The sequence below is a fragment of the Mycolicibacterium sp. lyk4-40-TYG-92 genome, from assembly GCF_030209435.1.
GTDB lineage: Bacteria > Actinomycetota > Actinomycetes > Mycobacteriales > Mycobacteriaceae > Mycobacterium.
This window is the reverse complement of the sequence record NZ_JARVRX010000001.1, coordinates 114218-170894: the sequence shown is the minus strand read 5'-3', so window position 1 is coordinate 170894 and position 56677 is coordinate 114218. Positions and strand designations below refer to the sequence as shown.

The window sequence follows — 56677 nt, the reverse complement described above, 5'->3', positions numbered from 1 at the left end:
ACAGGAACTCCGCCTCGGGCAACGTTCCCGTCAGTGACAGCAGCACGACGGTGGCCAGGATGTTGCCGACCGGCACCCCGGCCTGCGGCCAGCTGGCCCAGAATCCGCGGCTCTGGGCGGGGCTGTGCTCGGCGACCAGGAGTACCGCACCACCCCATTCGCCGCCGACCGCGAAGCCCTGGATGAACCGCAGCACCACCAGGAGGGCCGGCGCCCAGTAGCCGATCTGGCCAAAGGTCGGCAGGCAACCCATCAGGAACGTCGCCGAGCCGACAAGCAGCAGCGAGAACTGCAGCAGGGTCTTGCGGCCGAACTTGTCGCCGAAATGACCGAACACCACGCCGCCCAGCGGACGCGCGACGAAGCCCACCGCATAGGTGACGAAGGCCGCGAGGATGGCATCGAGGTCGCTGCCGCTCTGCCCGAAGAACACCTTGCTGAACACGATGGTGGCAGCGGTGCCATACAGGAAGAACTCGTACCACTCGACGACGGTGCCGGCCATGGAAGCCAGGACTACCCGCCGCAATCCGGACCGGATCGGCGCGCTCATGGCGCGACTATAGCCAGGTGTCCTCGGTCGTCGTGGTCAAGAACGCTTCCAAATCGTCGCGCCATTGCGCCGGGGTGTTCTTGTCCGGCTCGATGCCGGTGTACTCGCCGCGGTAGAACAAAAGCGGTCGAGGTTTGACGGCCTGCGGTTCGGACATCGACTGCACCGCGCCGAACACCACGAAGTGGTCGCCGCCGTCGTGCACCGAGTGCACCGTGCAGTCGATGTGGGCGAGCGTGTCGTCGAGCACCGGGGAGCCCAATCCCGAAGGGCTCCAGCCGATACCGGCGAATTTGTCCTCGGCCTTCGAGCCGAACTGCGCCGAGACGTGCTGCTGGTTCTCGTGCAGCATGTTGACGCAGAACTTGCCGCTGGCCTCGATGGCCTTCCAGGCCCGTGAGTGTTTCGTCGGACAGAACAGCACCAACGGTGGGTCCAGTGACAGGGCGGCGAACGACTGGCAGGCGAAACCGACCGGCACACCGTCATTCACGGTGGTGATGACGGTGATACCGGTACAGAACTGCCCGAGCACATTGCGGAATGTGCGGGGGTCGATCTGCGGGGGCTGGGTCATGCCGCGCGTGCCTACTTGAACCCGACGCTGAAGTCGTGGCCCCAGAGGCTGATGCCGACGCTCTCGCGGGCGATCCAGCTCTCGTCCTCGACTTCGAGTCCCTCGCAACCGAATTCCATGTCGAAGCCACCCGGCGTCTTCATGTAGAAGGACAGCATCTTGTCGTTGATGTGCCGGCCCAAGGTGGCCGACATCTTGACCTTCTTGCGGTTGGCGCGGTCCAGGCAGAGGCCGACGTCGTCGGAGTTCTCCACCTCGACCATCAGGTGCACGATGCCCGTCGGGTTGGGCATGGGCATGAACGCCAGGGCGTGGTGCCGCGGGTTGCAGCCGTAGAACCGCAGCCACACCGGGTCGCCATCGGCCGGACGGCCCGCGAGCTGCGGGGGCAGCCGCATCGAGTCGCGCAACCGGAAGCCCAGCACGTCCTGGTAGAACGCCTGTGCTGCGGCGTCGTCGTTGCAGGTGAGCACGACGTGGCCCAGGCCCTGCTCGGCGGTGACGAACTTGTGGCCGTATGGGCTGACAAACCGGCGACCCAGGTACTGGATGCCGTAGTACACCTCGAGGGTGTTGTCGGCCGGGTCCTGGAAGCTGATCATGCCCTCGACCTTGCGGTCGAGCAGCTCTTCCTTGGTACCTTCCTTGAACGGGACGCCGTGGGCGCTCAGGGTTTCCTTCAGCTGCTCGAGGGCAGGCGCGTCGGCGACCTCCCAGCCCGACGCCAGCAGCCGGTCCTTCTCACCGGGAACGATCACCAGACGCGCCGCGACGTCGTCCATCCGCAGGTAGAGCGCATCGGGATTGGTGCCCTCGCCCTCCATCATGCCGAGCACCTTGAGCCCGAACTCACGCCAGGCCGCCACATCGGTGGCCTCGATGCGCATGTAGCCGAGGGCCTTGATGGGCGCTTCCTTGATCACAGCCATGAAACCGAATATCCCCTTAGACCATGGTGTCTGCGGGCGGCAGACCGAACTCGTTATTACCGAAGATCAGGTAGGCACGCTCGGGCTCGTTGGCGGCGTGCACGCGACCGGCGTGGGCGTCCCGCCAGAAGCGCTGCAGCGGCGTGCCATTGGCCAGCGCGGTGGCGCCGGCGGCCTCGAAGAGCCGGTCGACGGACGCGATGGCGCGGCCGGTGGCGCGCACCTGGTCACGACGGGCGCGGGCCCGCAGCTCGAAAGGGATCTCCTTGCCGGCGACCAGCAGGGCGTACTCGTCCGCGACGTTGCCGATCAGCTGACGCCAGGCGGCGTCGATATCGCTGGCGGCCTCGGCGATGCGGACCTTGGCGAACGGGTCGTCCTTGGACTTCTCACCGGCGAACGCGGCACGGACCCGCTTGCCCTGGTGCTCGACGTGGGCCGCGTAGGCGCCATAGGCCATCCCGACGATCGGCGCCGAGATGGTCGTGGGGTGCACGGTGCCCCACGGCATCTTGTAGACCGGGGCGGTATTGGTCTGGTAGCCGCCGGCGGTGCCGTCGTTCATGGACTTGTACGACAGGAAGCGGTGCCGCGGCACGAAGACGTCCTTGACGACGATCGTGTTGCTGCCGGTGCCGCGCAGGCCGACCACGTTCCACACGTCGTCGATGGTGTACTCGGTGCGCGGGATCAGGAAGCTGCCGAAGTCGACCGGACGCCCGTCCTTGATGACCGGGCCGCCGAGGAACGCCCAGGTGGCGTGCTCCGAGCCGGAGGACCAGTTCCAGGCGCCGTTGACGATGTAGCCGTCGCCGGTCTCGGTCACCACACCCGCGCCCATCGGGGCGTAGGACGAGGAGATCCGGACGGTCGGATCGTCGCCCCAGACGTCTTCCTGGGCCTGCTGATCGAACAGCGCCAGGTGCCAGTTGTGCACGCCGATGATCGACGCGACCCAGCCCGTGGAACCACAGGCGCTGGCGATGCGGCGGACCGCCTCGTAGAACACGGTGGGGTCGGCCTGGAGGCCATCCCACTGGGCGGGCTGCAGCAGTTTGAAGAAGCCGATCTCGTTCAGACTGTCGATAGACTCCTGCGGCACCTGGCGCAGGTCCTCGGTCAGCTGTGCGCGTTCGCGCAGCACCGGCAGCAGGTCGTCGATACCGGCCAGCACGGCCTGCACGTCGAGTTGTTCAATTGACGTCACGGATTGCCTCCCGGGGAGTGGTCGTCTAGACAGAAGATTAGAACACGTTACGATTTGTGTCGAGCATGGCGGTACTACAGCAGGTAGACCCGCATAACTGCACTTTTGTAACCTGTTCTAGTTACTGGCCGTCAGGCCGGTTCGAACGAAGGGTGATGGTTGTGGACGAGCCGCTGGGCAGCCACGTTCTGGAACTTGTGGTGGCCGACGTCGTCGCCGAGACCAACGACGCACGCGTCCTGGTGTTCAAGACGCCCGATGGCAGCGATATCCCGCCAGAGCGACTGAAGTACTCTCCCGGTCAGTTCCTGACCCTGCGCGTCCCGAGCACCCGCACCGGATCGGTCGCCCGCTGCTACTCGCTGTGCAGCTCGCCGCACGCCGAGGAGGCGCTGACCGTCGCGGTCAAGCGCACCGCGGGCGGCTACGCGTCGAACTGGTTGTGCGACAACGCGCACGTCGGCATGCGGATGCACGTACTGGCACCGTCCGGCACGTTCGTCCCCAAGAACCTCGACACCGATTTCCTGCTGCTGGCCGGTGGTAGCGGCATCACCCCGATGCTGTCGATCCTCAAGTCGGCACTGTCCGAGGGCACCGGCAAGGTGACGCTGTTCTACGCCAATCGCGACGAGAAGTCGGTGATCTTCGGCAAGGCGCTGCGCGAGCTGACCTCGCTGTATCCCGACCGGTTGTCGGTCGTGCACTGGCTGGAGTCGGTGCAGGGCCTGCCCAACCCGAGCATCCTGGCCACGCAGCTGGCGCCATACACCACGCGCGAGACCTTCATCTGCGGCCCGGCCCCGTTCATGGCCGCCGCCGAGGAGGCGCTGCTCAAGTCCGGCGCCGACAAGAACAACGTCCACCTCGAGGTGTTCCAGTCACTGGACTCCGACCCGTTCGCCGCTGTCGTGCTCGCCGAAGATGACAGCGATGAGGGCCCGGCCACCGCAATCGTCACGCTCGACGGCCAGACACACGAACTGCGGTGGCCGCGCAACGCCGTACTGCTCGACGTGCTGCTCGACAAGGGACTGGACGCACCGTTCTCCTGCCGCGAGGGGCACTGCGGGGCGTGTGCGGTGCTGATGAAGAAGGGCGACGTCGACATGGCGATCAACGACGTGTTGGAGCCGTCCGACCTCGAAGAGGGCCTCATCCTCGGTTGCCAGGCGGTGCCCAAGACGGATTCCGTCGAAGTCACCTACGACGAGTAGCGAACGGATTAGTTTCTTGACTGTGAACCGGCTTACTGCAGCAAGCGCGGCCGCTGTGCTGACCGCGACCGCTCTGATGTCCCCCGTGACGGCTGCTGCCGCGGTCAATTCGGCCGACGCCTTCGTGCCCGTCGACGACGCCACCAAGATTCAGATTCACGTGACGGCGCAGTGCTCGGGAGGTGCGTGCACCTTCAACACCGCCGCCAACCTGGTGGTCGGCGGCAATCCGGTTCCGCTGCCGCCGAACACCTGGGCGCGCGAGAACATCACGCTGCGCAGCGCCAACCGCAATGTGTACCAAGACGTCTCGTACAGCGCACCGACCGGAGCCCCGCCCATCAACCGCGGCTCGTGGAACGGCCCGGTGAACTCGCGACAGCTCAAGTCGCAGAACAGTGCCCTGGTCTCCGTCACGTTCAACGGTGGCGGCACGTTCGAGGAGTTCGCGGTCGACGGCACCTCCCTGACCCTCGACGTGCGGACCGGTCAGCCCAACACCGAGGCGAATTTCATTGCCTGCGCGGATATTCAGGTCACCTACCCGGGCGTGAACCTCACGACGCCGACCGCCTGCGCGACGACTCACTACAACTGAGCACCGCCGAACGTGAAGTAAATCGCGAACTTTCGCGGTTTTCGGCAACGACTTCACGCTCGGCCGGCGGATCCGTCGAGCACATCACTCAGCCGCTGCAGCGCGTCGACGACACCGTCGACCTCGTCGGGCCCAATGGCCTCGTCGAGGTAACCGTTGACGGTGGCGAGCGCGGCCTCCAGCCGCCGTAGCGCGTCGGTGCCGGCGTCCGTCGGCCAGAGCTCCCAAGCGCGGCCGTCGCTCTGGCTGGCCCGGCGCTCGACGAAACCGGCCGTCTCCAGCCGGCCGACCATCGCCGTGACCGCGGACTCGCGCTGTCCGAGTTGCGCCGCGACGAGCGACTGACGACACCCGGCATGGCTCGCGATGAGCGTCAGCGCGGCGGCCTGCGCCGTCGAGATGCCGGCCTCGTCCATGAACAGCCGGTCGGCAGTCGTACGGAGGCGCTGCGCGACCATCTGAAGCTGGAAATACGCGCGCCGCCGGGCCGCCGGCGACCGGTTCTTCGAATCCACCCTTGCATTATTACTTCACTAGTGAAGTAATTGAGGAATGACACGAGTGATCGACGCGTGGTCCCAGCAGCCCAACGAACTGTTCATGCGTCAGCCGTGGCTGCGGCCACTGCTGCGGTGGACCCGCCAGGACAACCTGCCGGCCCTGCCCATCGACGTCACGTTGAAAGCGATGGATGATGCCGGGGTCGAGAAGTCGCTGCTGTGCGCGTGGGTCGGGCCGCACGGCGCGCTGATCGACAATGACGAGACGGCGGCGCACGTCCACGCGCACCCTGACCGGTTCGCCGGCGTCGCCTCCGTCGACCTGACCCGTCCGGTCGACGCCGTCCGCGAATTACGCCGTGCGGTAACCGATCTGGGCATGGTGGCGCTGCGCGTGGTGCCGTGGCTGTGGAACCTGCCGCCGAACGACCGGCGCTACTATCCGCTGCTGCAGACCTGTGCCGAACTCGGTATCCCGTTCTGCACGCAGATCGGGCACACCGGCCCACTGTGCCCGTCCGAGCCCGGCCGGCCGATCCCCTATCTCGAGACGGTCCTGCTCGAATTCCCGGAACTCGTGGTCGTCGGTGGCCATGTCGGCGCACCATGGATCGACGAAGTGCTGTTCCTGGCCAAGAAGTTCCCGAACTTCTACATCGACACCTCGGCCTACGCCGCGCATCGCCTACCCCCGGCACTGGTGGAGTACATGCGCGGATCCGGCCGTACCCGAGTGCTTTTCGGCACGAACTGGCCGATGCTGTCCGCGCAGCGGTGCCTCGAGCGGCTTGATGAGCTGGGCCTTGATGCCGAGGCGCGCGATCTCTATCTCGGCGGCAACGCGACCCGGGTTTTCCGCCTCTGATGCCGCGTCTGATGCCGCGGCTGGGCTCGGCGGGTTGATCTGCGGCAGCGAATCACTCGCTGCCGCAGATCCAAAAGCCTCCCGTCAGGACTTGCCGTCGTCCCCATCGAGCGACCGGACGGCACCAACCAACGCGTCTGCAGCCAAGATGCCGAGATTGTTCGACGCCAATGGGCTGTCACCCGTGAGCAGCTTGCGGTCCTGGTGGACCTTGCCCGTCATGTCAGCATTCACGACGGTCAGCCCCTGCTTGCCCAGCAGGTCGGCGACGAGCCACTGCAAATGCCCTGGCAGGTAACCGATCTCGATATTGGGCCCCTCATCGAGCGCGTCAGGGAACACACAGACCTCATAGCCCTTGAACGGCGAGACCTTGCCGCCCTGTCCGACGGACAACAACGCGGCCGGGCCGTGACACAGGGTGACGATGAACTTGTCGTTGGCCAACGCCCATTCCAGGGTTTGCGCCACCGCCTCGGCGGCCGGCAGGCCGACGACGGCCCCGTGCCCGCCGGGGATGAAGACCGCGACGTAGTCCGAGTCGGCACCGAGCTCGTTTGCGACGACATCGGCGAGCTTCTTCGGTTGTTTGAGCTTCGGCTTGAGTGCTTCGTAGGTCTGCAGCACGGCCTCATCTTCGTTGGGCATGGCCCACAGTTCGAGTTTGGCCGGGTAGCCGGCGACCGTGGCGACGTCGACGTCGAAGCCGGCCGCCATCATGTGGTGCAGAGGCAGCAGCATCTCGACAGGATGATTGCCGGTGGAGAACATCTTGCCGTTCTCGCACAGCACATACCGTTCCTCGGCGGCAATCATGAGCACCTTCCACCTGCCCCCGGTGTAGGCGTTTTCGTGCTTGACCCCGTCGAAGTCCGTCTTCGACTGGGTGTACTGGCTCAACGAATACGGCGAGGGCAGAAATGCGTTGTCCTCGACCAGATCTGGCGTCGGGTCCTTGCTGAGGCCATCTGGATTGTGCGACATGTCGTGTCCCCGTTCCTTTGCGGTTTCGCGGATTCTGGGGCCGACACCGGCACCCAGATTCAGGTGCGGCGGCTTTTTCTCAACCGCCGATTCCTCGGTACCGGGTCTCCTCTGGTCTCAAACGTCTTCGCTGGAAATGGCACGCACATTCGTCTCATCGCGCGCCTGGCGAGCCACCCGTGACAGCAGCGACCTGAAGAGCAACTGCTCATCCGGATCCAACGCCGACAACACGGCCTGTTCGGCTGGGACAACCTCGTCCTGTAACCGCTGGAACGTCTCGACTCCGCGTGCGGTGGCGACAACCTTCCTGGCGCGACGGTCCGCCGGGTCCGGCTGCCGTTCGACCAATCCGGCCTTCGCCAAATCGTCGATCACGTACGGCAGGACCGTACGGTCGATACCCAGGTACTCCGCCATCTGCAATTGATTGGGCAAGCTCTTGCAGATCACGGTGTAGAGCACCTGGTATCCACGTTCACCACGGGGCAAGTCGGCAACACGCGGCTGAACCTGCGCCCGGTAATGCCGCATCAGCATCCCGGCCGACCAGCCCAGATCGCAATCAGCCTCCTCGCCGTTTACCGCATCTTCCGTTGAAGCCATGGCCTCGACACTAGAGGCCCCGGTGGAACCACCATAACCCAAAAATCGTTGGTATTACAAATCAATTGTTCTACATATCATTCCGAGTGCGACGGCGGTCAAGGTAGAGATCAGGGCTGCCCCTACGGGGTAACCGACCGCGCAGGCTCAGCTCTGCACGACCGCGAGGTCTCCTTCTTCTGCCTCGGCGTCGGCCTGCCGTCCCCAGCGGCCAGCCAGCATTGCGCAGGTGATCAGCTGAATCTGGTGAAAGACCATCAGCGGCAAAACGATCAGGCCCACCGGATGTCCGGCGAAAAGCACCGTCGCCATCGGCAACCCGGTCGCGAGACTCTTCTTCGATCCACAGAAGACGATCACGATGCGGTCGGCGCGATCGAACTTCAGCAGCCGCGCCACCCCTGCGGTGATGCCGAGGACCACGGCGAGCAGCACGACGCTGACGGCAATCACCGCGAGCACGTTGCTCACCTTCATACCCGTCCAGATGTGTTCGGCCATGCCGGCACTGAACGCCGCGTACACGACGAGGTAGACCGAACCGCGGTCGACGACCTTGGTGAGCGTCGTGTGCGACAGCACGCGGTGCAGCTTGGACCGCAGCAGCTGGCCGGCGACGAACGGCAGCAACAGCTGCACGACGATCTCCAGGATCGAGTTCGCCGAAACCGTGGCAGCGCCGGTGGTCTGCATCAGCAGCGTCACCAACAACGGGGTGAGGAAGATGCCCAGCAGGTTCGATGCCGACGCACTCACGACAGCCGCCGCGACATTGCCGCGGGCGATCGAGGTGAACGCGATGGACGACTGCACCGTGGACGGCAGCAGACACAGGTACAACATGCCGGTATAGAGATCGTTGGTCAGGACCGACGGCACCAGCACCTTCATCGCCAGCCCGAGCAATGGGAACAACACAAAGGTCGCGGTCAGCACCGTGGTGTGCAGTCGCCAGTGCTTGAGCCCTTCGAGGGCTTCGCGCGGCTCCAGCCGGGTGCCGTACAGCAGGAACAGGACCGCGATCGCGATCTTGGTGGCCGTCTCGACGGCCTGACCCGCGTCGCCATGGGCCGGTATCAACACACCGATCGCCATCGCGACGAACAGCCCCAGCAGGAAGCCGTCGATGCGGAGCTTGGCGAGCAGGTTCACCGGAAAAACGTACTGCCGCCGCGACTCATAGCGCCAGGCGATAGATGCGATATCTCTAACCGGATATCGTGATGAATGTGTTGGACCCCGACCTGCTGCGCACCTTCCTTGCCGTCGACCGTGCCGGCGGATTCACGGCCGCCGGACGGCTCCTGGGGCTCCGCCAATCGACGGTCAGCGGACACATCGCCCGCCTGGAGCAGGCCGTCGGCCGCGAGCTGTTCCGGCGCGATACCCGCAATCTGGCTCTGACCGCCGACGGCGCCGCAATGGTGGGCTTCGCGCACGACATCCTGGACGCACAGGCCAAGGCCGACCGGTACTTCTCCGAATCCCAACCCACCGGTCTGATCCGGCTGGGCGCCTCCGACGATCTGGTCGGCCGGATGCTCTCCGACGTGCTGGTGGAGTTCAGACGGTCCTACCCCGGCGTCGACCTGGAACTGGTGGTGGGGCTCAGCGAAAATCTCAAAACCCGAATGGCCGCAGGCGAATTGGACCTCATGGTGGCCAAACGACTGCCCGGCGAGCAGCACGGCGAACTACTGTGGCGAGACCGCCTTGTCTGGGCCGGCCGTCCCGGGCTGACCGACATCACCGACCCGGTGCCGATCGTGACGTACCCACCACCGAGCCTGACCCGCCACATCGCACTACGCGAACTGGAACGCGAGCACCGCAGCTGGCGCATCGCGTGCGTCAGCGACAGCCTGCTCGGCCTGCAGGCAGCGGCGCTCGCCGGCCTCGGCATCATCGCGCATTCGGAATCGGTTCTGCCGCAGGGCCTTCAACCGATCATCGACAGCCGGCTCCCGATTCTGGGGCACCTGGAATTCGTCCTGTTGCACCGGCGGAACACGCCATCGGAAGCCGAGGTCGCGCTGCACGACGCCATCGTCGCCGGTGCACACCGCATGCGTCGCTAGCCGAGATCGGCGAAATGGCCGCTTCCGCAACCATTTCGCCGACCTCGTCCCCCCCTTAACCAGCGTTGACTGACTGCGGCGTCGATGACGCTTTCTTCGGCTGCTTGGCCACCTTCGGCGTTTTCGGCGCCTTCGGCGCCTTCTGCGCCCTCGGTGCCTTCTCATTCTCCTGCGCCTTCTCGGCGGGCTTGTCCGACTTGTCCGGCTTGCCGGCCGAATCGGAATCCGACGAGGTGGCGCCCGTCGCCTTGGTACCCGGCTCGGACTTGGTGCTGTCCTTCTGGACCGGTTTCGTGGTCCCGACCTCGGCCGGTTCGGCCGACACCGGGTCCGCAGCGGGTGTGGACGTCTCGACCTTCGTCGGCTGCGTCTCCGGGGTCTCGGCCGCGGTCGCGACCGGGGCCGCAGGTTTCGGATCATCCTTGGCCGCAGGCGCTTTGACCTTCACCGGGGTCGGCGACTCTTTCACTGTCGCGTCGGTCTCCACCGCAGCGGTGGCCGACGGGGCCAGAGCTTTGGTCGCCGACGCCGGAACGGCCGCCGGACCAGCCACGGTTGCCGCCACCGGAGCCTCAGGAGCCGGCGGCTTGATGGCGTCGGCGATGGTCTTGAACCCCTGCATAACCGCGGCGACGACCCCGAACGACCCGAAGATGCCGTACATACCCTTGCTGCCTTCGCCCCACCCGTTCAGCACGGCTCCGGTGAGATTTGCCGGCGCATTGATCAATTCGCTTGCGGCGGTGACGATATCCCCGACCTTGGCGGCATTGTAGAAGTTCTGGGCGATGTCGCCAAAGGCATCGGTAGCCTGATACATGGTATTCAGCACCGCGAACCCCAACTGCGCCACGACCGGGGTGATCGCCTTGACCACATTGGCCATGTTCTGCGCGACCTGCTGCGGGATGTCGAGTTGCAGCACCGGGAACAGAACGCCTACAACACCATTCACGAAGATTCCCCAACCCGACATCACCGCGTCGGAGATCTGACCGGCAGCGAGCTGTTGCGCCATGGTCCGCAGGGAATCCGGAACGGTGTTGGCCCAGTTGACCACGCCATTGCCCACGCCCTGGGCGATGGTCATGAGCTGGGTCGCGTAGCGGACCTGATTGGCGATCACCTGCTTCGCGAGGGGGAACGGATCGGCGGCGAACGCCTGGCCCAGATTCCCGATATCAGTGACGGTCGTCGTCAGCACATCACCCCACACCGCGAGCGGGTTCACAAACGCGGTGAGGTCCACGGTCCGGGTCGATGCGACGGTCGTCGGTGCCGGTAGATGAAGGTCCGGCGGCGGAATCGTCAGCGGGCTGAGGGCGATGACGCCGGCGGATGCCATGGCGATTCCCGCAGTCGAATATCGGCGCAACTCGAATGCCATACGTTCTCCTTGGGCTCTGAGGTGTCAGCACTTCTGGCCGCGCAGACGGTAGCGACCAAGTCGAGAACAAACATTCGAAATCTGCAACAAGTTCTAATTTCTATTGACGCACTCGCTTATTTCTCACAGGATGTTCGGAGAATGCCGCCACGAACCCGGGCTCCGGGGCGCATGATCGTGGTCAAGCTGGACACCCGGAGGTTCCACATGGCCGTCAAGCCATGGAATGACGACCGCCCCATGAAGCCACGCGTCGTCGTGGGCGAACGGTCCGTCGAGAGTCGCGGTATGGCGCTGCGATTCGCCACCGAGCGCATCGAGCAACCCGCCGACTGGTGTTGTCACGATTCGAGCCGCCACCTCATCTACATCCACCGGCACGGCGAACTCCGATCGATGGAGACGAACCTGGACTGGGGCCCGACTGATCGCACGCTGCCGCGCATCGGCGATACCTGGGTGGTGCCGGCGGGTGTGCGCTGCACCTCGGTCGTCACGGGCGACATCTCGGGCTTCTGTGAGATCTCGATACCCGAGAACGCACTGGGCGAGGTCGTGCACGTGCCGCGGCGCAAGCATCACGACCCACTGATCCTGCAGCTGGTGACCAAGATTCGCAGTGTCGCCGGCCGCGACGACGCGCTCGCCCGGCTCCTGCTCGATTCCGCCGGCGAGACACTGCGATTGCTGATCCGGGACACCTACACCACGACACCACCGGCCACGGAATCCGAGCGTGACACCCTGCCCCCGTCGGCGCGCGAGTCGATCGTCGAATTCCTGGAGACCAGCCTCGAAACCGACATCAACCTGGAATCGCTTGCGCACCTTGCCCAGATGTCCGTGGCGACGTTCATCAAAGCGTTCCGGGGCGCGTTCCACACCACGCCGTACCAGTTCCTGCTCGACCGCCGCATCGACCGCGCCAAGACGCTGCTGTCCTCTACCCGATTATCCATCACCGAAATCAGTGCGGCAGTTGGTTTTTCGACACCCAACCACTTCGCGACCACATTCCGGCAGCGGGTCGGCCTGACCCCGAGGGACTTCCGCAGGGGCCGCTAGCGCGGCAGACCCAGCAGACGCTCACCGGCCACGGTCAGCAGAATCTGTTCCGTGCCACCGGCGATCGACAGGCAGCGGGTGTTGAGGAAGTACCGGACATCCGGCGAATCCTCGATACCGGAACCGTCGTGCGCGTCCATGATGGTCTCGGCCAGCGTCTGGCGGTAGCGCACGCCGATCAGCTTGCGCACGCTCGACGGCGCGCCGGGATCGTGGCCACCGACGGCCATCTGGGCCGTCAGCTGATCCAGCAGGGAACCCACCTGCGCCGCAACGATAAGTGCGCCAAGGCGTTCCGCTTCAGCGGCGTCGAGTTCGCGGTCACCGAGCACGTCGAGCAGGTGCTCCATGCCCTTGTCGAGCGCGCCACCGGCGGCCATGGCGACGCGCTCGTTGGCCAGCGTGGTGCGGGCCAGGGCCCAGCCGCCGTCAACGGGACCGATGACGCAGTCGTCCGGCACGAACAGGTCGTCCAGGAAGACCTCGTTGAACAGCGCCTCGCCCGTGATCTCGCGCAGCGGACGGATATCGATGCCGGGCGAGCTCATGTCGACGACGAAGTAGGTGATGCCCTTGTGCTTCGGTGCGTCAGGGTTGGTGCGCGCCAGGCAGATTCCCCAGTTGGCGCGGTGCGCGTTGGAGGTCCACACCTTCTGGCCCGTCAGCTTCCAGCCGCCGTCGACCTTGACGGCCTTGGTACGCAGGGCCGCCAGGTCCGAGCCGGCGCCCGGCTCGCTGAACAGCTGGCACCAGTACACGTCGCCGGTGAGCGTGCCGGGGATGAAGCGGTCGATCTGCTCGGGTGTGCCGTGCCCGAGGATGGTCGGCGCGGCCCACCAGCCGATCGAAATGTCCGGGCGCACAACGCCTGCGGCGCTGAGCTCGTCGTCGATCACCAGCTGCTCGCCCGGCGACGCGGAGCGGCCGTACGGCGCGGGCCAGTGCGGCGCCATCAGACCGGCCTCGGCCAGCGCGGCCTGATGCTTCTCGACGGGCAGCGCGGCGATCTGGGCCACCACGGCGGCGATCTCGGGACGGATCGTCTCCGCGGCACCGGTGTCGACGTGCAGTTGGCGGCGCAGTCCGGAGCGGGTCAGCGCAGCCACGCGGCGCAGCCAGCTGCCGTGGCCGCCGAGGATCTGCGAGGTGGCGTAGGCACGCCGCAGGTACAGGTGGGCGTCGTGCTCCCAGGTGAAGCCGATGCCGCCAAGCACCTGAATGCAGTCGCGCCCATTGTGTTTCGCGGCGTCGATGGCGGCCGCAGCAGCCACTGCGGCGGCGATGGACAATTGGGCGGGATCACCCGCCGCGGTGGCCTCGATGGCGGCCTCGGCCGCGTCGCTCGCGGCGACCGCCACCTGCTGCGACCGCAGCAGCATCTCGGCGCACATGTGCTTGACGGCCTGGAAGCTGCCGATCGGCTTGCCGAACTGCTCACGCACCTTGGCATATTCGGCGGCCGTCTCGAGCTGCCAGCGGGCCAGCCCCGCAGCCTCGGCGGCCAGCACGGTCACGGCCAGGTCGGCCACCGGCGCGTCGAGGACCGTCGCCGCGGCGCCGCTCAGCTCGACCCGGGCCAGCGGGCGCGAGAAGTCGGTGGCCTCGAGCGGTGTGACGGTGACGCCGGCCGCGGTGGCGTCGACCAGCAGCCAGACGTCGCCCGCGGGCAGGATCAGCAGGCCGTCGGGCAGGGCACCCAGCACGAACTTGGCGGTGCCGGTGGCAGCCTGCCCGTCGAAGGCGATATCGGAACTCAGCGCCAGGCCCGCGGTGCGCTGCCCGGAGGCCAGCGCCTCCAGCAGCGCGGCGTCGGTGATCACGAGAGTTGCCAGGGCGGTGGTGGCGACGGGGCCGGGCACGAGCGCGGCCGCGGCTTCGTCGACCATCACGCACAGATCGGCGATCGACCCGCCGGCGCCGCCGAGGTCCTCGGGCACCGCGACGCCGAAGGTCCCTAGTTCGACCAACCCGCCATACGGCCCACGCCAGGCGTCGGCGCCATTCTCTTCGGCAGCGCGCACCGCGGCGATGGAACCCGACGCGACAGCCCAGCTACGGACCATTTCGCGGACCTCGGCCCGCTCCGAGTCGATAGTTGTGGAAGTGATGGACACCATGCGCTCCTAGCGTTTGGGCGAGAAGAACACGCTTCTCACTAGAACGTGTTCTAATGGTGACAGCAATCAGACGTCAAGTCGATCGCCATTACAGCAGGACACTCGGGTGTCCCGGGGCGCCTGGAGGTGGGAAATTACCGATCACTTTGCGTATCGTTTTCACCCAATGCGCGACCCGAAGGAGCTGACCGCCGAATGCCGACGCCAGCAACACCCGAATCCGATTCCGCCGTCCGCCCGCGGGAGGTGACGAACATGGCCGTACTCACCGAATCCGAGCTCGGTTCCGAAGCGCAGCGCGAGCGACGCAAGCGCATCCTGGACGCCACCCTGGCCATCGCCTCCAAAGGCGGCTACGAGGCAGTTCAGATGCGTGCGGTGGCAGAACGCGCCGATGTCGCCGTCGGCACGCTGTACCGCTACTTCCCGTCAAAGGTGCACCTGCTGGTGTCCGCGCTGGGCCGCGAGTTCGAGCGCATCGACGCCAAGACCGATCGGGCGTCGCTCACGGGCGGCACGCCGTACCAGCGCCTCAACGTCATGGTCAGCAAGCTGAACCGGTCGATGCAGCGCAATCCGCTGCTGACCGAGGCCATGACGCGCGCTTTCGTGTTCGCCGACGCGTCCGCGGCCGGTGAGGTTGATCACGTCGGCAAGCTCATGGACTCGATGTTCGCGCGCGCCATGAGCGACGGCGAACCCACCGAGGACCAGTACCACATCGCCCGCGTCATCTCCGACGTGTGGCTGTCGAACCTACTGGCCTGGCTGACCCGTCGCGCCTCGGCCACCGACGTCAGCAAGCGGCTCGATCTGGCGGTCCGACTGCTGATCGGTGACGGGGAGCACCCTAAAGTCTGACCGGTGCTCCCGGCTGATCTGATCGCGGCGCTCGACACCGTCGCCGCCACCCCCCGACTGCTCGTCACCTCCGATTTCGACGGCACGCTGTCGCCGATCGTGAACAACCCTGCCGACGCGCGGGCCTTGCCCGCCGGCTCCGCCGCCCTGCTGGACCTGGCGGCCCTGCCCGACACCTTCGTCGCGCTGGTGTCCGGACGTGCCCTCGACGTCCTGCGCGAGCTGTCCGGCATGCCACCGTCGGTGCACCTGGTGGGCAGTCACGGCGCGGAGTTCAACACCGGCTTCACGCAGACCGTCAACAGTGCGCTGCTGGGCGAGATCGTGGATTCGCTCACCGAGATCGCAAGCCGATACCCGGGCTCCGCGGTCGAGACGAAACCCGCCAGCGCCGCGCTGCACGTCCGCAACGCCTCGCCCGACGACGGCGAGGCCGCGCTGGCCGCCGCACGGGCGGCCGGGACGCAGTGGGCCGCCGAGCCCACCGAGGGCAAGGCGGTACTGGAGTTCGCGGTGGTCACCACCAGCAAGGGCTCGGCCATCGACGTCCTGCGGGAGCGCGATGACGCGACCGCCGTGGTTTTTCTGGGCGACGACGTCACCGACGAGAAGGCGTTCGCCCGACTGCGCGACGGTGACGTGGGCGTGAAGGTCGGTCCGGGGCCGTCCGCCGCGCAGTACCGGGTCGACTCCCCCGAAGACGTCGCCGAGGCGCTGGCGTACCTCGCGGCGCGCCGCGCGGGCTAGGCGGGTGGGCCCGAGGTGCGGCCGCGGACCAGTTCGGTGTCGAGCACCTCGACCACCGGGATCCCGGACCGCGGCGGATTGTTCAACAGGTATCCGGCCCGTCGGCCCTTCTCCAGGCTCGGCTGCGCGACGGTCGTCAGCCCGCGCGCCAGTGCCTCGGGGACACCGTCGAATCCGGTGACGGTCATCTGGCCGGGCACGTAGATGCCCCGCGACCGGAGATGGTCCATGGCCGAGAGCGCCAGCACGTCGGCGGTGCACATCAGCGCCGTGATGCGCGGATTGGCTTGCAGCGCAACCGCGGCCGCCGCCCCACCGGAACTCGGTAGGTGCTCGAAGGTCTCCACCACAGTCAGACCATCGGGGTTCAGGCCGGCATCGGACATCGCGTCGCGCACTCCGAGAATGCGTTCGCACTGCACGTGAAAATGCTGTGAGGTGAGCCGTTCCGGATCCACAACGGCAGACTGCGCCTCGCCGTGCGGCCAGTCCCGGCCGAGCCGCATGGTCAGCAGACCGATCTCCCGATGTCCAAGGCCGACAACATATTCCGCGATACCGCGCATGGCTGCGCGATCGTCGATGCAGACCCGGGAGGCACCCTGAAGGTCCTTCGGCTGGTCGACGACGACGATCGGGACGCCCCGCTGCTGCACGACGGGCAGGTACGGGTCGTCGTCGGAGGCCGCGTACACCGCGAACCCGTCGACCCCGGCGGACAGCACGGCCGCGGTGCCGTCCTCGACCGACCGGTTCGGCCCGGCCGCCACCAGCAGCAGGCCCTGCCCGGCGTCTTCGCACGATTCGGCAAGTCCGGCAACGAAATCCAGCGCCGCCGGATCGCGGAATGAGTAGTTTAGGGGCTCGGTGATGATCAGCCCGACGGCGCCGGCCTTTCGGGTGCGCAAGGACCGCGCCACCGGGTCAGGCCCCGGGTAGCCCATCTCCTTGGCCGCGGCGAGCACGCGCTCCCGCAACTCCGGCGAGAGCTGGTCCGGCCGGTTGTAGGCGTTCGAGATCGTGGTGCGCGAGACCTTCAACTCGGCAGCGAGCGAGGCCAGCGTGGCCCGACGCCTCGGGTTGGGACTCCTCGGCATATTTGTGACGCTAGCGCATCCGATTCGCGCGGCACGGCAACGGTGCACTAGATTTATTGCAAACGGTTTTCATTAACACTAACCCGCAGGAGCACACATGACCCGGACCAGGCTCATCGCACTGTCCGCCCTCACCGCGTTGACCGTCGCCGCTTGCGGGTCACAAGGCGACTCCGGCCACGCCAACGGCGCCGCCAAGGTCGTCGCCACCACCAACGTCTGGGGCAGCGTCGCCACCGCGGTCGCCGGTGGGCACGCCAACGTCAAATCCATCCTCACCAACGCCGCCGCCGACCCGCACTCCTACGAGGCCACTCCCTCCGACGCCGCCGCCATCGCCGACGCCAACCTGGTCGTCATCAACGGCGGCGGTTACGACCACTGGGCCGACGACGTGTTGAAGAACCACAAGAACGTCACCACCGTGGACGCCTACTCGCAGCTGCCGCACAGCGCACCCGGCGAGGCGAACGAGCACGTGTTCTACAACATGGCCGTGGCCAAGGCCGTCGCCGCGAAGATCGCCGACGACCTGGCCGGCACCGATCCCGCGCACGCCGATGCCTACCGTGCCAACGCCGCGGAATTCGGCAAGCAGACCGACGCCATCGCCGCTACCGAACACACCATCAGCCAGAAGCATCCCGGCGCCGCCGTGGTCGCCACCGAGCCCGTCGCGCACTACCTGCTGGCCGCCGCAGGTGTCACCGACAGCACCCCGCACGGGTTCGCCGCCGCCGCCGAGGAAGGCCACGACCCCGCCCCCGCCGACGTGGCTGCGATGCTCGACCTGATCAACGGCCACAAGGTGGAAGCCCTGGTGGTGAACAAGCAGACCGAGACCGCCGTGACCAAGCAGCTGCAGGATGCGGCCACCAAGGCCGCGCTGCCCATCGTCGAGGTCACCGAGACGCTGCCCGACGGACAGGACTTCCTGACCTGGCAGCGGCAGACCGCGGAGGCACTGGCACACCAGCTCGATAGCGCCGCGGCGCCAGGTCGATAATCAGTAACCGTGACTTCTGCTGCGGTCGCCGAACTCACCGGCGCACGACTGTCGTTCGGCGACCGCGTGCTGTGGGACCGGCTGGATCTGACGGTGCGCCGCGGTGAATTCATCGCGGTGCTCGGCCCGAACGGCACCGGCAAGACGTCGCTGCTCAAAGTGCTGCTGCGCCAACAGCCGCTGACCGCCGGCCGGATGACCACCACCGGCGCCATCGGCTATGTGCCGCAGCACCGCTCACTGGACACCGGGCTGACGTTGCGCGGCCGCGATCTCGTCGGCCTCGGCTGCGACGGGCACCAGTGGGGTTTCGCCGGTCCGCGGAAGCGGGCGCAGCGGCGCGCCGTGGTCACCAGGGCGCTCGGCCAGGTCGACGGCACCCGCCTCGCCGACGTCCCGGTGTCGGTGATGTCCGGCGGTGAACTGCAGCGCGTCCGCATCGCACAGGCCCTGGCATCCGACCCGGCGCTGCTGCTGTGCGACGAACCGCTGCTCAACCTCGACCCGGCCAACGCGAAACTTGTGTCGAGCCTCATCGACCAGCGCCGCAAGGACGCCGGTACCGCGGTCCTGTTCGTCACCCACGAGGTCAACCCCGTGCTGCCGTACGTCGACCGCGTGCTGTACCTGGTGGAGGGCCGCTTCCGGATCGGCACCGTCGAGGAGGTCATGACGTCCGAGACGCTGTCGGCGCTGTACCGCGCCGACATCGAGGTCGCCCGGATCGGCGGCCAGTACGTCGTCGTCGGCCAGGACGGTGCCGGCGTGGACAACTCCGAGCATGCGAGTGGGCACTGTTGTGAATAACTTCTTCGACACGGCGCTGACCGCAGACCTGCTCGGCCGCGACTTCGTCCAACAGGCCGTGCTCGCGGCGGCGCTGCTGGCGCTGCTCGGTGGTCTGATCGGACCGTTCATCGTCATGCGGCAGATGTCGTTCGCGGTGCACGGCTCCAGCGAACTCTCCCTCACCGGCGCCGCCTTCGCCCTGCTGACCGGGCTCAACGTCGGTCTCGGTGCCCTCGTCGGGAGTGCCCTGGCGGCAATCCTTTTCGGCATCCTTGGGCAACGCTCACGCGAGCGGGACTCGGCCATCGGCGTCGTGCTGGCCTTCGGCCTCGGCCTGGCCGTGCTGTTCATCCATCTCTACCCCGGCCGCACGGGCACCAGTTTCGCGTTGCTCACCGGGCAGATCGTCGGCGTCGGCTATTCGGGTCTGGCGCTGCTGGCGGTGGTGACCGTGCTGGTGGTCGCGATCCTGGCGGCCTGCTACCGGCCGCTGCTGTTCGCCACCGCCGACCCGGAAGTGGCTGCCGCCCGCGGGGTTCCGGTGCGGGCGCTGGGCATCGTGTTCGCCGCACTGGTCGGCGTCGCGGCCGCGCAGGGCGTGCAGATCGTCGGGGCACTGCTGGTGATGTCGCTGTTGATCACCCCCGCCGCCGCGGCCGGCCGGGTCTTCAGCTCCCCCGTCACCACGATGGTGGCGTCGGTGATTTTCGCCGAGATCGCCGCGGTCGGCGGCATCGTGCTGTCGCTGGCCCCCGGCGTCCCGGTGTCGGTGTTCGTGACGTCGATCTCGTTCGGCATCTACCTGCTGTGCTGGGGCGCCGGAAAACTCAGTCGCCGGTAGCGGGAGCACCCACCCGTCGCTACGCTCGCCCCACCGGTCGCCCGGGCTCGTTGCTCCACTGCGACCACGAGCCGGGGAACAGCGCCACGTCCCGGCCGGCGGCCGCCAGCGCGGCCACCGCCACTGCCGCGGTGACGCCCGACCCGCAGTAGACGCCATCCACGTCCGCACCGTCGGCGCGCAGCGTGCCGTCGGCGGCGAGCACGCTCGGCAGATTGATCGCACCCGGAATGTGCCCGGCGACGGGGTCCATGGGTTCGACGTCGCCGCGGAACCGCTCCGGCGCACGGACGTCACCCAGGCGCGGGCCCAGGGCCGCGGCCTCGTCGGCGGTCAGAGTGGGCATGGCGCCCGCATAGAGGTCCTGGTGGGCGACCGTGGCGTCACCCGGTGCCGGTTGGACCTCACCGCGGTCCAGCGGGCCACCCGACGTCGTCCACGCGGCCAGCCCGCCGTCGAGGATGCGGACGTTCTCGATCCCGGCGGCGCGCAGCACCCACCAGGCGCGCGCCGACCCGGCGCGATTCCAGTCGTCGTACACGACGGTGGGCACGCCGTCGCGCACGCCCCAACGGCGCGCGGCCTCCTGCACCGCAGCGCCCGACGGCAGCGGATGACGGCCGCGTCCCGTCACGGTGTGGTCCGAGAGCTCGTCCTCCAGCGAGACGTACACCGCGTCGGGAATGTGCCCGGCCAGGTAGTCGTCGCGGCCGTCGGGCTTGGCCAGCTGCCAGCGCACATCGAGCAGCGTGACGTCGCCGGCGGCGATCAGCTGGGCGAGACCGAAGGCGGTGATGAGAATGTCGTCACGAGTGGACATGTCCGCCAGCCTAGGCTGGCGGACATGTCTGCTGTGGACCTCAACGCCGATCTCGGCGAGAGCTTCGGGGTGTGGCGCCTGGGCGACGACGACGCGATGCTCGATCTGGTCACCAGTGCCAACATCGCCTGCGGCTTCCACGCCGGCGACCCGGCCGGGCTGCTGCGGGTCTGCCGGGCCGCCGCCGAACGCGGCGTCCGGATCGGCGCGCAGGTGGGCTATCGCGACCTGGCGGGCTTCGGCCGCCGCTACATCGATGTCGGCTCGGACGACCTGACCGCCGACGTGATCTACCAGATCGGCGCGTTGCAGGCCCTGGCGCACGTCGCCGGATCGACCGTCAGCTACGTCAAACCCCATGGCGCCCTGTACAACACGATCGTCACCGATCACGTGCAGGCGCGCGCGGTGGCAGCGGCCGTCCACGCCGTGGACCCCGCACTGCCCGTATTGGGACTGGCCGGTTCGGCGTTCTTCGCCGCCGCAGACGAACTGGGATTGCGCACCGTGCCCGAGGCCTTCGCCGACCGCTCGTATCGCCCGGACGGACAACTGGTGCCGCGTACACAACGCAATGCGGTGCTGCACAACGTGTCGACCATCGCCGACCGGGTGGCCTCCATGGTGACCGCGGGCCGCGTCGGCGCCGTCGACGGTTCCACCATCAAGATCACCGTGAAATCAATTTGCGTACATGGCGATTCGCCAGGTGCCGTCGACATCGCCCGGGCGGTCCGCGACCGGCTGACCACCGACAACGTACAGATCGAGGCCTTCTGCTGATGCGACTCAAACTCGGCCGGCCCGACCTGGCCGCCTACACCCGCTACTTCGATCAGCCCGCGGCCAGCCCCGGCGCTCCGCTGACCGTCACGTGGGCCGGCGTCACCACCATGCTGGTGTCCGACGGTTCGTCGGCACTGTTGACCGACGGCTTCTTCTCCCGGCCGAGTCTCTTGGCGGTCGGATTGGGCCGATTGACCCCGGCGCTAGCTCGCATTGATGGCTGCCTGCACCGGCTCGGCATCGACCGGCTCGATGCGGTGCTGCCGGTCCACACGCACTTCGACCACGCCATGGACTCCGCATCCGTCGCCGCGCGGACCGGCGCACAGCTGGTGGGCGGAGCATCGGCCGCTCACATCGGCCGGGGCGGCGGACTGCCCGACTCGCAGCTCACGGTGGCCACCCCGGGCGAGCCGATCACGTTGGGCGCCTTCGACGTCACGCTGTTCACCGGCCACCACTGCCCACCCGACCGTTTCCCCGGCACCATCACCGCACCCGTGGTGCCGCCGGTGCGGGCGTCGGCCTACAAGTGCGGCGAGGCGTGGTCCACGCACATCCACCACCGCAGCAGCGGCCGGAGCCTGCTCGCCGTCGGCAGTGCCGGCTTCGTACCGGGCGCCCTCGCCGGGCAACGCGCCGAGGTCGTGTACCTCGGGATCGGGCAGCTCGGCCTGCAGCCCGAGAAGTACCTCGTCGACTACTGGAACGAGACGGTCCGGACCGTCGGTGCGCGCCGGGTGGTGCTGACGCACTGGGACGACTTCTTCCGGCCCCTGCACGAGCCGCTGCGCGCCCTGCCCTACGCCGGCGACGACCTCGACGTCTCGATGCGGGTGCTGAGCCGGCTGGCCGCCGACGATGGCGTCCCGCTGCATCTGCCGACGCTCTGGCAACCCGCCGATCCCTGGCTGTGAACACCGCGCTGCACGAGATCGGCCGCTTGCTGCCGGTCGTCGGGTTTCTGGCCGCCGTCCTGGTACTGGCCAAACTCTGCGACGACGAAGGGCTGTTCCACGCGGCCGGCGTCTACATGGCCCGGCACAGTTGGGGCGCAGGGCAATCCGGACAGGCCAGGGCCCGCCGGCTGCTGGTCACCGTCTTCCTCATCGCGGCCGCGACCACCGCCGTGCTGAGCCTCGATGCCACCGTCGTGCTGCTGACGCCTGTCGTGCTGTCGACCGCACGAACACTGGACGTACCGGCGCGGCCACACGGCTATGCCGCTGCCCACCTGGCCAACACCGCGTCGCTGCTGCTGCCCGTGTCGAATCTGACCAATCTGCTGGCGTTTACGACCGCCGGCCTGAGCTTCACCAGATTCACCGCCGCGATGTCCCTGCCCTGGCTGCTCGCGGTCGCCGCCGAATATGTGTTGCTGCGGTGGTTCTTCCGGCGTGAACTGCGGGTCGGCGCCGTGGACGGGCCGGCTCCGCCCGCACCGGAGGTCCCGTATTTCGTCCTTGCCGTACTGGTCCTGACGTTGATCGGCTTCGGCGCCACGTCGCTGCTCGGCCTGGAGCCGGCGTGGGCCGCGTTCGCCGGTGCTGCGGTGCTCGCGGTACGGGCCGTCGTGCGCGGCCACGAGACGCCGCTCGGCATCGTGCGGGCGGCCAACGTGCCGTTCCTCGTCGCGGTGCTGGCGCTGGGCGTGCTGGTGAGCGCGGTACTGGATCTCGGGCTCGGCCGGGTCGTCTCGCAGCTGTTGCCGCACGGCAGCACCCTGCCGGCGCTGCTCGGCATCGCCGCCGTGGCGGCCGTGCTCTCGAATCTGATCAACAATCTGCCCGCCGTGCTGGTGCTGCTGCCACTGGTCGCGGCCGGTGGGCCGGTCGCGGTGCTGGCGGTCCTCATCGGGGTGAACATCGGCCCCAACCTGACCTACCCCGGATCACTGTCGAACCTCTTGTGGCGCAATGTGGTCCGCGACGAGATGCCCGCGCGGGCCCGCGAGTTCACGACCGTCGGACTGGTGACGGTGCCGGTCACCCTGGTTCTGGCCGTGACCGGATTATGGTTGAGCTGTTCGATGCTGGGACTGCGCTGAGCGCGGTTACCGCAGCGAGAACAGCGCACGTCGATTCGTCGGCGGCCGGCGTTGCCGCCGGGCCGATCGTCCGCATCGCGGGCAAGATGGCTGTCGTGGACGTGAGCCGCAGAACGCTGATCGTGGGAGGCACGGCGGCTCTCGTCGGCGCGGGACTCGGAGCGGGCGCCACCGGATACGTCGCGACCAGGCGCACCGGCCCGATGCTCTGGCAGCGTGCCGACCGCAGCGGCGCACCACCGGTCACCGGACTGCACACCCAGTTCGGTTCTGACGCGGCGACCGAGGTCGTGGTGTCCTGGCACACCGCCGTCGCGGTCGAGAACCCCCGCGTGATGGTGGGTACCCCGGACGACGGTGTCGGCAACGCCGTCGCAGCCGAGACGGTGACCTACCGGGATGCGCAGTCACACAGCGAGATTCGTGTCCACCATGCCCGGCTGACGGGCCTCGCGCCCGATACCGACTACGTCTACGCCGCCGTCCATGACGGCACCGATCCCGAGCTGGGCTCGGTGCGCACCGCACCTCGGGGCCGGGCACCCATCCGGTTCACCAGCTTCGGCGACCAGTCGACCCCCATGCTCGACGCCAAGGTGGCGGCATCCTTCGGCAACGACCACGTCGGCTCCCCGGCCGCCGGTGACATCACCACCGCCGTCGAGCGGTTGGCCCCACTGTTCCACCTGGTCAACGGCGACCTCTGCTACGCCAACCTCGCTCACGACCGGGTGCGCACGTGGTCGGAATGGTTCGAGAACAACACCCGCTCCGCGCGGCACCGACCGTGGATGCCGGCGCCGGGAAACCACGAGAACGAGCGCGGCAACGGCCCGATCGGCTACGGCGCCTACCAGGCCTACTTCGGGCTGCCGGACTCCGGATCCGACCCCGAGCTCCGCGGCCTGTGGTACGCCTTCACCGCCGGCTCGGTGCGCGTGATCATCCTCGCCAACGACGACATCTGCTACCAGGACGGCGGCAACTCGTACGTGCGCGGCTATTCCGGCGGAGCCCAAAAACGTTGGCTCGAACAAGAACTCGAACGCACCCGCAGCAATAAGGACATCGACTGGGTCGTGGTGTGCATGCACCAGACGGCGGTCTCCACAGGCAACAAGACCAACGGCGCCGACCTCGGCATCCGCGAGAACTGGCTGCCCCTGTTCGACCGGTTCAACGTCGACCTCGTGGTCTGCGGGCACGAGCACCACTACGAACGCAGCCATGCGATCCACGGCACCTTACCGACCGACACCCTGACGCCGAATCCGGTTGACGCCCAATCCGGTTCGATCGATACCAGCAAGGGCACCGTGCACCTCGTCATCGGCGGGGGCGGCACGTCGATTCCGTCGAACACGATGCTGTTCCCCGAGCCGCGCTGCCGCGTCCTCATGTCCGTGGGCGAGGTGAATCCCGGCACCGGAAGGAAGACGCCGAACTACATCGAGGAAGCCGCGCCCTGGTCCGTCTTCCGGGATCGGGACAACCCCTGCGGTTTCGTCGCTTTCGACGTCGACCCCGGCCGGCCCGGCGGCAACACCTCGATCGACGCCACCTACTACGCGGTGAGCGGTCCGTTCGGCGAGGTGCGGGCGGTCGACAGATTCACCCTGACGCGGCCCCGCACAGACGGCTGATCAGCGCCGCTGCCGGGCGATCTCGGCCAGCACCACACCGGCGGCCACCGACGCGTTGAGCGACTCGGTGGGTCCGGCCATCGGGATCGAGACGATGTGGTCGCAGTTCTCCCGCACCAGTCGCGACAGGCCCTTGCCCTCGGAACCCACCACGACCACCATCGGGCCCGATGCGTCCAGCTCGTCCAGGGTGGTGTCGCCGCCGGCGTCGAGCCCGACGACCGTCAGGCCCTTGTCGGCCCAATCCTTCAGGGTCCGATTGAGATTCGTCGCACGGGCCACCGGCAGTCTGGCCGCGGCACCGGCGCTGGTGCGCCAGGCCACCGCACTGACCGACGCCGAACGCCGCTGCGGGATCACAACGCCGTGCCCGCCGAACGCCGCGACCGAGCGCACGATGGCGCCGAGATTGCGCGGGTCCGAGATGTTGTCCAGGGCCACCAACAGCGCCGGGGTGGCATCTGAGGTCGCCGACTTGAGCATGTCGTCCGGGTGTGCGTACTGGTAGGGCGGCACCTGCAACGCAATGCCCTGGTGCATGCCGTTGCTGGTGATGCGGTCCAGATCGTGGCGCTGCACCTCCATGATGGCGATACCGGCATCGGCCGCACGCGTCACCGATTCGGTGAGCCGCTCGTCGGCCTCGGTGCCCAGCACGACGTACAGCGCAGTGGCCGGGACGCCGGCACGCAGGCATTCCACGACAGGGTTGCGACCGACCACGACCTCGACGTCATCGGTCTTCTTGTGCCGCCCCTGGTTCGATCGGGCAGTCTTCTGCGCGATCTTGTACGCCTTGTGGTTCGGGCGCTGGTCGGCACGCGGGGTCGCGCCCTTGCCCTCCAACCCACGGCGACGCTGGCCGCCGGAACCGACCTGCGGCCCCTTCTTGGTGCCCTCTTTACGAATTGCGCCGCGGCGCTGGGAATTTCCGGCCATCGTCAGGCCCCATCAGTCAGGGCCCACTGCGGGCCGTCAGCGGTATCGGTGACCTCGATGCCGGCCAGCTTCAGCTGGTCGCGGATCGCGTCGGCGGCGGCCCAGTCCCGGTTCTCCCGGGCCTCGGCGCGGCTCTTGAGCGCCCACTGCACAAGGGCGTCAACAGCATTCAGTGCTGCCGACGTCTCATCGCGGGTTTCCCAGCGCTCGTCGAGGGGGTCGCAACCCAGGATGCCCATCATGGCCCGGATCGACGTCGCCGCGGCCATCGCGCCGGTGTGGTCGCCGGCGTCCAGTGCGCGGTTGCCGTCGGCGCGGGCGGCGTGCACCTCGGCGAGTGCCGCGGGTACCGCCAGGTCGTCATCCAGTGCGGCGGCGAACTTCTCGGTCCAGGTGCCGACCTCGACGGCGCCCACCCGGGTGCGGACCCGGTGCAGGAATTCCTCGATGCCGGTGTAGGCCTTGGCTGCGTCCTGCAGTGAGTTCTCGGAGAACTCCAGCATGGACCGGTAGTGCGCACTGCCCAGGTAGTAACGCAGCTCGGCGGCCCGAACCCGTTGCAGCACAGCGGGAATCGCCAGCACGTTCCCCAGGGACTTGCTCATCTTCTCGCCGCCCATGGTGACCCAGCCGTTGTGCAGCCAGAACCGTGCGAACTCATCGCCGCAGGCGTTGGCCTGGGCGGTCTCGTTCTCGTGGTGCGGGAAGATCAGGTCCATACCGCCGGCATGGATGTCGAATACGGAGCCCAGGTACTCCTGGCACATCGCGACGCACTCGGTGTGCCAGCCGGGGCGGCCCCGGCCCCACGGCGTCGGCCACGACGGCTCACCGGGCTTGGCGCCCTTCCACAGGGTGAAGTCCCGCGGGTCCCGCTTTCCGGTCGCCACGCCCTCGCCCTGGTGCACGTCGTCGATGCGGTGGCCCGACAGCCTGCCGTAGTCGGGCAGGCTCAGGACGTCGAAGTAGACGTCGCCACCGGCCGCATAGGCATGCCCGCGCTCGATCAACTTCTCGATGACCTCGACCATCTGCGTGATGTGTCCGGTCGCCCGCGGCTCGGCCGACGGCGGCAGCACGCCCAGCGCGTCGTAGGCGGCCGTGAAGGCCCGCTCGAAGGTGGCGGCCCACTCCCACCACGGCCGGCCGGCTTCGGCGGCCTTGTTGAGAATTTTGTCGTCGATGTCGGTGACGTTCCGGATGAACGCGACGTCGTAGCCCTTGGCCGTCAGCCAGCGTCGCAGCACGTCGAACGCGACGCCGCTGCGCACATGGCCGATGTGCGGCAGGCCCTGCACAGTTGCGCCACACAGGTAGATGGATGCGTGCCCGGGCCGCACCGGGGTGAAGTCCCGCACGGCACCGGTCATGGTGTCGTAGAGCCGTAGGCCCTCGAGACGGTTTTCGGTCACGACGGGCCAGCTTACCGGCCTAATCGAGCGAGACCACCAGCGCCGTCGCAATCGCCGCCAGACCCTCGCCCCGCCCGGTGAGCCCGAGCCCGTCGGTGGTGGTCGCCGAAACCGAGACAGGAGCGTCCAGAAGCGCCGACAGCACCTGCTGGGCCTCTGCCCTGCGGGGCGCGATTTTCGGGCGGTTGCCGATCACCTGGACCGCCGCATTGCCCACCCGAAAACCGGCACCCGTCAGCAGAGTAGAGACATGCTTGAGCATGTCGGTACCGGTGACGCCGCGCCATTCGGGACGGTCGGTCCCAAAGACACTGCCCAGGTCACCCAGGCCGGCAGCACTCAGCAAGGCATCACAGAGTGCGTGCGCGGCGACGTCGCCGTCGGAATGCCCGGCACAGCCGTCAGCATCGTCGAACGACAGGCACAGCAGCCAACACGGCCGCCCCGCCTCGATGGGATGTACGTCGGTACCGAGACCGATACGAAAGTTCACTGCTGGAGTAGAGACGGCGTTCAGGACGCCGCGGCGAGAACCTCGTCCAAGATGGTGGAAGCCTTCGCGTCATCGGTGTTCTCGGCGAGAGCCAGCTCACCGACCAGGATTTGACGAGCCTTGGCCAGCATGCGCTTCTCGCCGGCGGACAGACCGCGCTCCTGGTCGCGACGCCACAGGTCACGGACGACCTCGGCGACCTTGTTCACATCACCGGAGGCCAGCTTCTCCAGGTTCGCCTTGTAACGACGGGACCAGTTGGTCGGCTCCTCGGTGTGCGGGGCACGCAGCACCTGGAACACCTTGTCGAGGCCTTCCTGGCCCACCACGTCGCGAACACCGACGTATTCAGCGTTTTCTGCGGGTACTCGAACGGTCAGATCGCCCTGCGCAACCTTGAGGACGAGATATTCCTTCTGCTCGCCTTTGATGGTCCGGGTTTCAATCGCCTCGATCAATGCTGCACCGTGGTGTGGATAAACGACGGTGTCTCCGACCTTGAAAATCATCAGATTCGGGCCCCTTTCACATAGCAATGTTAGCACGGGCGTCAGACACCTGCGGATCAACAATGCAGGTCAGGGGCCATACAGATGCGCGAAAGGGGTTGACAGGGCGGCGTTTACGTGCAGTGGCGGGGGCCACAATCCGGCCGAATTCCCCCGTATTCACGTTCCATTCAGCGGTCATTCGCGGCCGGAAAGACACTCGAACCAGGCCGATAGCGGGCCTCCGCTACCGTCGTCCACCGCCACCTACTACTCTGCATAGTCGAACGCCGGACCCGTCCGGGGAGCACAGCAGGACATACCCGAGGCCGTCACGCGCATCGCCGCTGGCGCCCAAGCAGGAGGCTTGAGTGAACCGCATGAAATCGCGCACTTCTGCCGTCACGCTGGCCGCCTTCGGGCTGGCCACCGCGGTGACGCTCACCGGCTGCAGCAGCGGCCAGGTCTCGCAGAGCGCGAACCAGCTGCCTGCGGTCAACGGCACCGCCACCACCATCGGCAACGAGAAGGCCGGAGTGGACCTGCGCAACGTGTACCTGCGCGCCCCGCAGACCCGCGACTTCGTCAAGCCCGGCACCATGGTCGAGCTGCTGTTCGTCGCGACCAACAAGTCGCCCGACAACGCCGACAAGCTGGTCGGCATCAGCTCCGACGCCGGCGAGGTGCTGGTCAACGGCGGCACCACGGTGCCCGCGGGCGGCGTGCTGCTGGTCGGCACCCCGGACGGCCAGAAGCAGACCCTGCCGCGGTCCGAGGACGCCACGACCTCCATCGCGATGGTCGCGCTGACCAAGCCCATCAGCAACGGCCTGAACTACAACTTCACGTTCAAGTTCCAGAACGCCGGCGAGAAGACCATCTCCGTCCCGATCTCCGCCGGCGATGCCCCGCGCCGCGAGGCCGGCGAAGCCGCTCCGGCACCTACCGGCGGCGGCGAGGGACATCACTAAGCCCTTCCGCGGCGCCTACCGGATTCTGTCGGTGCCTGCGACTACCGTCGCGGCATGGCCAGAACCGGTTCGAAAGTACGTTCGCAGTTTCGCTGCTCGGAGTGTCAGCACACCACGGCGAAATGGGTGGGCCGCTGCCCCGACTGCGGCACCTGGGGCACGGTCAACGAAGTCGCCGTACTCAGCTCTCTGACTCCCGCGACGCACCGCGCCGTCGCACCGGCCTCGCCCGCCGTGCCGATCAGCTCCATCGATCCCGGCACCACCCGGCACTTCCACACCGGGATCAGTGAATTGGACCGGGTGCTGGGCGGCGGTGTGGTGCCGGGTTCGGTGACGCTGCTGGCCGGTGATCCCGGCGTCGGCAAGTCGACGCTGCTGCTCGAGGTCGCACACCGCTGGGCCATGTCGGGGCGGCGTGCGCTCTATCTGTCGGGCGAGGAATCGGCCGGGCAGATCCGGTTGCGCGCCGAGCGCACCGGCTGCACGCACGACGACGTCTATCTGGCGGCCGAATCCGATCTGCAGACCGCACTCGGCCACATCGAGGCGGTTCAGCCCACGCTGGTGGTGGTGGACTCGGTGCAGACCATGTCGACCGCCGAGGCCGACGGTGTGACGGGCGGCGTCACGCAGGTCCGCGCCGTCACCACCGCCCTCACCATGGCGGCCAAGACGACGGGCATGGCGATGATTCTGGTCGGCCACGTCACCAAGGACGGCGCCATCGCCGGGCCGCGCTCACTGGAGCATCTGGTGGACGTGGTATTGCACTTCGAGGGCGATCGCGCCTCGGCGCTGCGCATGGTCCGCGGCGTGAAGAACCGCTTCGGCGCGGCCGATGAGGTCGGCTGTTTCATGTTGCACGACAACGGAATCGAGTGCGTCGCCGACCCATCGGGGCTCTTCCTCGATCAACGGCCGGCGCCGGTGTCCGGCACCGCCGTGACCGTCAGCCTCGATGGCAAGCGGCCGCTCATCGGTGAGGTGCAGGCGCTGATCGGCTCGCCGTCGGCCGGGTCACCGCGCCGCGCGGTCAGCGGCATCGACTCGGCCCGGGCGGCCATGATCACCGCGGTGCTCGAGAAGCGGGCGCGTCTGCCCGTCGGCACCAACGACATCTATCTGTCCACCGTGGGCGGTATGCGGCTGACCGATCCCTCCTCGGATCTGGCGGTCGCGCTGGCCATCGCATCGGCGTACACCGACCTGCCGCTGCCGGCCACCGCGATCGCCATCGGCGAGGTCGGCCTGGCGGGTGATCTGCGCCGGGTCACCGGTATGGACCGCCGACTCGCCGAGGCCACCCGGCTCGGCTTCACCACTGCGGTAGTGCCCACCGGAATCGAGTCGCCGCCACGCGGACTTCGAGTCCTGCCGGCCGAGAACATCACCGCGGCGTTGCGGGTGTTACGCAAGATCACAGAGAATGTGGACCGGACCGGGTAGAGCCCGGCCGGAAAACCACCGAGGAGTGCACCGATGTCGGTGAAAGCGGGAACCCGGGCCGGGCGCAGCAACGTCGTGCATCTGGCCCGACCGACACTGCGCGAGACGTTGGGCAAGCTGGCGCCCGGCACGCCGCTGCGGGACGGCCTCGAGCGCATCCTGCGCGGCCGCACCGGCGGGCTGATCGTGCTGGGCTACGACGACAGCGTGGAGGCCATCTGCGACGGCGGCTTCCCGCTGGACGTCAGGTTCGCACCGACCCGGCTGCGGGAGCTGTCGAAGATGGACGGCGCCGTGGTGCTCTCCAGCGACCTCACCCGCATCCTGCGGGCCAACGTGCAGCTGGTGCCCGACCCGTCCATTCCCACCGACGAATCCGGCACCCGGCACCGCTCCGCCGAGCGCGCAGCCATCCAGACCGGCTTCCCGGTGGTGTCAGTCAGCCACTCGATGAGCATCGTGACCGTGTACGTGGCCGGCGAGCGGCACGTCGTGCCGGAAACTCCGACCATCCTGTCGCGCGCGAACCAGACAATCGCCACGCTGGAGCGATACAAGTTCCGGCTCGACGAGGTCAGCAAGCAGCTGTCGATGGCCGAGATCGAGGACTTCGTGACGCTGCGCGATGTCATGACCGTCGTGCAGCGCATGGAGATGGTCCGTCGGATCAGCCTGGAGATCGACGCCGACGTCGTCGAGCTCGGTACCGACGGGCGTCAGCTCAAACTGCAGCTCGATGAACTGGTCGGCGACAACGGCGCGGCCCGCGAACTGATCGTGCGCGACTACCACGCCAACCCCGACCCGCCGACCGCGGATCAGGTGACCGCGACACTCGAGGAGCTCGACGCGCTCAGCGACAACGAACTGCTCGATTTCACCACGCTCGCAAGGGTTTTCGGCTATCCATCGACGCCCGAAGCACAGGATTCGGCGATGAGCTCGCGCGGCTACCGGGCCATGGCCGGCATTCCGCGCCTGCAGTTCGCACACGTCGACCTGTTGGTGCGGTCGTTCGGATCGCTACAGGGCCTGCTCGCCGCGAGCGCCGACGACCTGCAGTCGGTGGAGGGCATCGGGTCCATGTGGGCCCGCCACATCCGCGAGGGTTTGTCGCTGCTCGCCGAGTCGACGATTGCCGACCGGCTGGCCTGAGATCAGTTGGCGGGGCCGGGCAGTGTCGGCTCGCCGGGTGCCGGTGCGGCCGGCGCCGGTGGCGGCGCCTCGCCTGCCGGCGGTGCACCCGGGCCGGGCTGCTGAGCCTCGGACAGCACGAAAGGCACCGGAGCAGATCGCAGGTTCCCCAGCTGGACGACCAGGTTGTAGGTGCCCGGCCCGATCGCCTGACGCGGCAGCGGGCAGTTGGGCGCCGAGCCCATGCCGGTCCAGGTGACCTCGGTGGTCACCTGCTCGCCGGGCTTGAAGGCACGGACCAGGGTCTCGTTCGACGGCGCGCAATCCAGGTTGGACCACAGCCGGTTGTTGTCCAGCGAATAGACGTATGCCGCCAGCACCGCGGCACCGACGTCACGCTTGCACTCGACGAGGCCGATGTTGGTGACCACCATGGTGAACTTCGGCTGATCACCGATCACGTAGGTCGGCTGGTTGGTGATGCCCTTGGCCGCCAGCGTGGTGTCCGGGCAGTCGTCGCCCGCCTTGAGCACCGGCGGCGGGGTGACCGCAGTCGTCGGGGTGGGCGTCGGAGCCGGCGCCGCGTTCGGCGGCGGCGCGATCGGACTCTTCACCCCGGGCGTCTCGCCGGGGAGCGGCGTCGCAGACGTCGACGTCTTCGCGGTGGGCTGAGCCTGCTTGGAGTCGTCGGTGCTGTTGCTGAAGACGACGACCCCGATGATCACGACGAGGAGTACGACGACTGCGCCGACACCGATGGCCAGCATCCGCCGACGCCAATAGATCTGGGATGGCAGCGGGCCATGCGGTTCGAGATCCGGCACATTGTCACGGTAAGGGCACAAAACGCGGTGCGCTCTGACCTGGTGCGGCGTGTCGTCTGTGAACTGGGGTGGTATTCGCCACCCCAGTTCGAGGACTATTCGCCGATATCGCCGACGTGGTCGCGCTTGGTGACCCGACCCTCGGCCAGGTGGTAGGTGGCGCCGACGATCGCGACCTTGCCCGACTGCAGCCGCTCGGCGATCACGCTGGACCGGGTGCTCAGCAACCGCACGGTCTCGTTGACGTGCTTTGCCTCGAGCTCGTCGACCTCTGTGAGGCCCTCACGGCGGCCGACGAGGATCGACGGGGTGACCCGCTCGACGATGTCGCGGACGTATCCGCCCGGCACCGCGCCGTCGTCCAGCGCCGTGATGGTGGCTTTGACGGCGCCACAGCTGTCGTGGCCGAGTACGACGATCAGCGGCACTTCGAGGACCGCGACGGCGTATTCGATCGAACCGATCACCGCGGAGTCGAGGACGTGGCCCGCGGTGCGCACCACGAACATGTCGCCGAGGCCCTGGTCGAAGATGATCTCGGCGGCGACGCGGCTGTCGGCACATCCGAACAGCACGGCGGTCGGCTTCTGGCCGCCGGCCAACTGCGTCCGACGCTCGATGCTCTGGCTGGGATGCGCTGGTTCACCGGCAACGAATCGCTCGTTACCCTCTCTCAGTGCTTTCCACGCGTTTATCGGGTTCGAGTTGGGCATGCCGCCCATTGTGCCCTGCACGCATAGCGGATGCGCAATGAGTTCAGGGCAAATTCTCATACCCGCCGACGAGCTGCTGGGCTGGTATCGCACCGCACGACGCGACCTGCCGTGGCGGGCCCCGGATGTCACCGCGTGGCAAATTCTGGTCAGCGAATTCATGTTGCAGCAGACCCCGGTGTCGCGCGTCGAACCGATCTGGCGGGACTGGATCGCCCGGTGGCCCACACCGTCCGCGACCGCCGCGGCCGGCGCCGCCGACGTGCTGCGCGCGTGGGGCAAGTTGGGCTACCCGCGCCGCGCCAAGCGGTTACACGAGTGCGCCGAGGTCATCGCCACCGAACACGGCGACGAAGTCCCCCGCGACGTGGAAACACTGCTGACATTGCCGGGCGTCGGCGCCTATACCGCAAGGGCCGTCGCATGTTTCGCGTATCAGCAGGACGTCCCGGTGGTCGACACCAACGTGCGCCGGGTGGTGGCACGCGCGATTCGCGGCGTGGCCGACACCCCGGCCCGCGCCCGCGACCTGGACGACGTCGCCGCACTCCTGCCCGAAGATGGCACGGCACATGTGTTTTCGGCCGCCTTGATGGAACTCGGCGCGATCGTCTGCACCGCCCGCGCACCGAAATGCGGACTGTGCCCGCTGACCATGTGCGCGTGGCGCAGCGCAGGCCATCCGGAACTGGACGCGCCTACCCGCCCCGTGCAGAGATATGCGGGGACCGACCGCCAGGTCCGCGGCCGGCTGCTGGATGTGTTGCGCGGCAGCGCAACTCCGGTGACGCGGGCACAGTTGGACGTGGCGTGGCTCACCGATACCGCGCAACGCGACCGGGCTTTGGACTCACTGCTGGTCGACGGCCTGGTCGAGCAGACCGCGGACGGCCGGTACGCGCTCGCCGGTGAGGGCGAGCGCTAGAACCCCGTTTCAATGAGAACGGTATGAAACCGCGCGCTTTCCAATGAGAACGGCATGAGTCGCTACCACATGCCGTTCTCCTCGGATAGAACGGAAGCATGACCGCATACCGAATTTCAGGTGAACAGAAAGCAAACAACAATCGCCGCGGCCTCGTCATCGCCGGAGCTGCCGCAGCGGCAATCGCCGCCGCGACTCTCGCCCCGGCCACTGCCTCCGCGCTGCCGACCGGTGGCGGCTCGGCCGTCGACACCATCAACGAGCTGCAGTCCCGCGGCTACCACGTCCAGGTCAACACCAGCACCTCCGGGCCGCTGTCCGCATGCTCGGTGACCGACGTGCACGGGCTCACCGGCTCCAACATCGACGGCCGGGGCCAGCGCATCAACTCCGGCCAGTTCGACACCGTGTACGTCAACGTGCAGTGCAGGCCGCAGGGCTAGTCAACCGGTTGCGGCGCAATCAGATTGGGACAGGCGAAGCGCCGCCGGTAGTCGGACGGGTTGACGCCGACAACGCGCCGGAAATGGTGCCGCAGCAAGGTTGCGGTACCAAATCCGGCCTTGTCCGCCACCCGATCGACATCGAGATCCGTCTCCTCCAAAAGCCTGCGGGCGTAGAGCACGCGTTGATCGGTGACCCACTGCATCGGGGTCCGGCCGGTCTCCTCGACGAAGCGCCGCGCGAACGTCCGGCCGGACATGCTGGCGCGTTTGGCCAGGCTGTCCACCGTGTGCGGGTGGCGCAAGTTGGTCAGAATCCAATCGAGATGCGGCGCAAAGCCTTCCGAACACCGCACCGGGATGGGCTGCTCGATGAACTGCCGCTGACCGCCCTCGCGCTGTGGCGGCACCACCATGCGGCGCGCGATCTTGTTGGTGATCTCGCTGCCCATCTCGCGGCGCACCAGGTGCAGGCACGCGTCGATACCGGCCGCCGTCCCCGCGCTGGTGATCAGATTTCCGTCGTCGACGAACAGCACGTCACGATCGACGCGGGCGGTGGGAAACATGCGGGCCAGCTTGTCCGCGTGCATCCAGTGCGTGGTGCACGCACGGCCGTCGAGCAGCCCGGCTGCGCCCGCGACGAACGCCCCTGAGCAGATGGTCAGGATCATCGAGCCGGAATCGGCGGCGTTGCGGATGGCGTCGAGCGCCGCCTGCGGATAGACCGGGCCCGCCACCGCCGGAATCGCGACCAGGTCGACCCCCAGGAGTTGGTCGATGCCGTGGTCGGGCACCAGTGAGGCTCCGACCGACGTCCGCACGGGCCGCCCGGCTTCCGGTCCGCACACCTTGAAATCGAAGTTCGGCACACCGTCGGCTGACCGGTCGATACCGAAGACCTCGCACACCACGCCGAACTCGAACGGCGCCACTCCGTCCATCACCAGGACCGAGACACTCTTGATCATGGCAGTATTTTATCGAATGCCGTCCGAACTGCCACTGTTTATTCGGTTGCCCCCGATTCGACAATTGACGCATGAACACCATCCTGACCCTGGTAGCGATGGTCGCGATCATGGTGGCCCCCTTCGCACTCGGCGCCGTGTTGAGCACCATCACCCGAAATCCCGGTGCGCGCAACGGTTTCGGCAACTTCGACTGGACCGATGTCGGGGATTCCCGCGACCTGGACCGCGCCACGCACGATCTCGCCGCGGCGCGGTCCCGATTCGAGTAATCAGACGGACGCGAGAAAATCCTCGACCGCGCGGCGGTAGATCTCGGGTGCGTCGTCGTGCACGAGGTGGCCGGCTCCGGGAACTTCCAAATACGTTGTCCGGTACCCGATCTCGGCCATCTTGCGCATCTGCCCCGGCGGCGCGACCCCGTTGCCGGCCTCGATGAGCAGCGTCGGCGCCCGCACTGCCGTCCATTGCTGCCAGTAGTCCCGGGTGCCCCACTCCGCGGCGATCGCCACCCAGCGCCCGGCCTCGCCGTGCAGCCGCCAGCCGGTTTCGGTGCGATCGAACGCATCCAGGAAGTATTGGCCGGCGATCGGCCCGAAAAGATCCAAAACCTGCTGCGCCGAATCGAATTCGACCGGAATCGAATGGGTCCACGGATCCCAGGCACCGATGGTGAAGCCGACGAAATCCGCTGCCATGTCCTCGACGACGAGAGCGGTGACCAGCTCCGGACGGGCGGCGGCCAGACACCAGCTGTGCAGCCCACCCATCGAGTGCCCGATAAGCCGCGCGGGGCGCCCCAGCGAACCGACCGCGGCGGCCAGGTCGGCGACGAACCGTTCGGTGCTGATCGGCTCGGGGTCGTCGACGCCGCGGCCGCGGTGCCACGGCGCGTCGTACGTATAGACCTCGCCCAATTCGGTCAACCAGGGCAGCTGCCGGTCCCACGTCGTCCCGCGGCCCATCAACCCATGCACCAGCACAATGGGCTCGCCGGTGCCGCCCCGGGCGGCGAGCAGGTCGGTCGTCATAGCCCTATATTGCCGCCCATCCTGCCTGGCGCGGCAGCGCGGTAACCTGAACCACATGCCTGTGGTGAAGATCAATGCGATCGAAGTTCCGCCCAACGCCGGCCCGGAATTGGAGAAGCGGTTCGCGAACCGCGCTCACGCAGTGGACGGCCAGCCCGGCTTCCTCGGATTCCAGCTGCTCCGCCCGGTCAAGGGCGAGAACCGCTACTTCGTGGTGACGCAGTGGGAGTCCGACGAGGCGTTCCAGGCCTGGGCCACCGGCCCGGCCGTCGAGGCCCACGCCGGGCAGCGGGCCAACCCCGTCGCCACCGGAGCGTCACTTCTCGAATTCGAGGTTGTGTTGGACGTTGCTGGTTCGGGCCAGCAGGCATAAGACCCCCACTGCGCTGGCCGCGGCCGGCGCAGTCATCGTCGTCTTGGGTGGCTGTAGCACCACGCCCGCAGCCGTCGCGCCACCATCGAGCGATGCCTACGGCGCGCTGATCGACATGAGCACGCCGCAGGGCATGCGATCGCGCCAGACGATGGACATGCTGAACTCGGACTGGTCCATCGAGCCGGCCGGGGTGAAGACGCTCGCCGCACCCGACCAGGTGGACGACATCACCTACCGGATGAAGTGGATCTGGTGGGACCGCCCGTTCAAACTCACCGGCATCGACATCGGCGCCGGGCAGTCGACCCTGCACGTCACCAACTCCTACGGCGTGAACCAGGACATCCAGCTGCATGTCGACGGCAAGGGCACCGTCGACCGCATGGAGGTCTCGCTGCGTCCGCCGCCCGTGAAGTCCTGGGCCGACGTCGATGCGGCGATCGCGAAGTCCGGCGCCCACTACTCGTACCAGGTCGCCAAGGTCGTCGACGGCAAGTGCGTCAAGGTCGCCGGCACCAACGTCGACGAGCCGATGCCGCTGGCGTCGATCATGAAAATCTATGTGCTGCTTGCCGTTGCGCGCGCAGTGTCGGCCGGCACCCTCAACTGGGACGACAAGGTCACCGTCACCGCTGAAGGCAAGAAGCTCGGTTCGGCCGGCATGGACAACCTGGCCCCGGGCACGCAGGTGACGGTCCACGAGGCGGCCCAGCAGATGATCTCGGTCAGCGACAACATGGCCACCGACATGCTGATCGACAAGGTCGGGCCGGCCGCGGTCGACGAGGCGCTCGTGGTCGCCGGACACCACGACCCGGCGAGCCTGACGCCGTACCCGACCATGCACGAACTGTTCTCCATCGGCTGGGGCAAACCCGACGTGCGTGACCAGTGGAAGAACGGCGACAAGGCGCAGCGCACGGCGCTGCTGCAGCAGGTGAGTTCGCGCCCGTACGAGCCCGACCCGTACCGTACCCGCACGCCGGCGTCCAGCATCGGCGCCGAGTGGTATGGCACCGCCGCCGACATCTGCCGCGAGCACGTCGCGGTGCAGGCCGCCGCTGTCGGGGCCGCCGCGCCGGTCCGGGACATCATGTCGAAGGTCGCCGGCATCGACCTGGATCGCACCAAGTGGCCCTACCTGGGCTCCAAGGGCGGCAACCTGCCGGGCGACCTCGGCTTCAGCTGGTACGCCGTCGACCACACCGGCCAGCCGTGGGTCGTGAACTTCCAGCTGACGTGGCCGACGTTCAAGGGTCAGACGGCGGCGCAGTGGCTCCTGAGCATCATCAAGCAGGCGTTCGATCTGATCCCGGTGCGGTGAGCACGCAGTCACCGCAGCACGCCGCCTTGTCGCTTGCCAGTCGGTAGATCAGGCAGCAGCTGTTGCGCCGGAACTCCGGCCCGGACCGCAGCACTCCCCCGTCGATCCTGGGGTCTGCGAGCACCGCGTCGGCCGCTCGTCGCGCCGCCTCCGCCATGTCCGGCCGGGCCCGGCCGATCTGCTGGGCCGCACTGTTGGCGGCCGATCCCACGTTGCCCCACAACACTTTCGGGCTGACACCGAACCGCCCGAACGCGTCCGTGAGCACCTCCACGGCAGGGGCGCCACCGGACGGCTGCGCGGCGATCGACAGCGGATAGGGGCCACCCAACTGGTCCTGCCACGCCAGGTCGGTCAATGACCAGGACACCGGCTCCCCGAGGGCGGCGGTAGCGATCATGGGTGCGATCAGTCGAGCCACCAGTCCCAGGTGCGCGACGGACGCGGCAACGCGCAGCTCCGGCTCGCCGTTACTCATCAGCGCGGCCCGGACCTTGTGCACCCGGGCGGCCAACGCCTCCGGATCGTCGCTGAGCTCGGCCATCGGCCGCCACGGCGCCGTCGGCGAATCAGCGTGCCGCTGCGCGGCAAAGAAAGGACCGAACGCGGCCAGGGGGTCCGTCACCGCGGGGGTTGCTGAACCAAGCGACGAGCAGCTTCAGCGGCAGCGGCCCGACGTTCGGCGATGGTCTCCGCTGACATGGGCTGGTCGACGATGCGATCGATACCGAACCCGCCCGCCGCCAAGGCGTATGTCATGTCGTTGAGCAGGACCAGCAGGTCCATCGGGCGCCACGACGGATCGATGATGCCCGTCTGCTGCGCCTCCGCGATCCGGTCGAGTTTCGACTGGAAGATCCGCCGCAGCACGTGGTCGCCGAACATGCCGTCGGCCGCCTCCAACTCGATCCAGCGCTGCAAGCGGGCCCCGGCCGGATCGGCCACCATGTAATCGAAGAGCGCGACGGTGTACCCGGGGACGTCGTCGGGCTTGAATATCGTGTCGTAGGGGGCGTCCTGAATCCACTGCTCCACGACGGCCTCGAACAGCTTCTGCTTGCTCGGGAAGTAGCTGTACAGCCGTTCCTTGCTGGCATTGGCTTCGGCGGCAATGCGATTCAGCCGCGCACCGGCAAACCCGAGGGCAGAGAACTCCGCTTTGGCGGCAACCATGATGCGCTCACGTGTTGCATGTCCGGCCGCCCTCATAGCGCCTAACAGGCTAACACCGGCGCGTGCTCAGGCGTCGCGTTCGAGGATGAAGTACAGGAAGTCGGCGCCGTTGCGCTGGCGCTTTCCGTTCATGATGCCCATCAGCGTGTTGGCGTCGACGCGCTTGAAGTGATCGAAGACCGGCTGCCCGTCGTAGACCATGGTCGCGGTGGTCTCGCCGCGGAACTCGATGTCCCACAACGACGCACCGCCGCGGCTCAGCTCATGGTTCGAGAACAGCTGCCCCGATTCGTCATAGCAGACGATCGGCTCGACGTCGTTGACCGAATCGAAGAACTTTCCGTACCAGCGCGCAGCCCGGAGCTGACCGTTCATCTTGTGCCCGGTGTTGAACTCGTCGCCCTTCCAGTGCCCGACCACGTCCTCGGCACGAACGGCGTCCAACGCCGACCAGATCTCGTCGAGTTCCGCGGTATCGACAACCGACTGGCCCCGAAGTTCGGCAAAACGGCTCCGTGCGGTTTCGATGTTCACGAGCACTCCCAAGTCAGTTGGTTCGGATAACCAACCGTACTTCCAAACCAATTGGTTCGGCAAGGGGTGTGTCGGCGAAGTTCAGGGCGCCCAGCGTGAAGAAAAATGAAAGGCGACTACGCCGGCCCGGCGGGCGAGTACGGCAGGTCGCTGCTGTTGTGGGGATCGACGTGCACGGGACGGCCGACATAGGGAAAAGCCCGCTGCGGGCACGCCGGGCGGTCGCAGATCTTGCAGCCCGCCCCGATCGGCACCGCCGCGTCCGGGTCGGTCAGATCGATTCCCGCCGCGTAGATCAGCTTCTCGGCATGGACCAGGTCGCAACCCAGTCCGATGGCAAAACGCTTGCGGGGGCCGCGATATCGGCTCGGGTCAGACGACGTGGTGCGGGCGATCCAGAAGTACGACCGGCTGTCGGGCATCTGCGCCACCTGGGTCATGAACTCGCCAGGCCGCTCGAACGCATGGTGAACCACCCACAACGGACAGTTGCCGCCCACCCGGGAGAAGTGAAATGCGGTGGCGGACTGCCGCTTCGAAATGTTCCCCGCGCTGTCGGTGCGGACGAAGATGAAGGGCACACCACGTGCATCCGGCCGCTGCAGCGTCGAGAGACGGTGGCAGATGGTCTCGAAGCCGACCTCGAACCGGCGCGCCAATTGATCTACGTCGTAACGCAATTCTTCGGCCGCACCCAGAAACATCCGGTACGGCAGCAGCAGGGCGCCGGCGAAGTAGTTGGCCAGCCCGATGCGTGCGACTTCTTCTGCCTCGGAGCTGAGTTGGTCGGCAGTGGCCACGATGGCGGAGATCAGATCGGAATGGCGCAGCAAGGCCACCTGGGTGGCCAGCTGGAAGGCCCGTTGCCCGGGATGCAGCCAGCGCGCGATGTACAACACGCCCGTATCCGGCCGGTAGGACCGTTGGGTATTGGGGCCCAAGGCGTCACCGTCGTCGATCACCACGGTGACGCCGAAGTCGTCGGCCAGCAGGCCCGCCAGCTGAGCGTCGAGACCGCCGAGGCGCATGTGACGTTCGGCGAACAGTGACTCCGCTGCCTCATCGAGCTCACCGACGTAGTTCTTGCGGTCGTAGAAGAAGTCCCGCACTTCCTCGAACGGCATCGGCTGTTGCACGGACACCGACGAATCGACGTTGGCCCGGGTGTGCATCGCGTCGAGTTCCGTTGTGGTGTCGAACAATCGGCGATTCATACTCACCAGCATCTGCCCGACGGCCGGCATCCTGGCCACGAGTTCTTCGATCTGACCGGCGGTCGCCGATGTGTCGGCGAGAATCTCGCGCAGGTCGGAAACCAGCCGGGCATCCGAATCGGGCGCGAAGTAATTGGTCGGCAGGTCGAACCGTTCGGCCAGCGTCAGCAGCACCGGCACGGTCACCGGCCGCTGGTCATTTTCCAGCTGGTTGACGTAGCTGGTCGACAAATCGAGGGCGCGCGCCAGCGCGACCTGAGTCAGGCCTTGTTCCTCGCGCAGCCGTCGCAGACGGGCGCCCACGAATGTCTTTGCCACTGTGGTCAGCGTAACCCCGGCCACTTACACAAAGTTCGCAAACTTCCGGGTACAAGGACACAAGATTACGCATTTACAGGGACTTTCGACCGACCGTGACACTGCGTAGCGTGCGAAACATGCAGACACACGAGGTACGGACCCGACGCAGTGCCGAAGACTTCCCCCGTTCGGACCACCTGGCCTGGAAGATCGCCGAGATCGCGGCCGACCCCGTCGACGTAGCTCCCGAGGTCGAGGCGATGGTCATCAACCGCATCATCGACAACGCCGCCGTCTCCGCTGCGTCGGTCATCCGGCGTCCCGTCACGGTCGCGCGTACCCAGGCCCAGGCGCACCGCACCCAACGCGGCGCCACCGTGTTCGGCATCGACGGCAGCTACTCCCCCGAGTGGGCCGCGTGGGCCAACGGGGTCGCCGTGCGCGAACTCGACTTTCACGACACCTTCCTGGCCGCCGAGTACTCGCACCCGGGCGACAACATCCCGGCCCTCGTCGCGGTCGCCCAGCAGCTCGACGTCCGCGGCAGTGACCTGATCCGTGGCATCGCCACCGCGTACGAGGTACAGGTCGACCTGGTCAAGGGAATCTGCTTGCACGAGCACAAGATCGACCACGTCGCCCACCTCGGACCCGCGGTGGCCGCCGGCATCGGCACCATGCTGCGGCTATCTCCGGAGACCATCTACGACGCGATCGGCCAGGCCCTGCACCTGACCACCGCAACCCGGCAGTCGCGCAAGGGCCTGATCTCCAGCTGGAAGGCCTACGCCCCGGCGCTGGCCGGCAAGGTCGCCATCGAGGCCGTCGACCGCGCCATGCGCGGCGAGGGCTCGCCGGCTCCGATCTGGGAGGGCGAGGACGGCGTGATCGCCTGGCTGTTGTCGGGTCCCGAGCACACCTACCAGGTGCCGTTGCCCGAGGCCGGTGAACCGAAGCACGCCATCCTGGACACGTACACCAAGGAGCACAGCGCCGAGTACCAGAGCCAGGCGCCGATCGACCTCGCTCGCCGGATGCGTTCGCGCATCGGCGATCTCGACCAGATCGCCACCATCGTGCTGCACACCAGCCACCACACCCACGTGGTGATCGGGACCGGCTCGAACGATCCGCAGAAGTTCGACCCGGATGCCTCGCGCGAGACCCTGGACCACTCGGTCATGTACATCTTCGCGGTCGCGCTGCAGGACGGCGAGTGGCACCACGAGCGGTCGTACGCCCCCGAGCGCGCCCACCGCCCGGACACCATCGAGCTGTGGAACAAGATCTCCACCGTCGACGACCCGGAATGGACCCGGCGCTACCACTCGAATGACCCGGCGGAGAAGGCTTTTGGCGCTCGTGCCGTGGTGACGCTCAAGAGCGGTGAGGTGATCGTCGACGAACTGGCCGTGGCCGACGCACACCCGTTGGGCGCCCGCCCCTTCGAGCGCGAGCAGTACCGCAACAAGTTCACCACTCTGGCCGACGGCGTCATCGCCGAGACCGAGCAGCAGCGGTTCCTGACCGTCGTCGACGGCCTCTCGACCCTCAAGCCCGGCACGCTCGACGCGCTCAACCTGCGGGTCGAGCAGGTCGTCTTGGACAAGGCTCCGACGATCCCATCGGGGATTTTCCGATGAGCGCGGGTCTGCTGGGTTCGACGGTCTCGGCCGCTGCCAAACGCACGCAGCTTCGGACCGGCCTGAACTCCGGCCAGCTGCAACGCTATCCGGGTGCTTTCTCGCCGCTGGTGGCAAAGCTGGTGTCCGAGATTGGATTCGAGGGGGTCTACGTCTCGGGCGCGGTGCTGTCGGCCGATCTGGGGCTGCCCGACATCGGGCTGACCACCCTGAGTGAGGTGGCCGGACGCAGCGCCCAGATCGCCGCTGCCACAGACCTGCCCACGCTGGTCGACGCCGACACCGGCTTCGGCGAACCGATGAGTGCCGCCCGCACCATCACCATCCTCGAGGATGCCGGGCTGGCCGGTTGCCACCTCGAGGACCAGGTGAACCCGAAGCGCTGCGGCCACCTGGACGGCAAGGCCGTGGTGCCCGCCGCCGAGATGATCAAGCGGCTGCGTGCGGCGATTGCTGCCCGCCGGGACCCCAACTTCATCATCTGTGCCAGAACCGACGCCGCGGGCATCGAGGGCATCGACTCCGCCATCGACCGGGCGAAGGCCTACGCCGATGCCGGCGCCGACCTGATCTTCACCGAGGCGCTGTCCACCCCAGATGAATTCGAGCGCTTCCGGGCCGCGGTCGATACCCCATTGCTGGCCAACATGACCGAGTTCGGCAAGTCCGAACTGGTCACGGCCAAGCAGTTGTCCGACATCGGCTACAACATGGTGATCTACCCCGTCACCACGTTGCGCCTGGCGATGTACGCGGTCGAGGTCGGCCTAAGCGAAATCCACTCCGCCGGAACACAGGCCGGGCTGCTCGGCCAGATGCAGCACCGCAGCCGGCTGTACCAGCTGCTGCGCTATGCCGAATACAACGAATTCGATTCAGACATCTTCAACTTCACCCTCCAGGACGTGAAAGCATGACCACCACCGCACCTGAGGCGCCGCGCATCTACAAGGGTCTCGCCGGCGTCGTCGTCGACACCACCGCGATCTCCAAGGTCGTACCCGAGACCAACAGCCTGACCTACCGGGGATATCCGGTGCAGGATCTGGCGGCGCGCTGCTCGTTCGAGCAGGTTGCCTACCTGCTCTGGCACGGCGAGCTCCCGACCGACCAGGAGCTGGCGATGTTCTGCCAGCGCGAGCGTGCATCCCGCCGGGTCGACCGGTCGATGTACTCGCTACTGGCCAAGCTGCCGGAGAGCTGCCACCCGATGGATGTGGTGCGCACCGCGATCAGCTACCTGGGTGCCGAAGACCCCGAGGAGGACGTCAGCACGCCGACTGCCAACTACGCCAAGTCGCTGCGGATGTTCGCCGTACTGCCCACCATCGTCGCCGCCGATATCCGGCGCCGACAAGGACTTTCGCTCATCGCGCCACACAGCCATCTGGGCTACGCCGAGAACTTCCTGAACATGTGCTTCGGTGAGGTGCCCGAGCCGGCGATCGTCGAAGCATTCAGTCAGTCGATGGTGCTGTACGCCGAACACAGCTTCAACGCGTCGACCTTCGCAGCCCGGGTGGTGACCTCGACCCAGTCGGACATCTACAGTGCCGTCACCGCTGCCATCGGGGCCCTCAAGGGCTGCCTGCACGGCGGCGCGAACGAAGCCGTCATGCACGACATGCTGGAGATCGGCTCCGCCGACAATGCCGCGAAATGGTTGCACGGCAAGCTGTCCCGTAAAGACAAGGTCATGGGCTTCGGGCACCGGGTCTACAAGAACGGCGACTCGCGCGTGCCGACCATGAAAGCCGCCTTCGAGCGGGTGGTGCAGGCCCGCGGAGGCCAGCAGTGGCTGGACATCTACAACGTGCTGGAGCGGGAGATGTTCGCCGCCACCAAGATCAAGCCGAACCTCGACTTCCCGACGGGCCCGGCCTACTACCTCATGGGATTCGACATCCCCGTGTTCACCCCCCTTTTCGTGATGAGCCGCATCACCGGCTGGACCGCGCACATCATGGAGCAGGCGGCGTCGAACGCCCTGATCCGTCCCCTGAGCGAATACTCGGGCCAACCGCAGCGATCCATTGCCTGAGCACGCGATCCACAAAGTCCTCGTCGCCAATCGTGGTGAGATCGCGATCCGGGCCTTCCGGGCCGCCTACGAAATGGGCATCGCGACCGTGGCAGTGTACGCACACGAGGACCGGAACTCCCCACACCGGCTGAAGGCCGACGAGTCCTACCAGATCGGCGAACCCGGCCACCCGGTACGCGCCTACCTCACGGTGCCCGAGATCATCCGCGTCGCCCAGCTGTCCGGCGCCGACGCCGTCTACCCCGGGTACGGATTCCTTTCGGAGAACCCGGAATTGGCGTCGGCCTGCGCTGCCGCCGGCATCACGTTCGTCGGCCCCAGCGCCGACGTGCTGGAGCTCGCCGGCAACAAGGCCAGCGCCATCGCGGCGGCCCGCGCCGCCGGGCTGCCGGTGCTCACCTCGTCCGAGCCATCGGCATCGGTCGACGAACTGCTCACGGCCGCAGCCGATATGGATTTTCCGCTGTTCGTCAAGGCGGTCTCCGGCGGCGGCGGCCGCGGCATGCGGCGCGTCTCCGAGCCCGCCGATCTGGCCGAGGCCGTCGAGGCGGCCTCACGCGAAGCAGAATCGGCATTCGGCGACCCGATGGTCTACCTCGAGCAGGCAGTACTCAATCCCCGCCATATCGAGGTACAGATCCTGGCCGACGGCACCGGCGAGGTGATCCACCTCTTCGAGCGCGACTGCAGTGTGCAGCGGCGACACCAGAAGGTCATCGAACTGGCGCCGGCGCCGAACGTGAGTGACGAGCTACGGGCCCGTATCTGTTCGGACGCAGTGGCATTCGCGCGTCAGATCCGGTACTTCTGCGCCGGCACCATCGAGTTCCTGCTCGACGAGCGTGGCCACCACGTGTTCATCGAATGCAATCCCCGGATTCAGGTGGAGCACACGGTGACCGAGGAGATCACCGATGTGGACCTGGTGGCATCCCAGTTGCGGATCGCGGCCGGACAGTCGCTCTCGGACCTCGGGCTGAGTCAGGACAGCGTCCGGATCCGTGGCGCGGCCATGCAGTGCCGAATCACCACCGAAGACCCCGCCAACGGGTTCCGCCCGGACACCGGCCGGATCACCGCCTACCGCAGTCCCGGCGGCGCCGGAGTCCGATTGGACGGCGGCACCCATGTCGGCGCCGAGATCAGTGCGCATTTCGACTCGATGTTGGTCAAACTCACCTGCCGGGGTCACGACTTCGCGACCGCGGTCAGGCGCGCTCGCCGTGCTCTTGCCGAGTTCCGCATCCGCGGGGTGTCGACGAACATCCCCTTCCTGCAAGCGGTTCTGGACGACCCTGACTTCGCCGCGGGCCATGTGTCGACGTCGTTCATCGACGAGCGGCCGCAGCTGTTGACCGCGCATATCCCAGAGGATCGCGGCACCCGCATTCTCAACTACCTCGCCGATGTCACCGTCAACAACCCACACGGCGTGCGGCAGTCCGCGGTGTATCCGCGGGACAAGCTCCCGGCGATCGACCTGTCGGCTCCGGCACCGGCGGGCAGCAAGCAGCTGCTGACCGAGTTGGGTCCGGGGCGATTTGCAGCAGCGCTGCGGGAATCGCCGCGACTGTGGGTCACCGACACCACATTCCGCGACGCCCACCAGTCGCTGCTGGCCACCCGGGTACGTACTTCGGGCCTGGTCAAGGTGGCCCCCTACGTGGCGCGGATGATGCCCGAGCTGCTGTCAGTCGAATGCTGGGGCGGCGCGACTTACGATGTGGCACTTCGGTTCCTGAAGGAGGACCCATGGGAACGCCTCGCCGCACTGCGGGAGGCAATGCCCAACATCTGCCTGCAGATGCTGCTACGGGGGCGCAACACCGTCGGCTACACGCCCTATCCGGTGTCGGTCACGTCGGCGTTCGTGCAGGAAGCCACGGCCACGGGCGTCGATATCTTCCGGATCTTCGACGCGCTGAACAACGTGGAATCGATGCGCCCGGCGATCGATGCCGTGCGTGAAACCGGCTGCGCGGTGGCCGAAGTGGCGATGTCCTACACCGGCGATCTGTCCGATCCGAACGAGACGCTGTACACGCTGGACTACTGGCTCAAGCTGGCCGAGCAGATCGTCGACGCCGGCGCGCACGTGCTGGCCATCAAGGACATGGCGGGTCTGCTGCGACCGCCGGCGGCGGCAACCCTGGTGTCGTCGTTGCGGTCCCGGTTCGATCTGCCCGTGCACGTCCACACGCACGACACCCCGGGTGGCCAGCTGGCGACGTACCTTGCCGCCTGGCAGGCAGGCGCCTCGGCTGTCGACGGTGCTGCGGCTCCCCTGGCCGGCACCACCAGCCAGCCTGCGTTGAGTTCGATCGTCGCGGCAGCGGCACACACCGAGCACGACACCGGGCTGTCGCTGGCCAATGTCTGTGAACTGGAACCCTACTGGGAAGCGCTACGCCGGGTGTACGCGCCGTTCGAAGCCGGTCTGCCGGCGCCGACGGGCCGCGTGTACTCCCACGAGATCCCGGGCGGGCAGCTCAGCAATCTCCGCACCCAGGCCGTCGCGCTCGGGCTGGGCGGCCGGTTCGAGGACATCGAGAACGCTTACGCCGGAGCGGATCACATCCTGGGCCGACTCGTGAAGGTGACCCCGTCGAGCAAGGTGGTCGGTGACCTGGCGCTGGCGCTGGCCGGCGCCGGGATCAGTGCCGAGGAGTTCGCAGCCGATCCCGATCGCTACGACATTCCGGAGTCGGTGATCGGCTTCTTCCGCGGCGAACTCGGCGATCCGGCCGGTGGCTGGCCGGAGCCGTTGCGCACCAAGGCCCTTCAAGGTCGCGCACAGCAGAAGCCAAGTGCCGAACTGACGCCCCAGGACTACACCGAACTCGCCCAACCCGGACCAACCCGCCGCGCCGCCCTCAACCGCTTGCTGTTCCCCGGGCCGACCCGCGAATTCCTCTCGCACCGAGAGCGGTTCGGCGACACCTCCAGCCTGAGCGCCAACCAGTTCTTCTACGGGCTGCGGCGCGGCGAGGAGCACCGGGTCAAGTTGGAGAAGGGCGTCGAACTGCTCATCGGGCTGGAGGCCGTCTCCGAACCCGATGATCGTGGGATGCGGACCGTGCTGTGCCTGCTGAACGGACAGCTGCGCCCGATCCAGGTGCGGGACAGGTCGATCGACAGCGCCGTGCCCGCTGCGGACAAGGCTGACCGAGGCAACCCCGATCACATCGCCGCGCCCTTCGCGGGTGTCGTGACGATCGGGATAGCTGTCGGGGATGCCGTGAACGCCGGTCAGACGGTGGCAACCATCGAAGCGATGAAGATGGAAGCCGCGATCACGTCGCCAAAGGCCGGCACCGTCGAGCGGATTGCGGTGGCGCCCACCGCAAGTGTCGAGGGCAACGACCTGCTTGTGGTGGTCAGCTGATCCAGGCCACGGTCACGGCACGATGGCGATCTTGCCGTGACCATGACCCGTCATGCTTGCGGACAGCGCGGCCGCAGCTTCGGTCAGCGGGAAAGTCTGGCTGATCGGGACGACGAGCCGCGCCTGGCCTGCGAGTGCGGCAAGTTCGCGAAGGGCCGCGCCGAGTTCGCTGCCCGAGCCACCGGCGTGTACTTGAATACCGGTGGCCGCGGCGTCGAAGGCCACCAGGGTGAGAACGCGCCCCGGATTGCCGGTGAGTTCTATGGACAGTGGAATCTCCCCGCGGCCGGAGGCGTCGAGAACGGCATCCACGCCACCGGGAGCAGCAGCGCGGACCCTTTCGAGCAGGCCGTCGCCGTAGACGACCGGCGTCGCGCCGAGCGAACGCAGGTATTCCTGATTGGATTCGCCTGCCGTACCAATGACATTGACGCCTTGGGCCTTCGCGAGCTGAACGGCGAACGTTCCCACTCCGCCCGCAGCCGCATGGATGAGCAGCGTCTCACCTGCTTTGACGCCGAGCTTCTTGAGCACGGCATACGCAGTGCCACCGGCACCCGCCAGTGAGCCCGCCACGTCCCAAGACACACCGGCGGGCTTGCGGACGACGTCGGCCGACTCGGCGAGCGCGTAATCAGCGAACGCGCCGGTGGTCGATCGGCCCAGGACCTCGTCGCCCACAGCCCACTCAGTGACCTCGGAACCGACGGCATCAACGACACCCGCGACATCGGAGCCCACACCTGCGGGTAGTTCGAGCGGAATCAGTTCACGCATGTACCCGGCGACGATCTTCCAGTCGATCGGGTTCACGCCCGCGGCGCGCACCGCGATCCGTACCTGGGTCGGCCCGGGTACCGGTGGCTCGGCGTCGACCACTCGCAAGACCTCAGGTGTGCCGTATTCGGCGAACTGCACAGTTCTCGACATCTATCTGTCTCCGATCGGGTTCCGATACCAGCCTAAGGAGCAAAAGGCGCCGACCGTCCGATTTATTTCTGTTGCCACCGCAGGCAACTGTGCCCCGGAATCTGAACCGGATTCCGGGGCACAGCGTTTGCATTGCTACGTGGCGCGGACCAACTGCGCTGCCTGCACCAGGTTCCGCAGTGACTCGGTCACCTCATCGGTCTTCCGGGTCTTCAGACCGCAGTCCGGGTTCACCCACAGCCGTTCCGCCGGAACGGCATTCAGCGCATGGCGCAGCGACGTCGCCATCTCGTCGACAGTGGGTACCCGCGGCGAGTGGATGTCGTACACCCCGGGCCCGACGCTGCCCGCGAACCCGATGCCATTGAGGTCGTCGAGCACCTCCATGTGCGAACGCGCCGCCTCGATCGACGTCACGTCGGCGTCGAGGTCTGCGATGGCGCCGATGACCTCACCGAACTCCGAGTAGCAGAGGTGGGTGTGGATCTGGGTCTCGTCGCTGACCCCCGAGGTCGACAACCGGAACGCGTCCACCGCCCACTTCAGGTAGGCCGCCTTGTCGGCGTTCCGCAGCGGCAGCAGCTCACGCAGCGCGGGCTCGTCGACCTGGATGATCGCGATACCCGCCGACTGCAGATCGACCGTCTCGTCGCGGATGGCCAGGGCCACCTGGTTGGCAGAGTCGGCCAGCGGCTGATCGTCGCGAACGAAGGACCACGCCAGGATGGTCACCGGGCCGGTGAGCATGCCCTTGACCGGCTTGTCGGTGAGCGTCTGTGCGTACTTGGCCCACTCGACCGTCATCGGCTGCTGGCGCGTGACGTCACCGAACAGCACGGGCGGACGTACGCAGCGGCTGCCGTACGACTGCACCCAGCCGCTCTTCGTGGCGAAGAAGCCGTCCAGTTGCTCGGCGAAGTACTGCACCATGTCGTTGCGCTCGGGCTCGCCGTGCACCAGCACGTCCAGGCCGAGCTCCTCCTGCAACCGGATGACCGTCTCGACTTCGGCCTTCATCCGATCGGTGTACTCGGCTTCATCGATCTCGCCGGCCACCAGTGCAGCGCGCGCCTTGCGGATGTCGGCGGTCTGCGGGAACGAGCCGATGGTGGTGGTCGGCAGCGACGGCAGGTTCAGCCGGGCATCCTGCGCCTGACGGCGCTCAGCAGCCGGCCGACGCTCGAGGCCTCCGGACAGCACCGACGCCAATCGTGATCGGACCGCGGCGTTGTGCAGCCGCGGGTCGTGCGTCCGCGACGCGACCGCCTGGTTGGACGCCTCGAGCCGAGCGGCAACCGAGTCTCGTCCCTCGCGCAGCGCGGTGGCCAGCGTCGCCACTTCACGGACCTTCTCGGCGCCGAACGCCAGCCAGCTGCGCAGGGCGTCATCCAGATCTGTTTCCAGCTCAAGGGAATACGGCACGTGCAGCGTCGAGCACGACGTCGACACCGCAACAGCCTTCGCCGACCCGGCCAGCGCACCCAACCGCGCCAGCGCGGTTTCCAGGTTGGTGCGCCAGATGTTACGACCGTCGACGATGCCCGCGACCAGGAGTTTGTCCGCCAGGCCCGCTATCGGCTGGTCTCCGCCGGCGACGAAATCAACTGCTATACCGTCGATCTGGGTACGGGCCAGTGCGGGCAGCGCGGCACCCAGCTCACCGAAGTAGGTGGCGACCAGGATCGCGGGGCGTTTGGTCGCGCCCGCGAGCGTCGTGTAGACCTGCTCGGCCAGTTCGGCCCCATTGTCGAGGATGTCGGTGACCAGCACCGGTTCGTCGACCTGCACCCACTCGGCACCCGCATCCGCGAGTTGACCCAGCAGGTCGACATACAGCGGTAGCAACTCACCGATGCGCTCGATGGGTGCCGCGGCGCCGTCGACTGCCTTGCTCAACGCCAGGAAGGTGACCGGCCCGACGAGCACGGGCCGGGCCGAAACACCCTGTTTCTGAGCTTCTTTGAGCTCGGTCAGCACCTTGGCCGGGTTCAGTGCGAACGCGGTGTCCGGACCGATCTCCGGGACGATGTAGTGGTAGTTGGTGTCGAACCATTTGGTCATCTCCAGCGGTGCGATGTCCGCCGTGCCGCGAGCCGCGGCGAAGTAGCGATCCAAGTCGTCACTGACGCCCTGAACGCGGGCCGGCAGCGCACCGAGCAGTACCGCGGTGTCGAGAACCTGGTCGTAGTAGGAAAACGTGTTGACCGGAACGGAATCCAGTCCGGCGGCCGCCAGCGCGGCGAGGGTGTCGCGGCGCAGGCCCGCGGCGATCTCGTCGAGCGCGGCCCGGTCGATCCGGCCGGCCCAATAGCGTTCGACGGCCCGCTTGAGTTCACGGTTCGGGCCGATGCGAGGCGCACCCAGAATGGTTGCGGTGAATGGTGTTGACAACTGACGTCCTTCACATGCGACGGAAGTGCGCACCGCCCAAGGACATCCATCGAAGGCAGCGCAAACCGCCCTCGGCGACTGCCCATTCCACGAGGCGATGCACCGCCGGACGCGGCGCATCCGGCACAGCTGGCAGGTCTTCGGACTCGCAGGCACGCACCCTCGGGTGCACCTAGTGGCCGTCGCTTCCCAATCCGTGGATCAGTGCGGATGACGGCGGTCGTTCCTGCATACCGCTGCGGGACAGTCCCGGATTCCCACCGGGTTCCCTCTCATGGCGATTCCCCGCCATTCGACGCCGCAGACGCCGAAGCGTCATTGGCAAACCAGCTGCGCCGAGGAGATTACCCTGTCGGGCCCTGCGCCGGGCCCGGGCCGCCGCCGTAACCCAACTGCTGTGCGGTGTAGCGGGCCGCGTCGGTGACCGGAACTGCTTGCACCGCAGTGCCATACGCGCAGATCTCGGTCCACACATCGCCGATCTCGGTGGTGTCGAACCGCATTCCGATGATGGCATTGCCGCCGCGGGCCTGACATTCCTGAAGCAACCGGCCCATGGCCTCGTTGCGGCTCTCGGCGAGGTTCTTGGTCATGCCCTGCAGCTCGCCGCCGAACATCGCCTTGAAGCCGGCGCCCATCTGTGCGAAGGCGTTCCGGGACCGGACGGTGAGGCCGAACACCTCACCGCAGACCCGCTGAATCTCCCACCCGGGCAGGTCATTCGTCGTGACAACCAGCATGCTGTCGCCTTTCTGTGTCGGTACGCCTCGAACTGTAGTGCGCGGCAACCGCAATCGTCAGACGGCGGCTGTCACGTCCTGCGCCGGAACGGGCTTCCTGGCGCCACCGAGGTAGCGGTCGACGAGCCCGCCGAACACCAGCCCGATGACGGCCCAGATCAGCGCCTGGTCGATCAGCGAGTACCACCGGAACTTCCACAGCAGGTCGGCGTCGAAGCCCGGGTAGATCAGCTGCCCGGGGGCGTAGACCTTGCCGTCGACGGTCACCGGCGCCGGGAACGTGTTGGTGATCGGCTGCGGCGTCTCGGTCGCGGCGCGCGCGAAACCGAACTCACCGGAGTGCTCGACGTTGGCGGCCAGATCGCCCAGCGACGGCAGGGCCGCCAAGAGGCCGCCGTACAACACGAAGAACCCGAGCACCGCGATGCCGACCGCACGCGCCCAGCCGACCTTCCCGGACAGCTTGCGCGCCGCGAACACCGCGAGGCCCAGCAGCGTCAGCGACCCCCACACCATTCCCAGGTACAGGAAGCCGCGGGCTTCCATGGTGAATTCATGGCCGATGGCGGGTGGGTTCGACGGGTACTTCACGAACGGCAGCAGGTAGACGCCCAGGAAGCCGAAACCGGCCACGGTCCAGCCGAGCACCTTGGGCCGGACCCCGAACCGGCCGTGCAGCACCAGGTATGCGACGGCCACCAGCGCACCCATCGCCACAGAGAACGCGATGATGCCGGTGGCGGCACCGACACCCGACTGGATGGATCGACTGAACAGCTCCGGCCCGTCCGGCTCGACCGGATGACCCATGGCCGTGTGGACGGTCGAGAGCACGTTCATGCGGCCGGACTCGTAGTCGATGGCCTTGTCGATGGTGGGTTCAGCAAAAATCCAGGCAAACAGGAACCCCAGCATGCCGGCGATCAGGCCGGCGAGGGCTCCGCGCCCGATGACGCGGATTTCCACGAAAGTCCCCTGGGGTCAGTGGCAGGGGAAGCCGAGGAAGTGCCGCGAGTCGTGCACCCACTCGTGGACCACGACGGTTTTGCCGAACATCGACATCATGCCCTCGTCGATGCCGACGAGGTAGTAGGCCAGCATCGCCAGGAAGATCGTCACCCCGAGCAGCACTGCCACCCGCGTCGCCGATAGCGCCTTGGTCGATACACCCGGCTTCGAAACCGCGATACTCGTCATGGTCAAACCTCCTACGGGGTCACGCGCCCCTACATTGTTCGGTTCTGCACGACGGCGAAAGATCTGACTCGCCGCGAGGGCTCACAGTGGCGCAACCGCGCCGGATTTTCACCGGCTTCCATACACCGTCGTACGGGATGAAGATACACGCCCAACGAAAAATACCCTCCCCCGATGTCCGGGAGAGGGTATTTTCCGCGATCCGTTACTCCGAGACAGTCGCCGCGGCCTCGGCCAGATCGGCCGATTCCTTGCGACGGCCGGCGAAGGTGAACACCGCATCCTCGGTGTTGTTGCTCTCGCCGTCCCAGTTGTCGACGTCCACGGTGACCAGCTGACCGGGGCCGACCTCCTCGAAGAGAATCTTCTCGGAGAGCTGGTCCTCGATCTCGCGCTGAATGGTCCGGCGCAGCGGGCGGGCGCCCAGGACGGGATCGAAGCCGCGCTTGGCCAGCAGTGCCTTGGCCTTGTCGGTCAGCTCCATCTCCATGTCCTTGGCCTTGAGCTGCTTGCCGACCCGGCCGATCATCAGGTCGACCATCTGGATGATCTCTTCCTGCGTCAGCTGGTGGAACACGATGATGTCGTCGATTCGGTTCAGGAACTCCGGGCGGAAGTGCTTCTTCAGCTCGTCGTGCACCTTGAGCTTCATGCGCTCGTAGTTGTTCTCGCCGCCACCCTGCGTGAAGCCGAGGCCGACCGCCTTGCTGATGTCGCTCGTACCGAGGTTCGAGGTGAAGATCAGCACGGTGTTCTTGAAGTCGACGGTACGGCCCTGACCATCGGTCAGGCGGCCGTCTTCGAGGACCTGCAGGAGGCTGTTGTAGATCTCCTGGTGGGCCTTCTCGATCTCGTCGAACAGCACGACGCTGAACGGCTTGCGGCGCACCTTCTCGGTGAGCTGGCCGCCTTCTTCGTAGCCGACGTAGCCCGGAGGGGCACCGAACAGCCGCGACGCGGTGAAGCGGTCGTGGAACTCGCCCATGTCGATCTGGATGAGCGCGTCGTCGTCACCGAACAGGAACTCGGCCAGCGCCTTCGACAGCTCGGTCTTACCGACACCGGACGGGCCGGCGAAGATGAACGAGCCCGACGGACGCTTCGGGTCCTTCAGGCCGGCGCGGGTACGCCGGATGGCCTTCGAGACCGCCTTGACGGCGTCGACCTGGCCGATGATCCGCTTGTGCAGCTCATCTTCCATGCGCAGCAGACGCGTGGTCTCGGCCTCGGTCAGCTTGAAGACCGGGATACCGGTCCAGTTGCCCAGGACCTCGGCGATCTGCTCGTCGTCGACCTCGGCGACCACGTCGAGGTCACCCGAACGCCACTGCTTCTCGCGCTCGGCGCGCTGGGCGACCAGCGTCTTCTCCGAGTCGCGCAGCCGGGCTGCCTTCTCGAAGTCCTGCGCGTCGATGGCCGATTCCTTCTCCCGGCGGGCATCGGCGATCTTCTCGTCGAACTCGCGCAGGTCTGGCGGAGCGGTCATCCGGCGGATGCGCATGCGGGCACCGGCCTCGTCGATCAGGTCGATGGCCTTGTCCGGCAGGAACCGGTCGTTGATGTAGCGGTCGGCCAGCGTCGCGGCCGCGACCAGCGCACCGTCGGTGATGGAGACGCGGTGGTGCGCCTCGTAGCGGTCGCGCAGACCCTTGAGGATCTCGATGGTGTGCTCGACGGTCGGCTCGCCCACCTGCACCGGCTGGAACCGGCGCTCGAGGGCGGCGTCCTTCTCGATGTACTTGCGGTACTCGTCGAGGGTGGTCGCACCGATGGTCTGCAGCTCGCCACGGGCCAGCTTCGGCTTCAGGATGCTGGCGGCGTCGATGGCGCCCTCGGCGGCACCCGCCCCGACGAGCGTGTGCAGCTCGTCGATGAACAGGATGATGTCGCCGCGGGTGTTGATCTCCTTGAGCACCTTCTTCAGGCGCTCTTCGAAGTCACCGCGGTAGCGGCTGCCGGCGACCAGCGAGCCCAGGTCCAGCGTGTAGAGCTGTTTGTCCTTGAGGGTCTCGGGGACCTCGCCGTGCACGATGGCCTGCGCCAGGCCCTCGACGACGGCGGTCTTACCGACACCGGGCTCACCGATCAGCACCGGGTTGTTCTTGGTGCGGCGGCTCAGCACCTGCATGACCCGCTCGATTTCCTTCTCGCGGCCGATGACCGGATCGAGCTTGCCCTCGGCGGCGGCGGCCGTCAGGTTGCGGCCGAACTGGTCGAGCACGAGCGACGTCGACGGGTTGCCCGTCTCGCCACCGCGCCCACCGGTGCCGGCTTCGGCGGTCTCCTTGCCCTGGTAGCCCGACAGCAGCTGGA

55 protein-coding genes and 2 riboswitches (2 of these 57 cut by a window edge) are annotated in these 56677 nt (G+C 67.3%); of the genes, 25 read left to right on the top strand and 30 right to left on the bottom strand.

Annotated features, from left to right (window positions below):
- The 4 genes in view from QRN63_RS00845 to hsaA are tightly spaced (at most 16 nt apart) and all read right to left on the bottom strand, a layout consistent with a single transcriptional unit that may run on beyond the window.
- Positions 1 to 553: the 5' portion of an MFS transporter gene (locus tag QRN63_RS00845; protein ID WP_285028849.1), read on the bottom strand. Its footprint begins 776 nt before the window's first position; only the first 553 of its 1329 coding nucleotides appear in the window; its start codon is at positions 551 to 553; its stop codon lies off the left edge, out of view.
- Between the two features lie 7 nt (positions 554 to 560).
- Complete coding sequence (gene hsaB / locus QRN63_RS00840) at positions 561 to 1130, bottom strand: 3-hydroxy-9,10-secoandrosta-1,3,5(10)-triene-9,17-dione monooxygenase reductase subunit (protein ID WP_267320245.1); 570 nt, start codon at positions 1128 to 1130, stop codon at positions 561 to 563.
- Between the two features lie 11 nt (positions 1131 to 1141).
- On the bottom strand, positions 1142 to 2059 hold the full coding sequence (gene hsaC, locus QRN63_RS00835; protein WP_267320246.1) for an iron-dependent extradiol dioxygenase HsaC: 918 nt from the start codon (positions 2057 to 2059) through the stop codon (positions 1142 to 1144).
- A 16-nt stretch (positions 2060 to 2075) separates the two neighbouring features.
- Positions 2076 to 3266 carry a 3-hydroxy-9,10-secoandrosta-1,3,5(10)-triene-9,17-dione monooxygenase oxygenase subunit gene (hsaA, locus tag QRN63_RS00830; protein WP_267320247.1) on the bottom strand — a complete coding sequence of 397 codons (1191 nt, stop codon included), beginning with the start codon at positions 3264 to 3266 and terminating at the stop codon, positions 2076 to 2078.
- A gap of 155 nt (positions 3267 to 3421) precedes the next feature.
- Here hsaA and QRN63_RS00825 point away from each other — a divergent pair, with 155 nt between their 5' ends.
- Both QRN63_RS00825 and QRN63_RS00820 read left to right on the top strand, forming a co-directional pair.
- Positions 3422 to 4483: a ferredoxin--NADP reductase gene (locus QRN63_RS00825; protein ID WP_285028848.1), complete on the top strand. Its 1062-nt coding sequence runs from the start codon at positions 3422 to 3424 to the stop codon at positions 4481 to 4483.
- Between the two features lie 22 nt (positions 4484 to 4505).
- Positions 4506 to 5081: a hypothetical protein gene (locus QRN63_RS00820; protein WP_285028847.1), complete on the top strand. Its 576-nt coding sequence runs from the start codon at positions 4506 to 4508 to the stop codon at positions 5079 to 5081.
- 53 nt (positions 5082 to 5134) lie between these two features.
- On the opposite strand, the gene QRN63_RS00815 is transcribed toward QRN63_RS00820, so the two are convergent.
- A complete protein-coding gene (locus tag QRN63_RS00815) occupies positions 5135 to 5596 on the bottom strand; it encodes a MarR family winged helix-turn-helix transcriptional regulator (RefSeq protein ID WP_267320250.1) in 462 nt (153 codons plus the stop codon).
- A 37-nt stretch (positions 5597 to 5633) separates the two neighbouring features.
- Between QRN63_RS00815 and QRN63_RS00810 the strand changes: the two genes are divergently transcribed.
- The gene (locus tag QRN63_RS00810; RefSeq protein ID WP_502888060.1) at positions 5634 to 6446 is read left to right on the top strand and encodes an amidohydrolase family protein; all 813 of its coding nucleotides are present in this window, start codon (positions 5634 to 5636) and stop codon (positions 6444 to 6446) included.
- An 84-nt stretch (positions 6447 to 6530) separates the two neighbouring features.
- Here QRN63_RS00810 and hchA read toward each other — a convergent pair whose 3' ends face one another.
- From hchA to QRN63_RS00795, 3 genes are all read right to left on the bottom strand, one after another.
- Positions 6531 to 7430, bottom strand: coding sequence for a glyoxalase III HchA (gene hchA, locus QRN63_RS00805; protein WP_285028846.1), 900 nt, complete (start codon positions 7428 to 7430; stop codon positions 6531 to 6533).
- A 117-nt stretch (positions 7431 to 7547) separates the two neighbouring features.
- Positions 7548 to 8036 carry a MarR family winged helix-turn-helix transcriptional regulator gene (locus tag QRN63_RS00800; RefSeq protein WP_285028845.1) on the bottom strand — a complete coding sequence of 163 codons (489 nt, stop codon included), beginning with the start codon at positions 8034 to 8036 and terminating at the stop codon, positions 7548 to 7550.
- A 147-nt stretch (positions 8037 to 8183) separates the two neighbouring features.
- Complete coding sequence (locus tag QRN63_RS00795) at positions 8184 to 9188, bottom strand: bile acid:sodium symporter family protein (RefSeq protein WP_285028844.1); 1005 nt, start codon at positions 9186 to 9188, stop codon at positions 8184 to 8186.
- A 71-nt stretch (positions 9189 to 9259) separates the two neighbouring features.
- On the opposite strand from QRN63_RS00795, the gene QRN63_RS00790 reads away from it, so the two are divergent.
- Positions 9260 to 10114 (top strand): LysR family transcriptional regulator, encoded by an 855-nt coding sequence (locus QRN63_RS00790; RefSeq protein WP_285028843.1) that lies wholly within the window; start codon positions 9260 to 9262, stop codon positions 10112 to 10114.
- A gap of 55 nt (positions 10115 to 10169) precedes the next feature.
- Here QRN63_RS00790 and QRN63_RS00785 read toward each other — a convergent pair whose 3' ends face one another.
- Positions 10170 to 11501, bottom strand: a complete 1332-nt coding sequence (locus QRN63_RS00785) for a hypothetical protein (RefSeq protein ID WP_285028842.1) — start codon at positions 11499 to 11501, stop codon at positions 10170 to 10172.
- 141 nt (positions 11502 to 11642) lie between these two features.
- Here QRN63_RS00785 and QRN63_RS00780 point away from each other — a divergent pair, with 141 nt between their 5' ends.
- Positions 11643 to 12566: a helix-turn-helix transcriptional regulator gene (locus tag QRN63_RS00780; RefSeq protein WP_350224425.1), complete on the top strand. Its 924-nt coding sequence runs from the start codon at positions 11643 to 11645 to the stop codon at positions 12564 to 12566.
- Here QRN63_RS00780 and QRN63_RS00775 read toward each other — a convergent pair.
- Complete coding sequence (locus QRN63_RS00775) at positions 12563 to 14683, bottom strand: acyl-CoA dehydrogenase family protein (RefSeq protein WP_285028840.1); 2121 nt, start codon at positions 14681 to 14683, stop codon at positions 12563 to 12565. The two genes, QRN63_RS00780 and QRN63_RS00775, sit on opposite strands and share 4 nt — an antisense overlap.
- A gap of 195 nt (positions 14684 to 14878) precedes the next feature.
- Between QRN63_RS00775 and kstR the strand changes: the two genes are divergently transcribed.
- Both kstR and otsB read left to right on the top strand, forming a co-directional pair.
- Positions 14879 to 15544 carry a cholesterol catabolism transcriptional regulator KstR gene (gene kstR / locus QRN63_RS00770; protein WP_138250860.1) on the top strand — a complete coding sequence of 222 codons (666 nt, stop codon included), beginning with the start codon at positions 14879 to 14881 and terminating at the stop codon, positions 15542 to 15544.
- A 3-nt stretch (positions 15545 to 15547) separates the two neighbouring features.
- Complete coding sequence (gene otsB / locus QRN63_RS00765) at positions 15548 to 16291, top strand: trehalose-phosphatase (RefSeq protein WP_267320257.1); 744 nt, start codon at positions 15548 to 15550, stop codon at positions 16289 to 16291.
- On the opposite strand, the gene QRN63_RS00760 is transcribed toward otsB, so the two are convergent.
- Positions 16288 to 17388, bottom strand: coding sequence for an Rv3575c family transcriptional regulator (locus QRN63_RS00760; protein WP_267320258.1), 1101 nt, complete (start codon positions 17386 to 17388; stop codon positions 16288 to 16290). The two genes, otsB and QRN63_RS00760, sit on opposite strands and share 4 nt — an antisense overlap.
- A gap of 97 nt (positions 17389 to 17485) precedes the next feature.
- Here QRN63_RS00760 and QRN63_RS00755 point away from each other — a divergent pair, with 97 nt between their 5' ends.
- From QRN63_RS00755 to QRN63_RS00745, 3 genes are read left to right on the top strand one after another with little or no spacing between them, the layout of a single operon-like run.
- A complete protein-coding gene (locus QRN63_RS00755; RefSeq protein ID WP_285028839.1) occupies positions 17486 to 18394 on the top strand; it encodes a metal ABC transporter solute-binding protein, Zn/Mn family in 909 nt (302 codons plus the stop codon).
- 9 nt (positions 18395 to 18403) lie between these two features.
- The gene (locus QRN63_RS00750; protein WP_267320260.1) at positions 18404 to 19201 is read left to right on the top strand and encodes a metal ABC transporter ATP-binding protein; all 798 of its coding nucleotides are present in this window, start codon (positions 18404 to 18406) and stop codon (positions 19199 to 19201) included.
- The gene (locus QRN63_RS00745; protein ID WP_285028838.1) at positions 19182 to 20024 is read left to right on the top strand and encodes a metal ABC transporter permease; all 843 of its coding nucleotides are present in this window, start codon (positions 19182 to 19184) and stop codon (positions 20022 to 20024) included. Before QRN63_RS00750 ends, QRN63_RS00745 begins: the two co-directional genes overlap by 20 nt.
- A gap of 19 nt (positions 20025 to 20043) precedes the next feature.
- Here the strand turns inward: QRN63_RS00745 and QRN63_RS00740 are convergent, their stop codons facing one another.
- Positions 20044 to 20844, bottom strand: coding sequence for a sulfurtransferase (locus QRN63_RS00740; protein ID WP_267320262.1), 801 nt, complete (start codon positions 20842 to 20844; stop codon positions 20044 to 20046).
- 24 nt (positions 20845 to 20868) lie between these two features.
- Between QRN63_RS00740 and QRN63_RS00735 the strand changes: the two genes are divergently transcribed.
- From QRN63_RS00735 to QRN63_RS00720, 3 genes are all read left to right on the top strand, one after another.
- Positions 20869 to 21627, top strand: a complete 759-nt coding sequence (locus QRN63_RS00735; protein ID WP_267320263.1) for a LamB/YcsF family protein — start codon at positions 20869 to 20871, stop codon at positions 21625 to 21627.
- A gap of 757 nt (positions 21628 to 22384) precedes the next feature.
- Positions 22385 to 23677 carry an SLC13 family permease gene (locus tag QRN63_RS00725; RefSeq protein WP_502888077.1) on the top strand — a complete coding sequence of 431 codons (1293 nt, stop codon included), beginning with the start codon at positions 22385 to 22387 and terminating at the stop codon, positions 23675 to 23677.
- An 86-nt stretch (positions 23678 to 23763) separates the two neighbouring features.
- Positions 23764 to 25320, top strand: coding sequence for a purple acid phosphatase family protein (locus tag QRN63_RS00720; protein WP_285029661.1), 1557 nt, complete (start codon positions 23764 to 23766; stop codon positions 25318 to 25320).
- Here the strand turns inward: QRN63_RS00720 and rlmB are convergent, their stop codons facing one another.
- The 4 genes from rlmB to carD are packed head-to-tail and all read right to left on the bottom strand — an operon-like array spanning position 25321 to position 28673.
- Positions 25321 to 26259, bottom strand: a complete 939-nt coding sequence (gene rlmB / locus QRN63_RS00715; protein WP_267320265.1) for a 23S rRNA (guanosine(2251)-2'-O)-methyltransferase RlmB — start codon at positions 26257 to 26259, stop codon at positions 25321 to 25323.
- 2 nt (positions 26260 to 26261) lie between these two features.
- Positions 26262 to 27695, bottom strand: a complete 1434-nt coding sequence (gene cysS, locus QRN63_RS00710; protein WP_285029660.1) for a cysteine--tRNA ligase — start codon at positions 27693 to 27695, stop codon at positions 26262 to 26264.
- Entirely contained in the window at positions 27691 to 28164 is a 474-nt protein-coding gene (ispF, locus tag QRN63_RS00705; RefSeq protein WP_285028836.1) for a 2-C-methyl-D-erythritol 2,4-cyclodiphosphate synthase, read from the bottom strand. Before ispF ends, cysS begins: the two co-directional genes overlap by 5 nt.
- A 20-nt stretch (positions 28165 to 28184) precedes the next feature.
- Positions 28185 to 28673 (bottom strand): RNA polymerase-binding transcription factor CarD, encoded by a 489-nt coding sequence (carD, locus tag QRN63_RS00700; RefSeq protein ID WP_043400059.1) that lies wholly within the window; start codon positions 28671 to 28673, stop codon positions 28185 to 28187.
- A 359-nt stretch (positions 28674 to 29032) separates the two neighbouring features.
- On the opposite strand from carD, the gene QRN63_RS00695 reads away from it, so the two are divergent.
- The 3 genes from QRN63_RS00695 to disA are packed head-to-tail and all read left to right on the top strand — an operon-like array spanning position 29033 to position 32227.
- Positions 29033 to 29623, top strand: coding sequence for a copper chaperone PCu(A)C domain-containing protein (locus QRN63_RS00695; protein WP_285028834.1), 591 nt, complete (start codon positions 29033 to 29035; stop codon positions 29621 to 29623).
- Between the two features lie 54 nt (positions 29624 to 29677).
- Positions 29678 to 31072, top strand: coding sequence for a DNA repair protein RadA (gene radA / locus QRN63_RS00690; protein WP_285028833.1), 1395 nt, complete (start codon positions 29678 to 29680; stop codon positions 31070 to 31072).
- A 33-nt stretch (positions 31073 to 31105) separates the two neighbouring features.
- Entirely contained in the window at positions 31106 to 32227 is a 1122-nt protein-coding gene (gene disA / locus QRN63_RS00685) for a DNA integrity scanning diadenylate cyclase DisA (RefSeq protein WP_267320272.1), read from the top strand.
- Between the two features lie 2 nt (positions 32228 to 32229).
- Here the strand turns inward: disA and QRN63_RS00680 are convergent, their stop codons facing one another.
- Positions 32230 to 33030: a hypothetical protein gene (locus QRN63_RS00680; RefSeq protein WP_285028832.1), complete on the bottom strand. Its 801-nt coding sequence runs from the start codon at positions 33028 to 33030 to the stop codon at positions 32230 to 32232.
- Between the two features lie 95 nt (positions 33031 to 33125).
- Positions 33126 to 33743, bottom strand: a complete 618-nt coding sequence (locus QRN63_RS00675) for a carbonic anhydrase (RefSeq protein WP_267320274.1) — start codon at positions 33741 to 33743, stop codon at positions 33126 to 33128.
- Positions 33744 to 33780: 37 nt separating this feature from the next.
- Here QRN63_RS00675 and QRN63_RS00670 point away from each other — a divergent pair, with 37 nt between their 5' ends.
- Together QRN63_RS00670 and QRN63_RS00665 are read left to right on the top strand one after the other, a co-directional pair.
- On the top strand, positions 33781 to 34668 hold the full coding sequence (locus tag QRN63_RS00670) for an iron-sulfur binding domain-containing protein (protein ID WP_285028831.1): 888 nt from the start codon (positions 33781 to 33783) through the stop codon (positions 34666 to 34668).
- A 98-nt stretch (positions 34669 to 34766) separates the two neighbouring features.
- Positions 34767 to 35111 (top strand): hypothetical protein, encoded by a 345-nt coding sequence (locus tag QRN63_RS00665; RefSeq protein ID WP_285028830.1) that lies wholly within the window; start codon positions 34767 to 34769, stop codon positions 35109 to 35111.
- Here the strand turns inward: QRN63_RS00665 and QRN63_RS00660 are convergent.
- Positions 35108 to 36082: a GlxA family transcriptional regulator gene (locus tag QRN63_RS00660; RefSeq protein ID WP_267320277.1), complete on the bottom strand. Its 975-nt coding sequence runs from the start codon at positions 36080 to 36082 to the stop codon at positions 35108 to 35110. The two genes, QRN63_RS00665 and QRN63_RS00660, sit on opposite strands and share 4 nt — an antisense overlap.
- Before the next feature lie 71 nt (positions 36083 to 36153).
- Here QRN63_RS00660 and QRN63_RS00655 point away from each other — a divergent pair, with 71 nt between their 5' ends.
- Positions 36154 to 36354 (top strand): hypothetical protein, encoded by a 201-nt coding sequence (locus tag QRN63_RS00655; protein ID WP_267320278.1) that lies wholly within the window; start codon positions 36154 to 36156, stop codon positions 36352 to 36354.
- Here the strand turns inward: QRN63_RS00655 and QRN63_RS00650 are convergent, their stop codons facing one another.
- A complete protein-coding gene (locus QRN63_RS00650) occupies positions 36355 to 37113 on the bottom strand; it encodes an alpha/beta fold hydrolase (protein ID WP_285028829.1) in 759 nt (252 codons plus the stop codon).
- 55 nt (positions 37114 to 37168) lie between these two features.
- Between QRN63_RS00650 and mhuD the strand changes: the two genes are divergently transcribed.
- The gene (gene mhuD, locus QRN63_RS00645) at positions 37169 to 37486 is read left to right on the top strand and encodes a mycobilin-forming heme oxygenase MhuD (RefSeq protein ID WP_020100898.1); all 318 of its coding nucleotides are present in this window, start codon (positions 37169 to 37171) and stop codon (positions 37484 to 37486) included.
- The gene (locus QRN63_RS00640; protein ID WP_502888059.1) at positions 37461 to 38813 is read left to right on the top strand and encodes a serine hydrolase; all 1353 of its coding nucleotides are present in this window, start codon (positions 37461 to 37463) and stop codon (positions 38811 to 38813) included. The genes mhuD and QRN63_RS00640 overlap by 26 nt, the downstream gene beginning before the upstream one ends.
- On the opposite strand, the gene QRN63_RS00635 is transcribed toward QRN63_RS00640, so the two are convergent.
- The 4 genes from QRN63_RS00635 to QRN63_RS00620 all read right to left on the bottom strand — a co-directional run bounded on the left by QRN63_RS00635 (position 38779) and on the right by QRN63_RS00620 (position 42061).
- Entirely contained in the window at positions 38779 to 39438 is a 660-nt protein-coding gene (locus tag QRN63_RS00635) for a (2Fe-2S)-binding protein (RefSeq protein WP_285028828.1), read from the bottom strand. The two genes, QRN63_RS00640 and QRN63_RS00635, sit on opposite strands and share 35 nt — an antisense overlap.
- Entirely contained in the window at positions 39435 to 39986 is a 552-nt protein-coding gene (locus QRN63_RS00630) for a TetR/AcrR family transcriptional regulator (RefSeq protein WP_285028827.1), read from the bottom strand. The genes QRN63_RS00635 and QRN63_RS00630 overlap by 4 nt, the downstream gene beginning before the upstream one ends.
- A 66-nt stretch (positions 39987 to 40052) precedes the next feature.
- Positions 40053 to 40520 carry a DUF4334 domain-containing protein gene (locus QRN63_RS00625; RefSeq protein ID WP_267320283.1) on the bottom strand — a complete coding sequence of 156 codons (468 nt, stop codon included), beginning with the start codon at positions 40518 to 40520 and terminating at the stop codon, positions 40053 to 40055.
- Between the two features lie 116 nt (positions 40521 to 40636).
- On the bottom strand, positions 40637 to 42061 hold the full coding sequence (locus tag QRN63_RS00620) for a short-chain fatty acyl-CoA regulator family protein (RefSeq protein ID WP_285029658.1): 1425 nt from the start codon (positions 42059 to 42061) through the stop codon (positions 40637 to 40639).
- A gap of 110 nt (positions 42062 to 42171) precedes the next feature.
- Between QRN63_RS00620 and prpD the strand changes: the two genes are divergently transcribed.
- The 4 genes from prpD to QRN63_RS00600 are packed head-to-tail and all read left to right on the top strand — an operon-like array spanning position 42172 to position 49106.
- On the top strand, positions 42172 to 43677 hold the full coding sequence (gene prpD, locus QRN63_RS00615; RefSeq protein WP_285028826.1) for a 2-methylcitrate dehydratase PrpD: 1506 nt from the start codon (positions 42172 to 42174) through the stop codon (positions 43675 to 43677).
- Positions 43674 to 44594 carry a methylisocitrate lyase gene (gene prpB, locus QRN63_RS00610; protein WP_285028825.1) on the top strand — a complete coding sequence of 307 codons (921 nt, stop codon included), beginning with the start codon at positions 43674 to 43676 and terminating at the stop codon, positions 44592 to 44594. The genes prpD and prpB overlap by 4 nt, the downstream gene beginning before the upstream one ends.
- Positions 44591 to 45718 carry a bifunctional 2-methylcitrate synthase/citrate synthase gene (locus QRN63_RS00605; protein ID WP_285028824.1) on the top strand — a complete coding sequence of 376 codons (1128 nt, stop codon included), beginning with the start codon at positions 44591 to 44593 and terminating at the stop codon, positions 45716 to 45718. The genes prpB and QRN63_RS00605 overlap by 4 nt, the downstream gene beginning before the upstream one ends.
- A complete protein-coding gene (locus QRN63_RS00600; protein WP_285028823.1) occupies positions 45711 to 49106 on the top strand; it encodes a pyruvate carboxylase in 3396 nt (1131 codons plus the stop codon). The genes QRN63_RS00605 and QRN63_RS00600 overlap by 8 nt, the downstream gene beginning before the upstream one ends.
- 12 nt (positions 49107 to 49118) lie before the next feature.
- Here the strand turns inward: QRN63_RS00600 and QRN63_RS00595 are convergent, their stop codons facing one another.
- From QRN63_RS00595 to clpC1, 6 genes are all read right to left on the bottom strand, one after another.
- Positions 49119 to 50036, bottom strand: a complete 918-nt coding sequence (locus QRN63_RS00595) for an NADP-dependent oxidoreductase (protein WP_285028822.1) — start codon at positions 50034 to 50036, stop codon at positions 49119 to 49121.
- Between the two features lie 135 nt (positions 50037 to 50171).
- Positions 50172 to 52427, bottom strand: coding sequence for a 5-methyltetrahydropteroyltriglutamate--homocysteine S-methyltransferase (metE, locus tag QRN63_RS00590; RefSeq protein ID WP_285028821.1), 2256 nt, complete (start codon positions 52425 to 52427; stop codon positions 50172 to 50174).
- A gap of 114 nt (positions 52428 to 52541) precedes the next feature.
- A riboswitch (cobalamin riboswitch) is annotated at positions 52542 to 52745 on the bottom strand.
- Between the two features lie 26 nt (positions 52746 to 52771).
- Positions 52772 to 53167: a YbjQ family protein gene (locus QRN63_RS00585; protein ID WP_064857257.1), complete on the bottom strand. Its 396-nt coding sequence runs from the start codon at positions 53165 to 53167 to the stop codon at positions 52772 to 52774.
- 57 nt (positions 53168 to 53224) lie between these two features.
- A complete protein-coding gene (locus QRN63_RS00580; RefSeq protein WP_285028820.1) occupies positions 53225 to 54133 on the bottom strand; it encodes a CbtA family protein in 909 nt (302 codons plus the stop codon).
- A 15-nt stretch (positions 54134 to 54148) separates the two neighbouring features.
- Positions 54149 to 54364: a CbtB domain-containing protein gene (locus QRN63_RS00575; protein ID WP_020100912.1), complete on the bottom strand. Its 216-nt coding sequence runs from the start codon at positions 54362 to 54364 to the stop codon at positions 54149 to 54151.
- Between the two features lies 1 nt (position 54365).
- Positions 54366 to 54511, bottom strand: a riboswitch (adenosylcobalamin (AdoCbl) riboswitch).
- A gap of 58 nt (positions 54512 to 54569) precedes the next feature.
- Positions 54570 to 56677, bottom strand: the 3' portion of a protein-coding gene (clpC1, locus tag QRN63_RS00570; protein ID WP_267320292.1) for an ATP-dependent protease ATP-binding subunit ClpC. It continues 415 nt past the right edge of the window; 2108 of the gene's 2523 nt are visible here — the last part of the coding sequence; the start codon falls outside the window, past its right edge — the gene reads right to left on this strand; it ends in the stop codon at positions 54570 to 54572.

Coding starts and splice junctions, on each gene's coding strand:
- QRN63_RS00585 (WP_064857257.1), bottom strand. CDS start 53,167: ATGCTGGTTGTCACGACGAATGACCTGCCCGGGTGGGAGATTCAGCGG.
- QRN63_RS00695 (WP_285028834.1), top strand. CDS start 29,033: ATGAAATCGCGCACTTCTGCCGTCACGCTGGCCGCCTTCGGGCTGGCC.
- QRN63_RS00810 (WP_502888060.1), top strand. CDS start 5,634: ATGACACGAGTGATCGACGCGTGGTCCCAGCAGCCCAACGAACTGTTC.
- QRN63_RS00720 (WP_285029661.1), top strand. CDS start 23,764: ATGGCTGTCGTGGACGTGAGCCGCAGAACGCTGATCGTGGGAGGCACG.
- QRN63_RS00790 (WP_285028843.1), top strand. CDS start 9,260: ATGAATGTGTTGGACCCCGACCTGCTGCGCACCTTCCTTGCCGTCGAC.
- QRN63_RS00605 (WP_285028824.1), top strand. CDS start 44,591: ATGACCACCACCGCACCTGAGGCGCCGCGCATCTACAAGGGTCTCGCC.
- QRN63_RS00665 (WP_285028830.1), top strand. CDS start 34,767: ATGACCGCATACCGAATTTCAGGTGAACAGAAAGCAAACAACAATCGC.
- hsaC (WP_267320246.1), bottom strand. CDS start 2,059: ATGGCTGTGATCAAGGAAGCGCCCATCAAGGCCCTCGGCTACATGCGC.
- QRN63_RS00755 (WP_285028839.1), top strand. CDS start 17,486: ATGACCCGGACCAGGCTCATCGCACTGTCCGCCCTCACCGCGTTGACC.
- carD (WP_043400059.1), bottom strand. CDS start 28,673: ATGATTTTCAAGGTCGGAGACACCGTCGTTTATCCACACCACGGTGCA.
- kstR (WP_138250860.1), top strand. CDS start 14,879: ATGCCGACGCCAGCAACACCCGAATCCGATTCCGCCGTCCGCCCGCGG.
- rlmB (WP_267320265.1), bottom strand. CDS start 26,259: ATGGCCGGAAATTCCCAGCGCCGCGGCGCAATTCGTAAAGAGGGCACC.
- QRN63_RS00735 (WP_267320263.1), top strand. CDS start 20,869: ATGTCTGCTGTGGACCTCAACGCCGATCTCGGCGAGAGCTTCGGGGTG.
- QRN63_RS00775 (WP_285028840.1), bottom strand. CDS start 14,683: ATGGTGTCCATCACTTCCACAACTATCGACTCGGAGCGGGCCGAGGTC.
- radA (WP_285028833.1), top strand. CDS start 29,678: ATGGCCAGAACCGGTTCGAAAGTACGTTCGCAGTTTCGCTGCTCGGAG.
- QRN63_RS00760 (WP_267320258.1), bottom strand. CDS start 17,388: ATGCCGAGGAGTCCCAACCCGAGGCGTCGGGCCACGCTGGCCTCGCTC.
- QRN63_RS00595 (WP_285028822.1), bottom strand. CDS start 50,036: ATGTCGAGAACTGTGCAGTTCGCCGAATACGGCACACCTGAGGTCTTG.
- QRN63_RS00575 (WP_020100912.1), bottom strand. CDS start 54,364: ATGACGAGTATCGCGGTTTCGAAGCCGGGTGTATCGACCAAGGCGCTA.
- prpD (WP_285028826.1), top strand. CDS start 42,172: ATGCAGACACACGAGGTACGGACCCGACGCAGTGCCGAAGACTTCCCC.
- prpB (WP_285028825.1), top strand. CDS start 43,674: ATGAGCGCGGGTCTGCTGGGTTCGACGGTCTCGGCCGCTGCCAAACGC.
- QRN63_RS00675 (WP_267320274.1), bottom strand. CDS start 33,743: ATGCCCAACTCGAACCCGATAAACGCGTGGAAAGCACTGAGAGAGGGT.
- hchA (WP_285028846.1), bottom strand. CDS start 7,430: ATGTCGCACAATCCAGATGGCCTCAGCAAGGACCCGACGCCAGATCTG.
- QRN63_RS00670 (WP_285028831.1), top strand. CDS start 33,781: ATGAGTTCAGGGCAAATTCTCATACCCGCCGACGAGCTGCTGGGCTGG.
- QRN63_RS00825 (WP_285028848.1), top strand. CDS start 3,422: ATGGTTGTGGACGAGCCGCTGGGCAGCCACGTTCTGGAACTTGTGGTG.
- QRN63_RS00660 (WP_267320277.1), bottom strand. CDS start 36,082: ATGATCAAGAGTGTCTCGGTCCTGGTGATGGACGGAGTGGCGCCGTTC.
- QRN63_RS00800 (WP_285028845.1), bottom strand. CDS start 8,036: ATGGCTTCAACGGAAGATGCGGTAAACGGCGAGGAGGCTGATTGCGAT.
- QRN63_RS00655 (WP_267320278.1), top strand. CDS start 36,154: ATGAACACCATCCTGACCCTGGTAGCGATGGTCGCGATCATGGTGGCC.
- mhuD (WP_020100898.1), top strand. CDS start 37,169: ATGCCTGTGGTGAAGATCAATGCGATCGAAGTTCCGCCCAACGCCGGC.
- QRN63_RS00630 (WP_285028827.1), bottom strand. CDS start 39,986: ATGGTTGCCGCCAAAGCGGAGTTCTCTGCCCTCGGGTTTGCCGGTGCG.
- hsaB (WP_267320245.1), bottom strand. CDS start 1,130: ATGACCCAGCCCCCGCAGATCGACCCCCGCACATTCCGCAATGTGCTC.
- QRN63_RS00650 (WP_285028829.1), bottom strand. CDS start 37,113: ATGACGACCGACCTGCTCGCCGCCCGGGGCGGCACCGGCGAGCCCATT.
- QRN63_RS00780 (WP_350224425.1), top strand. CDS start 11,643: ATGCCGCCACGAACCCGGGCTCCGGGGCGCATGATCGTGGTCAAGCTG.
- disA (WP_267320272.1), top strand. CDS start 31,106: ATGTCGGTGAAAGCGGGAACCCGGGCCGGGCGCAGCAACGTCGTGCAT.
- QRN63_RS00740 (WP_267320262.1), bottom strand. CDS start 20,844: ATGTCCACTCGTGACGACATTCTCATCACCGCCTTCGGTCTCGCCCAG.
- QRN63_RS00785 (WP_285028842.1), bottom strand. CDS start 11,501: ATGGCATTCGAGTTGCGCCGATATTCGACTGCGGGAATCGCCATGGCA.